Origin of the sequence: Cryobacterium zhongshanensis (genome assembly GCF_022760445.1) — a bacterium.
In the GTDB taxonomy this organism is placed as follows: Bacteria; Actinomycetota; Actinomycetes; order Actinomycetales; family Microbacteriaceae; genus Cryobacterium; species Cryobacterium algoricola.
Window position 1 is genome coordinate 339,229 of the sequence record NZ_JALGAR010000002.1, and the last position, 57,671, is coordinate 396,899.

The window sequence follows — 57,671 nt, forward strand, 5'->3', positions numbered from 1 at the left end:
ACGATGCCGACCAGGTCGAACGGCACGGTGCCGTCCGTCCCGGTCTCGACCGCGATCCGGTGCGGCTCCGGCGCCCGGTGCACCTCCACCTCAAAGCGCCAGTCCGGGTCGTACGGCGCGACCGTGAGCCCCGTGAACGCGGACCGGTCGTCGGGCAGCAGCGGCGACGACGGATGCCCCGCGAACAGGTCATCACGCCCACTCCGCCAGAGCTCGTGCCCCGCCGCGGGGTTCTGCACGCTCAGTTGCCGCACGCCGGCATACAGACCGGTCACGCGACGGCGCCAGTCGGCGAGCTGAAGGGCCCCGAGGGTCGAGCTCATTCGGTGACCTCCGTCGGCGCAGAATCGACGTCGGCTTCGTCAGGGCCAGCGGATGCGTCCCCGCCTGTCGTCTCCGCAAACCCGGCCGCGTCGATGCCCACATCGAAACGCCAGGTCGGGGCCAGTCGCTTGAGTTGCAGCATCCGCCACTGCCACATCATCCAGAACACCGGCCAGCTCGGCAGGGTGAGCGCGCCGGTGCCGAAGATGAGCTGGTCGCGGTAGAGCGTCTTGCCGGTGCCGGCCGGGTCTGCGGAGACCGCCATCCGGTGGTCCCAGAGCGTGACGGCCTCGAGGGCGCCGGACACGCCTCGGCCGGTGTCGCGCACGATGCGCACGCCGTCGCGTCGCTCGGTAGACATCTGCAGCCGGATCATCTGCTTGCCCATCGGCACGAGGCCGAGCGCGGTGAGTTCGACCGGGTGCTCGCCGGGTTCCCAGATGGAGGGGAAGCCGTCGGCCTCGAGCGATTCCACGCTGATGAGGGGCGAACTCACCTCGCGGAAGACGGCGGGGCTCTGCAGGGCGCGCCACGCGGCATCCGGCGGGCAATCGAGGATTTCTTTCAGGAGAACACGCATGCCCCCAGTCTGTGGTGCCGGGGCATGCAGTACAACTGAGGAGTGGCAATTCGGTACTGGCTCGGGGTCGCGCAGCGCGACAACGTGCGGCGGGGCGTCGCCATGGGGTTCGCGCAGGCCGGCTACCGGCTGCGCACCACGCTCGAGGGTATGCGGGAGAGCGACGGGGTCGTGTACTACTCACCGAAGACCGCCGTCGAGGGCGAACTGCTGCGCGAGTTCACCGCGATCGGGTTCGTCGCCGAGGGGAACGCGTACGAATTCCGCGACCCCGCCACGCCCTCCGGCACCTATGTGCCGTGGCGGCGCCGCATCGACTACGACACGGATGCCGTCAGCGCGTCGATCCGCCCGCTCCTGAACGTGCTCGAGTTCACCCGGTCCGATCCGGACTGGGGCTACCAGCTCCGCCGCGGGCTGCTCGAGATCTCGCGACACGATTACGACCTGATCCGGCGGCAGATGCGCCGGATGTAGGCGCCAGCGCGGCGTCTCTCGCGTGCGCCCCACGCCCGCCCCAGCGACGTTGATTAGACTCGCGGCTATGACAGGCGATCTCTGGTGGGTGCCCTCGGCGATACTGCTCGCGTTCGTGGTCCTCGGGGTGACGCTCATCGTCGGGTCGGCCCGCCGGCGCCGCCGCGACCGCGAGCAGGCGGAGGCCGCGATCACCTCCGAACGCGCTCGCGCCGCCGCAATCGCGCTCGTGCGCGCCGACGACCAGGTCGGCTCCGCGACCGACGAGCTCGGGTTCGCGGTCGCCCAATTCGGCGAGCCCGCAACCCGGGAGTTCGCGACCGCCCTCGACCTCTCCCGGCGTCAGTTGCGCGACGCCTTCGCACTGCAGCAGAAGCTCGACGACAGCATTCCGGAGACCGAGTCGCAGCGGCGCCGTCTGACCGAACAGATCATCTCGCTCGCCGCGGAGGCCACGACCCGCCTCGCCGAGCAGGACCGCGCGTTCACGGCCCGTCGCGGCGTCGAACGCGATGCCCCGCTGCGGCTCGAGCAGCTCATCCGCCGGGTCGACCGGCTCACCGATCGCCTCGCGGCGGGGTCCGCGAGCATCGACCGGCTCGGGCTCAGCTATTCCGCGGGCGCGCTCGCCGCGATCAGCGGCAACGTCGGAAAGGCCCGCGTCGCGCTCGGGCAGGCGAAGCAGGCCACGGATGCCGGGGCCGCCCACCTCGCGGCCGTCCCCGGATACCCGATCGGCGACGAACTCGCGGCCGCCGAACTCGGCCTCTTCCAGGCGGGCAAGCTCCTCGACGCGATCGAGACCGGCGAGGACCAGCTCCACATCGGCTACGCGACCCTCACCAAGGCCCTCGACTCCGCGGACGCCGAGATCGCCGAGGCTCGCACCCTCCGTGACGGACAGGACCAGTCCGTTTCGGCCACCGAACTGAACCGGGTGATCGCCGCGGCCGATGCGATCGTGGCCGAGCTGCGGCATCCGTCGCGGGTGAGCGACCCCGCCGCGGACCTCGCCCGGCTGCGCCAGGTGCTCGACGGGCTCGACGTCACCCGGTCGGAGGCGCGCAACCAGCAGCTGCGCCTCGACAACGCCAGGGCTGCGCTCGCCGGCGCGCTGCTGGCCGCGCGCAGTCAGGGCAGCGTGACTCGCGACTTCATCGCCTCGCACAGCGGCAGGGTCGGGGCGGAGGCCCGCACCCGACTTGCCGAGTCCGAGCGGCTCATCGCACTCGCCGAGGCGGAAGCCGACCCCGTGACCGCCCTCGACGCCGCTCGCCGGGCGATGACCCTCGCAACGGATGCCGACGCCCTCGCCCGCTACGACGCGCGCTTCGCCTGACCGACCGGTAGCCTTTTCCGGTGAGTGAATCCCTGCCCCAGCAGAAGTACCAGGTCCGCTTCGACGTCGGCCTCGCCGGGTTCCGGGCCCTCGCCGGGGATGCGGACGTGATCATCCTCGCGGACGCGCTGCCCGCCATCGGCGACCCGGCACCCGCGACGCCCCTCGACGGGCACCGGGTGATCGTGGCCGACCTCGGCAACCCGGCGCACGTCGCCCAGTGGGTGCTCGCGCGGCAGACCGAGAAGGCCGACCGGTTCTCCGTGGCCGTGATCGCCGTCGGCGAGCGGCGCCGGGACGGATCCCCGCGCCCGGCCGTCGAGGACTTCCTCCTGGCCGGGGAGGTGATCGACGAGCTCTCCCGCCTCGGAATCGATCACTGTTCCCCGGAGGCCGCCGCGCCCTCCGCCGGATTCCTCGGGCTCCGTCGCGCCCTGCGACACCTCGTGAGCGCGTCCGAGACCGCCGTCGCGCTCGGTGCGGCCGGTCGCGGCGACGACGTCCGGGCCGCCACCGACCTCGCCCGGCCGCGAGTGGCCACGGATGCCGCCCCGCACCCGGCCGCAATTGTCCCCGTCCGGGAATTCCGGTTTCCGGCCTGACGTTGGGCTGAGGTAAGGCCAGCACCACCCCGACTCACCGACCGAACAGGAGCACCCCATGAAGGCAGTATTCAACGGCACGACGATCGCCGAAGCCCCACAGTCCGAACTCGTCAAGATCGAGGGCAACTGGTACTTCCCGCCGGCAAGCGTCAAGCCCGGGTTCCTCGTGGAAAGCGCGACCCCGTACACCTGCCCGTGGAAGGGCGAATGCCAGTACTACAGCCTCAAGGACGGCGACACCCTCCTTCAGGACCGCGCCTGGAGCTACCCGACTCCGTACCCCGCGTCGTTCGACCGGGTCGGCCAGGACTACAGCGGCTACGTCGCCTTCTGGAAGGAAATCTCCGTCACCGAGTAGGTCACACGCGCGCCCGCACGAGGTACCCGACCGAGCGCACTGCGATGCTGCCGACCACGAGGGTCACGGTGGCGAGGATGCCGGTTCCGGCAACCGCGGACACCCAGGCCCCCGACGCCCACAGGCTCACGAACGCACCGGTCCCGGCACCCGGCGCTGCGGCACCGCCGATCCAGTGCAGGGCGTAGGTCCCGCTCGCCGCGGCCGTGAACGTGAACGCCCAGAAGCCGAGGTCGAACCCGAGCCGCCAGTAGGCGGCGAGCATCATCACCTGCACGAGGATCAGCAGCACGAACGTCCCGAGAAGGACGGTCTCGAGCGTGTCGAGCCGGCCGCCGTTGGAGGCGAACCAGGCGTTCCCCGCGACCGCGGGCGGGGCGGAGAAGATTGCGAACGTCGGCAACAGGCGGGCAGGAAGGGCGGGACCGAATGCCATCCTGCCGAGGATGAGCGCACCCAGCAGCATCCAGAACAGCAGCCCGACGCCGATGCACGCGACGCTCAGCGTCGTCCAGCCGAACGTTCCCGCCGACTGGCCCGCGATGAAGGCTGCGGCGACGGTCGGAAGAAAATACCCGGCATGGAGCGTGTCGATGTCGCGCATCCGGAGAGCCAGTTGTGCGACCGACCACGCCCCGAACACGAGCGCCGCGACCATGAATACGACGACGACACCCTGCACCAGCCAGACCTGGAGCCCGGCGGGCGATCCCGGCAGCGCCCCGGCAAACGGATGCCCGGCACCGGAACCCGCGGACAGGGACACGGCGACATGGGTGCCCAGCAGCATCCCGGTCGTGGGCGCGAGCGCGGCGAACGGTGCCTGGACCGGGTCGGCGAGGTCACCCCGGATCGTCCCCCCGGCGTTCCGGCTGCGCACGAGGTAATTGGCGAAGACCAGAACCCAGGCGACGAGCGCGAACAGCCACAGCGCCTCAACGATCCCAGCGGGCGTGCCGAGCACTCCCGCTGCCATCGTCCAGGTGCCGGCAAGGCCGGACAATCCGAAGGGGATACCGAAGCTCGTGAGCGGGGCCCGACCGGTCCGCAGGACTCTGCGGAACGCACGAGGGGATGCCGGCATGCGCGTTCCCCTCGGGCCGCTCTTGAACGGACAGGTGTCCTCTCAATAGGGTACCGGAGGCGGGACGACCCGCATATTCCCGCTGAGTACGGACACGCCCTTGTTCGGGGGGACAATTGGGTGACAGGATTTGCGATCGCGCGTAGCAAAAGTAACGGAACCGACACACATGGTGAAGCTCAGCGGCGGCGGCATGTACAGGAGGCGCACGGCAGAATCCGTGATCGACAAGCTCCTCCGCCAGCACGCCGGAACGCCGGCGCGCTCCCCGTGGCATCGGTTCCGCGGACGCTCCCCGCTCGGCAAGCGCTGCGAGGGCTGGTACCTGGCCGCGCTCGGCGAGATCGCGGTCGGGAAGGCCCTCGAGGCGCTCAGCTCCGACTGGACGGTCTTCCACGCGCTCCCGATCGGGCTCGAGGGCTGGGACATCGACCACCTGATCGTCGGCCCCGGCGGCGTCATCACGATCAACGCGAAACAGCACCGCGCGGCCCGCATCCTCGTCGACAAGGCCCTCCTGACCGTCAACGGGCGCACCGTGCCCTACCTCCGCCACGCCGAGTTCGAGGCGAACCACGTCACCGATCTGATGAGCGACCGCCACGCCCAGACCGCACCGGTGCGGCCGACCGTGGTCTTCGTCGGCGCCCGCGAGGTCAATGTCAGGGCCCGCCCGCCGTTCGTTACGGTGCTCGGCGTCGACGAGCTCGTCGGCTGGCTCCAGGCGCTCCCCGTCGTCCTCACCCAGAACGAGTGCGGTCGGTTCACCGACCTGTTCGACAACCCGGCGATGTGGGCGAACGTGCCCGTCGAGACCGGAGATGACCTGATCGAACGCTTCCAGACCCTCGACGCCGAGGTCCGTTCGGCGACGCGCCAGCGCCACGTCTACCTCCCGATCGCGATCTTCCTCGGCGGCGGCGCCGGCTTCTTCGGCATCATCGGTCTCGTGTCCGAGGCCATGGGCCTCTCCGGCTGACTTTCCGGCGGAGGTCCCGACTGAGATCCCGGCGTGCGCGCCGGTCGGCGGATGCCGCGGGCCGCGCCGCCCTGCCGCCCTCGGCTACCCGATGCTGTCGGTGTCTGCCGGGATCGCCGGCAGGCCGAGCAGCACCCGCAGCTGGGCGTCGGTGAGCGCAGCCCAGGGCGAGGCGTCCGGATTCTCGGCGGCGGCATCCGGGCTGTCGCCCTGCGTCCACCATTTCGCCTCGAAGGCGCCGGTCTCGAAGAGCACCCGCTGGCCCTTGGTGTAGATCGTGGTGCCGGACCATTCGGGGTAGCTGCCCGCGGGGAGGGTCAGCGTCGGCACCGGTGTCTCGCCGGCGAGCACCGGCCCGATCAGCCGCCACGGCGTCTCGGACGCCTGCAGCACCGGGTTGTCCGGCAGGTCGCCCTGGGTCCAGTACTTCGCCGAGTACACGTTGTGGTGCCACACGACCCGGGTGCCCTTCGGGTATGCGATCGTGACCGACCAGATCCGGTACGGGCTCGTCGCGGGATCGTCCGTGGCCGCCGCGGTGTCCGTCGCCACGGCGGTGGGCTGCGCGGTCGAGCTGTCGCCGGCGCTTGCGGCCGGGCTTCCGGTGAACGACGCACCGAGCACATCCGCGAACAACACGGAACCCTGCTCGACGCCGCTGCACGAGTCGGAGACCTGCTTCACGTCCGGGTAGTTCGCCCCGCAGCTCGCGTCACGGTTCAGTGACCACATCGACATGCGGCCGACACCGTTCGCGATCGCGAAGTCGTTGAGCGCAACACCGTCGGCGAGGGTGAAGATCTCGCCGGGCACGTCGTTCTGCCCGATCATCGCGGTCGCACCGAGCTTGTTCCAGAGCGCCTTTGACCCGAGCGGCTGGCCCACCCGGCGGTAGAGCGTGGACAGTTGGCCGTGGGCGGACTGCAGGGCATTCGTCGCGGCATCCGCCATCGACTGCCCGGCGGCGCGCGACGCGCCGAAGTCCATGGTCATCAGGTTCACCCCGCTGAGGTTGACGCCCTCCGTCAGCAGCTGGGTGACCGCGTTCGTGCCGTCCTCGGTGAGGCCGGTCGGGGTCGTCGGCAGGGTGAGCCAAATCGCGAGCGGGGCGGCGGATGCCGCGGCGGCCTTCTGCAGGGCGGCGAGCGCCACGCCGCGGCGCGCCCCGGCGTCCACGTCCGTGAGGTTCGCGCCCTCGAGGTCCAGGTCGATGGTGCTCGGCTTGTAGCGCTCGATCACCGAGGCATAGGCGGCCTGGAGTTTCTCAGGGTCGGTGCAGGCGACGGCGAGCTCCTGGTTGATCGCGCCGCCGAACGACACGATCACCTCGCCGCCCTGCTGGGTGCGGCGCGCCACGCGCCGGTCGAGGTCGAGGTCGCTCTCCGCTGCCGCCATCGTGTAGAACGTGCCCCAGGTCGGCGTGCAGGCGTCGGTCGGGTCGGCCACGATGAAGGACAGCACGACGTTGTCGCCGGCGATGGAGACGGGGTTCTCGAAGGCCAGGCTCGGGGTGGCGGTCACGTCGACGTACCCCGCCATCCACGGCTTCGCGCTCACGGATGCGGCGTCGGCGATCTGGTTCCAGCCCTGGAAGCCGGCGAAAACCAGGCAGGCGGCGACTGCGAAGACACCGATCAGCCGGATGATCGACAGACGTCGACCGGGAAAACGTGTGGACATGCGGCTCCTCGCCCTCACGTGGATTATTGCAGTGATCGTGTACACAATCCGCCCCTAGACTGTGGGGACCGTGACTCCGAGGTCGATGAACCGGGTGCGCGCGCGGGGACGAACCGGATCTTTTTGCGGTTCCTGCTCGTCTCAGGATAGGAAACAGGCACGTGGCGACACCGAAATCAACAGCGCAGCGGGATACCCGAGCGTCGGAAACGTCGGCGCCGTCGGTCGCGGCTGCATCCGCTGGGGAAGCGACGGAGACCCAGCGGGCGCGTCGCAGGCAGTGGGGAGCGGAGCGACGCAGCGAACCGCTGTCGATCGTGCACCCGCGGCCGACCACCCGCGCGATCCTCTGGGCACGCGTCGCCATCATCGCGACGATCGTCTTCTGGGCCTATTACCTGCTCACGACGATCGTGCGCCTCTTCGTCGACACCCCGCGCCCCGACTTCACGTTCACCATGGAGGCGATCGGCTACGCGATCGTGGTCACCTTCCTGACCTTCTCCGCCCTGATGTATCTCGTCGCCCGCCTCGGTTCGATGTACCGCTACCAGAGCCACGTCCGGGTGCCCCGAGGCGAGCTCGACCGGCACTTCGGCAACTACCGACACGGGATCACCGTGCTGGTGCCCTCGTACGCCGAGGAGACGCACGTCGTGCGCGCGACGCTGTGGTCGGCGGCGCTCCAGGAGTTCCCCGAGCTGCGGATCGTCCTGCTCCTCGACGACGCGCCGTTCCCGACCGACCCGGAGACGCTCCGCGTGCTCGAAGCGACCCGGGCGCTCGCCGGGGAGATCGGCGAACTGCTCGCGGTACCCGCCGGACGGTTCCAGCGGAGCGTGGAACGCCGGCTCGACCGGTTCGTGGGCGACCCCGTTGTCACGGCGGCGGATGTCCGCGACCTCGCCTCCGACTACGCCGCCGCCGCGGACTGGCTCGAAAAGATGGCCGAGCAGGAGGAGGTCCACGACCACGTGGACGAGTTCTTCGTGGACCAGGTCATCATGGGCCTGGCCAGGGAACTGCGGCTGAGCCTGCTCGCGCTCGAGGCTGCGGCCGAGGGCGCCGACTTCCCCGACGCGGACCAGATCGTGACGCTGTCGTTGCGCCTGGCCCGGATCTTCACCGTGCGGCTCGACTACTTCGAACGCAAGAAGTACGCCTCCCTCTCGCACGAGGCGAACAAGGCCATGAACCTCAACTCCTACATCGGCCTGATGGGCACGTCGTGGGTGACCGGCCACACCGCGGAAGGCACCGTGCTGCGCGCCGCCGTCGGTGACGCTGTCGGCGACTTCACCGTGCCGGACACCGAGTACCTGCTCACCCTCGACGCGGACTCGCTGCTGCTGCGGGATTACTGCGTACGGCTCGTCTACCTGCTCGAGGAGCCTGAGAACGCGCGGGTGGCCGTCACGCAGACGCCGTACTCCTCGTTCCACGGCGCTCCGACCCGCATCGAACGGGTGGCCGGCGCGTCGACCGACCTGCAGCACATGCTGCACCAGGGCATGACGTACTACAACGCGACTTTCTGGGTCGGCGCGAACGCCGTCATCCGCAAGAAGGCCATCGAGGACATCGTCGAGGTCGAGGAGGTCGGCGGGTTCGAGATCCGCACCTACATCCAGGACCGCACCGTGATCGAGGACACAGAGTCGAGCATCGACCTCGGCAGCCACGGCTGGACCCTCGTCAACTACCCCGAACGCCTGAGCTACAGCGCTACCCCGCCCGACTTCGGCTCGCTCATCGTGCAGCGCCGGCGGTGGGCCAACGGCGGCCTGCTCATCCTGCCGAAATTCTGGGACCAGCTCCGGGAGCGCCGCTTCCGCCGCGAGCGGGTGCGCTGGAGCGAGGTCTTCCTCCGCACCAACTACATGGCCTCGATCGCCTGGTCGAGTTTCGGGCTCGTGTTCCTGCTCGCCTTTCCCTACGACAGCCGGCTGCTCAGCCCCTTCGTCTTCCTCGCCGCCCTGCCGTACTTCCTGGCGATGGGCAGCGACTTGCGCGAGGCCGGTCACCGCTTCAGCGACGTGTTCCGGATCTACGGCTTCAACCTCGTGCTGCTCCCGGTCAACCTCGCCGGGGTGCTCAAGTCCTTCCAGCAGATGCTGTCCGGTGAGAAGATCCCGTTCGTGCGCACCCCGAAGGTGCTCAACCGTACGGCGGCGCCGGCGCTCTACGTGATCGTCCCCTACCTGATCGTGGCGTTCTCCCTGCTGACGCTGTACCGGGACATCAATCACCAGAACGTCGGCAACGCCATCTTCGCCGCGTTCAACGCCGTGGCGACCGGCGCGGCGATCCTGATGTACATCGGCCTGTGGAACTCCGTCGTCGACGTGTGGCTGGGCCTGCTCAACTTCCTCTACGTCGACGTGAAGAAGCCGAAACGGCCGGCAGCGTCCCTGATCGACCCGAGCGCTCCGGTCGACTGGCAGGGCATCCTCTATCACGGCGACCGGCGGCTCAACCGGGACAGCCGCACCTCCCGGGACCGACGCCACCGGATCGGCGTGCGCTAGGCATCCGTCGCCCGTCGCTCTGGTGCGGGGACGCTAGTCGCCGGCGGATGCCGCGGCGCGGCGTCGTGCGGCTGCCGTGATCTCCCGGCTCGTCCAGTCGATGAGATGATCGCGGTTGAATCCCCGGCCGCACAGGCCGCAGGCGAGGGCGCGCGTCGGTTTCCGGTAGCGGTAGTGGATGTGCCCGGACGGGCAGGTGCCCACCCACGGGGCGAGCTCGTTGGCGATCTCGCCGTCGTGCGTGCGCTTGCCGTCGTAGCCGAGGTCGCGGGCGATCGCCTTCCACTTCGGGCCGTGGCCGGCGCGCGGGCCGGCGAGCGCGTGCCCGACCTCGTGCAGCAGGATCTGGTGCACCTCGTCGTCCTCGTAGCGGGAGGCGAGGTAGCGCGAGACCGTGATGCGTTTGGCCGTGAAGTTGCAGAGCCCGGCGCGCTTCTTGGCATTGTCGAACGCGAAGGTCCAGCCGGCGTCGAGGTGCAGGTCGATGAGCGCCTCGGCCCAGCGTCGCACGCGAGTGAGGTCGGCCATCAGCGCGTCACCGCGACCTCGGCCGGCAGAGTCGCGCCCGGCGTCAGCTGAATGCCCGGCGCCAGCTGAATGCCCAGGGCCAGGGGCCTGGTCTGCTCCACGCGAACCGAGTAGAGCTTGTCGTCGCCTGCGGCTCGGGTACCGCGGCCATCCGTGTTGTTCGTCACAAACCACAGTGTCCCATCCGGGCCCGACACCACGTCGCGCAGCCGGCCGAAGGTGTTGACAAACCACGCGGTCGCCATGCCTGTTGAGGAGTCGACCCGCCAGAGTCGCTCGCCGCGCAGGGCCGCGAGGAAGACGGTGTCCCCGATGATCGCGAGGCCGCTCGGACTGGCCTCCGACGTGGGCCACTGCACGACGGGGTCGGTGTACCGCGAGTCGTGCTCGACGCCCTCGGCGTCCGGCCAGCCGTAGTCCGCGCCCGGCGTGATCAGGTTGAGCTCGTCCCAGGTCGACTGCCCGAACTCGCTCGCCCACAGCCGGCCGCGGGAATCCCAGGCGATGCCCTGCGGATTCCGGTGCCCATAGGAATAGACGAGTGTCCCGAACGGATTGTCCGGCGGCACAGTACCCGTCGGCGTCATCCGCAGGATCTTCCCGCCGAGCGACCCGAGATCCTGCGCGCTCGCGGTGTTCCCGGCGTCGCCGGTCGTCGCGTAGAGCATGCCGTCAGGCCCGAAGCGGATGCGGCCGCCATCGTGATTGCCCGCCTGCGGGATTCCCGAGAGCACCGGTTCGGGGCTCCCGAGCGTGAGGCTTCCCACGGTGCCGGTGAGGTTCATCCGCACGATCTGGTTCGAGCTGGCGCCGGTGAAATACGCGTACACCCAGCCCCCGGGGCCGGGGCCCGTCTCGCGTGCGGTCCCGGCGCTCGCCGCGGCGGGGTCGGCGAGGTAGGCGAGGCCGAGCAGACCGGCCTCGCCCCGAGCGACGACCCCGGGAACCGTTCCGGCGTCGCGGAGCCCGCCGGAGACCAGCTCGCGCACGCGCGCGGTGCCCCTCTCACTGATCAGGGTGCCGCCGCCGGGCAGCCGAAGGATCGACCACGGCGCCTCGAGGCCGGAGGCGAGGACGACGGGTTCCCCGACCGGCTGGACGGGTCCGGTGACCACGCCGGGGCCCGGTCCAGTCTCCGGGTCGCCCGGTTGGGTCCCCGGGTCAGGACTCGGCACACCGATCGCGCCCGGGGACGAGGGCGTGCCGGTTGCCGGATCGGTCAAGGTGGGCGCCGTCGATGCTCTCGTGCCGCCGGGAGCACCCGGCAGCCCGGACGTGCATGCCGCGAGCGCAAGGGTGACTGCCGAGAGCAGCATCAGCCGTCCGAATCCCCGGCTAGCGCGGCGCGCCGCACTGCGCCGATGTACCCGCGCCGGCCTGCACTCGTCCACTTCGTCCTCCCGACTCCTCCTGCACCCGCCCCTGGACACTGGGACCTGGGTCCTGCCGTTCCGGGCACCCGGGCACCCGGTGAGGTCTGCGGGGCCAGCCGCGCCCGTTCCTCCAGAATGCCCCCGCCCACCGACATTGACCACCGGGTTGCCGCAGCGCCCTCCGTGTGTTCCGCGCCCGCCGTCGCGCCCGTTTGCGCAGCCCGCGCCCGCAACGGCGGGCGCGGCCTGCGGAAACCGGCGCGGGCGTGGGTGCAGGCGGGCGCGGCCTGCGGAAACCGGCGCGGGCGTGGGTGCAGGCGGGCGCGGCCTGCGGAAACCGGCGCGGGCGTGGGTGCAGGCGGGCGCGGTCTGGCAGCTAGCGGGCCTGGCCCCGCTCGGCGATGAAGGATTCGACGACCGCGACGGCGAGCAGCGACCCTTCGAGGTGCTCGACGGATGCCCCGGCCTTCTCCCGCAGGAACACGGCGGCGGTGAGGTCCGCGAGAGCGCCCTCGAGGTCACCCTGCTCGAACAGGACCTTGCCGCGGTTCTCCCGTGCGAACGCGGCAACCGCGCTCCACTCGTGCGTCTCCGCCTCGAGAACGCAGTGGGTGAGTTCGCTCGCGGCCTCGTCGAGCTTGCCCTGGAACTGCATGACCTGGGCACGGCGGATGCGGCTGGCCGCGAGCTCCTCCCGGGAGCCGGTGAACCGGGCCTGGCGCAGGGCGGCGTTGGCCATGTCGAAGGCCTCGTCGAGACGTCCGATCAGGCGCAGCAGGGCGATCTTCTCGTTGAGCGCGGACAGGCTGCGCAACTCGCCGAGTTCGTCGAGGCGCTGCCCGGCGGCGAGCAGGTCGACTTTTTCACGGAGAGTGACGGCGTCGTAACCAATGATGATGGGCAGGGTGTAGTCCTGAGGCAAGGGCGGCCGGGTGTGCCGCGGACGATCGGGTTCCCTAACAGGATAACCCGCGAACCGCCCTCGTTCAGGGGTGCCGCGCGCCGAGTCTCAGTTCGAGAGCGGATGCCCGCTCCGCCCGCGAACGCGACGGGTCCCGTTCTCGCCCGGAGTCGCCGGTGCACCGGCGGTTCTCAGCACAAACGGGGCGCCTCAGCGTGCTTCGGGATCCCGGCCTCAGCCGGGCCGCGGACTGGTTCCGTCGTGCGCGGTTCAGCGGTCGAGCTGGAACACCGTGCGGCCGGGCAGCGGGGACGGCGTCGCCGTCGCATCCGTCGTCACGAGCGCGGTCGCCATGAACTGGCGAAGCTCCGCGCCCTCGACGACCTTCGCCGGGTGCGGGCCGCCGGCGAGCAGCCGCGGCACCCAGGTCAGGTCGACCGGGGTGAGTGTGGCCACGAGCACGATGTTGCCGAACCGGCGCCCCTTGAGCACCTGGGTCTCGGCAAGGCCGATCACGTGCGGGAACACCGCGGACAGCGTCGCGGCCTGGGCGCGGGCGAATGCGAGCCCCGGCCCGTCGGCGACGTTCACGACGAGCACCCCGCGCGGGCTCAGCAGCGGCCGGGCGAGCTCGTAGAACTCGCGGCTCGTCACGTGCTTCGGGGTGCGCGCGCCGGAGAAGATGTCGACGACGACGAGGTCGGTCGTGCCGTGCAGCCCCGCGGGCAGCTTGGCGAGCACCTCGCGCGCGTCGCCGTGCCGCACGCGCAGGTTGGCGCGCTTGTCCCAGGGCAGTTCGGCCCGCACGAAGTCGATCAGGTCGCTCTCGATCTCGACGACCTGCTGCCGCGAGCCGGGCCGCGTCGCCTCGACGTAGCGGGGGAGCGTGAGCGCGCCCGCGCCGAGGTGCACGGCCGTGATCGGTTCGCCCACCTCACCGAGCAGGTCGATGACGTGCCCGATCCGCTGGATGTACTCGAAGAACAGTTCGTCGGGGTGGTCGATGTTCACGTGCGACTGCGGGGTGCCGTCGACGACGAGCTCGAAGCTCCCCGGCACGAACCGGTCCGGCTGGATCTCCGCCACCATCCCGCTCAGCTTCAACGTGACCGACGGATGCTGCACTTCAGACCTGCTCATCTCCCCAGTCTCCCCCAAGCACCCCCACCACCACTCCGCGAGAGTACGAATTAGGCCCTTTCAGCGGCGTTGAAAGGGCCATTTCTCCGCTCTCGCGGGAGGTGGGCGGCGGGGTGGGGCCGGCGGATGCGGCGGGTTATACCTGAGAAAATGGTGAAGGTCAAGAATGCGCTAGACAATAGGGCAAACAGAGCCTATAGTTGATCTTTGCGCTCCCAGACAAATCTATGCCTTCATATTGCGGTCGGCTTTGCGTGCTCAAGCCACCTTGAGGCATACCTCGTATCAGTTCAGAGGGTCTGGGGAGCGTACTCGGAATTCATTACTAACAGTGACTAGACCTGACGGGGTCTACGGAGGTTATTTCCTTGGCTGCTGCGCGCAACGCAACCACCAACTCACCCAAGAACGGCCGCGCTGCAGGGCGTCTGTCGTTCGCAAAGATCACAGACAATCTGACGGTCCCGGACCTGCTCGCCTTGCAGACGGAGTCCTTCGATTGGCTTGTCGGAAACGACAAGTGGAAGAAGCGTGTCGAAGAAGGCCAGGCGCAAGGTCGCCAGGACCTCCCGACCCGCACCGGGCTCGACGAGATCTTCGAAGAGATCTCCCCGATCGAGGACCTCGGCGAAACGATGCAGCTGTCGTTCACGAACCCCGAGCTCGAGCCTGAGAAATACACCATTGACGAGTGCAAGGAAAAGGGCAAGACCTATTCCGCACCGCTCTATGTGAACGCTGAGTTCATGAACCACCTCACCGGTGAGATCAAGACCCAGACCGTGTTCATGGGTGACTTCCCGCTGATGACCCCCAAGGGCACCTTCGTGATCAACGGCACCGAGCGTGTCGTCGTTTCACAGCTCGTGCGCTCGCCCGGTGTGTACTTCAACCGTGAGCAGGAGAAGACTTCCGACAAGGACATCTACTCCGCCCGCGTCATCCCGAGCCGTGGAGCCTGGCTCGAATTCGAGATCGACAAGCGCGACCAGGTCGGCGTTCGCATCGACCGCAAGCGCAAGCAGTCCGTGACCGTGTTCCTCAAGGCACTCGGTCTCACGAGCGAGCAGATCCTCGAAGAGTTCAAGGGCTTCGCGTCCATCGAGCTCACCCTTGAGAAGGACAACATCCTCACCAAGGAAGAAGCCCTCAAGGACATCTACCGCAAGCTGCGCCCGGGAGAGCAGGTCGCCGCTGAGGCAGCCCGCGCGCTCCTCGACAACTTCTTCTTCAACTCCAAGCGTTACGACCTGGCCAAGGTTGGTCGTTACAAGATCAACCGCAAGCTCGGCATCGAAGCGCCGCTCAGCTCCTCCGTGCTCACGCTCGAGGACATCCTCGCCACGATCAAGTACCTGGTTGCCCTGCACGACAACCAGACCACGATCGCCGGAATCCGTGAGGGCGTCCCCACCGACATCCGCATCGACATCGACGACATCGACCACTTCGGTAACCGTCGTATCCGCGCCGTCGGCGAGCTCATCCAGAACCAGGTCCGCACCGGCCTGTCCCGCATGGAGCGCGTCGTCCGCGAGCGCATGACCACGCAGGACATCGAAGCGATCACCCCGCAGACCCTGATCAACGTGCGCCCCGTCGTCGCCGCGATCAAGGAGTTCTTCGGTACCTCGCAGCTGTCGCAGTTCATGGACCAGAACAACCCGCTCGCCGGCCTCACGCACAAGCGCCGCTTGTCCGCGCTCGGCCCGGGTGGACTCTCCCGTGACCGCGCCGGCGTCGAGGTGCGAGACGTTCACCCCTCGCACTACGGCCGCATGTGCCCGATTGAAACCCCGGAAGGCCCGAACATCGGCCTGATCGGTTCGCTCGCCTCGTTCGCGCGGATCAACGCCTTCGGATTCATCGAAACCCCGTACCGTCGTGTCGTCGACGGCGTCATCACGACGACCATCGACTACCTGACCGCGAGCGAAGAAGACGAGTTCATCGTCGCCCAGGCCAACGCGCCGCTGACCAAGGACGCCCGGTTCGCCGAGCCCCGGGTCCTCGCACGTAAGAAGGGTGGCGAGGTCGACCTCTTCCCCGCCGAAGACATCGGCTACATGGATGTCTCCCCGCGCCAGATGGTGTCCGTCGCGACCTCCCTCATCCCGTTCCTCGAGCACGACGATGCGAACCGCGCCCTCATGGGTGCGAACATGCAGCGCCAGGCCGTTCCTCTCCTCATGAGTGACAGCCCGCTCGTCGGTACCGGCATGGAGGTCTTCGCGGCCATCGACGCCGGCGACGTCATCACCGCCGAGAAGTCGGGTGTGGTGATGGAGGTTTCGGCCGACGTCGTCACCATCCAGCTCGACGAGGGTGGCACGCAGGACTACTACATGCGCAAGTTCGCGCGCTCCAACCAGGGCACGAGCTACAACAACCGCGTCATGGTCACCGCCGGTGAGCGGATCGAAGCCGGCGAGGTCATCGCCGACGGTCCCGCCACCGACAACGGAGAGCTCGCCCTCGGAAAGAACCTCCTCGTGGCATTCATGCCGTGGGAAGGCTACAACTACGAGGACGCGATCATCCTGAGCCAGAACCTGGTCAAGGACGACACCCTCTCCTCGATTCACATCGAGGAATACGAGGTCGACGCCCGCGACACCAAGCTCGGCAAGGAAGAGATCACCCGCGACCTGCCGAACGTCTCCCCGGACCTGCTTGCAGACCTGGACGAGCGTGGCATCATCCGCATCGGCGCCGAGGTCCGCCCCGGCGACATCCTGGTCGGAAAGGTCACGCCGAAGGGCGAGACCGAGCTTTCCGCCGAGGAACGCCTGCTGCGCGCCATCTTCAACGAGAAGAGCCGCGAAGTTCGCGACACCTCGCTCAAGGTGCCCCACGGTGAGCGCGGAACGATCATCGGCGTCAAGGTGTTCGACTCGCAGGATGGCGACGACGAGCTCGGCTCGGGCGTCAACCAGCGCGTTGCCGTCTTCATCGCCCAGAAGCGCAAGATCACCGAGGGTGACAAGCTCGCCGGCCGTCACGGCAACAAGGGTGTCATTTCCCGCATCCTGCCGATCGAGGACATGCCGTTCCTCGCCGACGGAACTCCGGTCGACATCATCCTCAACCCGCTCGGTATCCCGGGTCGCATGAACTTCGGCCAGGTGCTCGAAACGCACCTCGGCTGGATCGCGAAGCAGGGCTGGGACGTGGAAGGCAAGCCCAAGTGGGCCGCCAACCTCCCCGAGCAGGCTCACCACGCCGCACCGAACACCAAGGTCTCCACCCCGGTGTTCGACGGCGCGTTCGAGATCGAGATCGAGGGTCTCCTCGACTCGACGACGAAGACCCGCGACGGCGTGCGACTGATCGACTCCACCGGAAAGACGCAGCTGTTCGACGGCCGCTCCGGCGAGCCGTTCCCGAACCCGATCTCGGTCGGCTACATGTACATCCTGAAGCTGCACCACCTCGTCGACGACAAGATCCACGCTCGTTCGACCGGTCCGTACTCCATGATCACGCAGCAGCCGCTGGGTGGTAAGGCGCAGTTCGGTGGACAGCGATTCGGTGAGATGGAAGTGTGGGCGCTCGAGGCATACGGTGCCGCGTACGCCCTGCAGGAGCTCCTGACCATCAAGAGCGATGACATCCTCGGCCGCGTCAAGGTCTACGAGGCCATCGTCAAGGGTGAGAACATCCAGGAGCCCGGTATCCCCGAGAGCTTCAAGGTCCTCATCAAGGAAATGCAGTCGCTGTGCCTGAACGTCGAGGTGCTGTCCTCGGACGGAACCGCCGTCAGCCTGCGCGACACGGATGACGAGGTGTTCCGCGCTGCGGAAGAGCTCGGCATCAACATTTCCACCCGCTTCGAATCATCCTCGATCGACGACATCTAGGGCCGGGCAGAATGACGAATACTCCGAACACTCTTCAAGGAGAGAAATTGCTCGACGTAACCACGTTTGACGAGCTTCGAATTGGCCTGGCGACCGCAGACGACATCCGTCGCTGGTCGCACGGTGAGGTCAAGAAGCCCGAAACCATCAACTACCGCACGCTCAAGCCGGAAAAAGACGGCCTGTTCGGCGAGCAGATCTTCGGCCCGTCCCGGGACTGGGAATGCTCATGCGGTAAGTACAAGCGAGTTCGCTTCAAAGGCATCGTCTGCGAGCGTTGTGGCGTAGAGGTCACCAAGTCGTCGGTGCGTCGTGAGCGGATGGGCCACATCGAGCTCGCCGCCCCCGTCACCCACATCTGGTACTTCAAGGGAGTCCCCTCCCGTCTCGGCTACCTGCTGGACATGGCACCGAAGGACCTCGAAAAGGTCATCTACTTCGCTGCGTACATGGTCATCACGGTCGACGAAGACGGCCGTCACCAGGACATGCCGGGCCTTGAGAACGAGCTCCGCCTCGAGATCAAGACCCTCGAAGGCCAGCGTGATTCCCGGATCGCCGACCGTCTCGTGCGCCTCGAAACCGACCTCGCAGCACTCGAGGCCGAGGGCGCCAAGAGCGACCAGAAGAAGCGCACCAAGGACGCCGCCGAGAAGGAAATGGGGCAGGTCCGCAAGTCCCTCGACGAGCAGATCGCGCACCTCGAGCGCGTGTGGGAAGACTTCCGCACCCTCAAGGTCGGCGACCTCAAGCCCGAGGACAGCGTCTTCCACGAGCTCCAGGACCGTTTCGGCATGTACTTCGAGGCCTACATGGGCGCCGAAGCCATCAAGAAGCGCCTGCTGGCCTTCGACCTGGTCACCGAGAGCGAAAACCTGCACCTGCAGATCGCCGAGGGCAAGGGTCAGAAGAAGATCCGCGCCATCAAGCGTCTCCGCGTGGTCAACGCCTTCATCATGACCGGCAACTCGCCGGCCGCGATGGTGCTCGACGTCGTCCCGGTCATCCCGCCCGAACTGCGCCCGATGGTGCAGCTCGACGGTGGCCGTTTCGCAACGAGCGACCTCAACGACCTCTACCGTCGTGTGATCAACCGCAACAACCGCCTGCGTCGTCTGCTTGACCTCGGTGCCCCCGAGATCATCGTGAACAACGAAAAGCGGATGCTGCAGGAAGCTGTCGACGCACTGTTCGACAACGGTCGTCGTGGCCGTCCCGTCACCGGTACCGGCAACCGCGCCCTCAAGTCCCTGAGCGACATGCTCAAGGGCAAGCAGGGTCGTTTCCGCCAGAACCTCCTCGGCAAGCGCGTCGACTACTCCGGCCGTTCGGTCATCGTCGTCGGCCCGCAGCTCAAGCTGCACCAGTGTGGTCTGCCCAAGCAGATGGCACTCGAGCTGTTCAAGCCGTTCGTGATCAAGCGCCTGATCGACCTGAGCCACGCTCAGAACATCAAGGCCGCCAAGCGCATGGTCGAACGTTCACGCCCGCAGGTCTGGGACGTGCTCGAGGAGATCATCCGCGAACGCCCCGTGCTGCTGAACCGTGCGCCCACCCTGCACCGCCTGGGCATCCAGGCCTTCGAGCCTCAGCTCGTCGAGGGTAAGGCCATCCAGCTGCACCCGCTCGTGTGTGCCGCGTTCAACGCCGACTTCGACGGTGACCAGATGGCTGTGCACCTGCCGCTGTCCATGGAGGCCCAGGCCGAAGCGCGCATCCTGATGCTCGCCTCGAACAACATCCTGAAGCCGTCCGACGGCCGCCCGGTGACCCTGCCCACCCAGGACATGATCATCGGTCTGCACCACCTCACGACGCTCAAGGAAGGCGTGATCGGCGAAGGCCGCTCGTTCTCCTCGATCGCCGAGGCGATCCTGGCCTTCGACCAGAAAAAGGGCGAAAACCAGGGCCTTGACCTCAACGCGAAGGTACGCATCCGTCTGACGGACAAGTACTTCGAAGAGGGCACCCAGCCGGAAGGCGTGGAACTCGTCAACGGCCAGGCAGTCGGAACCGTGCTGGTGAGCACCACGCTCGGCCGCGCGATCTTCAACGAGGCCATGCCGGTCGACTACCCGTACTTCGAAAAGGTGGCCGACAAGGGCAGCCTCTCGGCGATCGTCAACGACCTCGCCGAGCGGTACCCGAAGGTGGAAGTTGCCGCGACGCTTGACCGCGTCAAGGACGCCGGTTTCTACTGGGCCACCCGGTCCGGTGTGACCGTCGCGCTCAGCGACATCCTTACCCCGCCGGACAAGCCCGAGATCGTGGCTCGCTACGAGAAGCTCGCCGCCAAGGTGCAGTCGCAGTTCGAGAAGGGTCTCACGACCGACCTCGAGCGCCGCCAGGAGCTCATTCAGATCTGGACGAAGGCGACGGAAGACGTCGCCGAGGCTATGCAGAAGAACTTCCCGAAGGACAACACCATCAACCGCATGGTCACGTCCGGAGCTCGTGGTAACTGGCTGCAGGTGCGTAACATCGCCGGCATGCGAGGCCTCGTGAACAACCCGAAGGGTGAGATCATCCCTCGCCCGATCATCTCGAGCTACCGCGAAGGCCTGTCCGTCGCCGAGTACTTCATTGCTACTCACGGTGCTCGCAAGGGTCTGGCCGACACCGCTCTCCGTACCGCTGACTCGGGATACCTCACCCGTCGTCTCGTGGACGTCTCGCAGGATGTCATCATCCGCGAAGACAACTGTGGAACGACCAAGGGCCTCGAGTTGCCGATCGCGATCGTCGACCCGCTCGGCAACCTGGTTCGCCACCCCAACGTGGAGAACGCGGTCTACGCCCGCAGCCTGGCCGCAGCAGCGGTCAACGCAGCAGGCGAAGTTGTCGCCGAAGCCGGCGCCGACGTCGGAGACGTGCTGATCGAGAAGCTGGTCGAGGCCGGCATCGAGACCATCAAGGTGCGTTCCGTGCTGACGTGTGAGTCTGCCGTCGGTGTGTGTGCGGTCTGCTACGGCCGTTCGCTCGCGACCGGCCTGCTCGTGGACATCGGAGAGGCCGTCGGCATCATCGCCGCACAGTCGATCGGTGAGCCCGGCACGCAGCTGACCATGCGTACCTTCCACACCGGTGGTTCGGCATCCGCTGACGACATCACCCAGGGTCTGCCGCGCGTCCAGGAACTCTTCGAAGCACGTACCCCCAAGGGTGCGTCGCCCATCGTCGACACTGCCGGACGCATCACGATCGAGGACACCGACCGCAGCCGGAAGGTCATCCTGACCCCCGACAACGGCGACGAGCCGATCGCGTACCCGGTGCTCAAGCGCTCCACCCTCCTTGTGGAGGATGGCCAGCATGTCGAGCTCGGCACGCAGATCATCATCGGCGCCGTCGACCCGAAGGAAGTTCTTCGCGTCAAGGGTGTCCGCGCCGTGCAGAAGCACATCGTCGGTGGCGTCCAGGACGTCTACCGTTCGCAGGGTGTGCCGATCCACGACAAGCACATCGAGGTCATCGTTCGCCAGATGCTCCGCAAGGTCACCGTCGTCGAACACGGCGACACCGGCCTGCTCCCCGGCGAGCTCGTCGACCGGTTGAAGTACAACGAACTCAACCGTGCGGCACTCACCGAGGGCAAGAAGACGGCATCCGCTCGTCAGGAAGTCATGGGTATCACCAAGGCGTCCCTGGCGACAGAGTCCTGGCTGTCGGCCGCTTCCTTCCAGGAAACCACCCGGGTTCTCACCCAGGCGGCCATGGAAGGCAAGAGCGACCCGTTGATGGGCCTCAAGGAGAACGTCATCATCGGAAAGCTGATCCCGGCCGGAACCGGACTGCCCCGTTACCGCGACGTCACCGTCGAGGCAACGGAGGAGGCCAAGGCCGAGCGTTACCCGAACCGCATCTTCACCGATGATGCAGCGTTCAACGAGGGTGACCTGAGCTTCGTCGACTTCGACAGCTTCTCGTCCGACGACTTCACGCCCGGTACCTACAAGTAGCGTGTAGTTCTCACAAACGGATGCCCCCCTCACTTCGGTGAGGGGGGCATCCGTCGTTAAAGCGGTCCCGTTCCTGCCGCTGAGGTGTCGCCCCCGCTGCGCGGTTTTCCTGAGTTAGCCTCCGCAGGGCCGACTCAGGAGGCGGGCAGGGCCGGGACTGCGCCGGGCCAGGTGCCCAGGTAGGCGGGGTTGTCGAGATACACGCTGTCCAGGAGCGGGAAGGCCCGCTCGTCGACTCCGCTGATCAGGTTCGCCTGCGCCTGGAGGTCCAGCCGGGTGCCCTGGTTCCAGACAGTGAGGCTCAGGCTTGACGGCTTCTGCCCGACCGCCGTCGCCCAGCCGACCCGCAGGACGTAGTCGAGAACTCCCGGGGCCGTGATCGCGGCATCGTCCTCGACGGAAACCTCCATCCTGGTCTCGATGGTCAGGCCGGAGATCACCGAGCCGATGTCGGCGCCACTGAGGCCGGGGACGGCGTTCAGGAGCGAGGCCGCGGCCCCGCGGCTGATGCCTGCTCCGGAGGTCGTCGGGGTGGGTGCTGGAGCGGCCTTGCCTGCGTGCGGAGAGCAGGCGGTGAGCAGGGCTGCCATCGTCACGGCCGCGGCAAGGGTGACGATCGAGCGGGTTCTGAGTTTCATGTCCGGATCCTCATCGAGTTGCTGGGTAATCTCGGGCGGCCGCGCGTGACGTTCCTCGCGAGGAGCAGATCGTCGGTCACCCGCACGAATCGCGATGCGCGAGATTCTGTCGCCGGTGCACTCGGTGTCATGCATTCCCCCGAGGCCCCGTCAAAGCCTAACGAGATTGGCGGCGGCGGATCAGCGTTTTTCGGTGGACGACTTCACGCTCGGTACCTGCATGTTGCGTGTAGCCCTCTCAGACCGGATGCCCCTCTCTCCTCCGCGAGGGGCATCCGTCGTCACGAGACCCGGTCCACGGCGATGTTCGTCAGATTGTTCCTGCGATCGGGAAAATTGCTGACACACTTGGCGATGTGACCACGGCACTATGCTCCAACCGCCGGCTTCGGCGGATTCTTCGCGTCACGTTGTTCATGGCCCTGTTCGGTGCAACCCTGGTGACGATGACCGCCTGCGGGCCGTCCTCCCCAGGTGGACAGTCCGAGGCTGCGGCGTCGACGCAACTCGCGGCCGTGCCGGGGGTTGATGCGGCCCGGGTGGGAACGGAGAGCGTCTACAGCGGACTGGTCGCGGAGACATCCGCTGTCGGGCACCTGACTCTCGAGTCGACTGCCACCATTCCGGACCTGCCCAAGCTGCTCGAGTACGCCATCGCGGTCACGTGGTCGGCGAATCAGCGGGAACCTGGCAAGCGGTTGCTCGTCAGTATCGAGACGCCGGGCGGTACCGATGCCGACCTGCTGGCGGCGGCAACGTCCCTGGGGTGGGACACGGCGCTGGCGTCTCGTGCCGGCTTCGTGAGCGTGCGGGTGGACGAGGTCCGGTCGAAGCTCGGGGCCTGGCCCGGTACCGTGCCGAGTGCGCCCGACGGCGTCACGACCGGTGCCGACAAGTAGCGCGTAGTTCTCTCACAACGGATGCCCCCTCACTTCGGTGAGCGGCGCATCCGTCGCGCCCGCGCCGGTTTCCGCGGGCCGCGCCCGCCGATTCGGGTGCGGGCCGCCGAAACGGTAGCGGCGGTGTGCGCGGATGGCTACCGAACTCCCCGCTGCACCTACCGCCCCGACACGTCGAGTGCCGTGCGGTGCCAGAAACGGATGCGGTCGGACAACCGAGCCGACGGCATCCGTTTGCTCGTGCGAATTCTCCCGCTGAGGTGTCGCGGATCGACGTTGGTGGGGCGTGGGAACGTCGATCTGCGACACCTCAGCGAGGTCGGGCCCACACTCATCGTTTGGTTGCAGAAACTCTATGTCACCTGCGATTCTCCGTGACCCACTAACATCATGGGCACACGTGTTGCGCGGGGGTGGTCCGCGACATGCAGGGGGCCGTCGTCATCGTCGGGTTCTGGGAGCCGCTTTCCGCCGCGCTCATGCCGACCGACGACCCGAGAAGGGCACCACCGTGAGCGACTCCCGCACCCTCCTGTTCGTCGAGGCCGCGAACCCCGCGACCTCGCCGGCCCGCCTCGCCGAGCTCGCCGCGAAGCATTTCGACCTGCATCGCGCGATCGCTGCGAACCCCGCGTGTTATCCGGGTCTTCTCGAGTGGATGCGCGGCTGCGGAACGCTCGAACCGCTCACCCCGGCGGCGGCGCAGGCTCCACTCGTGGCTCAAGCTCCGACCGTGGTGGATGCTCAGGCACCAAGCGCGGCTCAGGCTCAGGCTCCACGTGCGGCGCAGGCGCAGGCACAGTCACCGGCCGTGACGGATGCGGAGGCGCCGACCCGAAGGGCGGCGCACGCTGCTCCATCCGTGCCGGCCTATGCCGTGTCCCGGTCCGATTCCCTGCCCGTGTCCGGCCCCGTGTCCGGCCCCCTGTCCGGCTCGGCAGGGGCCGGGTCGGGCGCACCCGGCGGCTGGCAGCAGCCGATCGTTCGGGCCAGCGCCGCGGCATCCGCCGGCCGTCGCCGCCGTCGGCCCTGCCTGCTCTGGGGATCGATCGGCGTTGTCGTGCTGGTGCTCGCCGGTGGCGGCGTCTGGGCGTACGCATCCGTCTTCTCCAAGAGCGGCGGGTCGTCGACTCCGCAGGCCGCAGTCGAAAAGCTCCTGACCGGAGCGGTGTCGCTGGACGTGCTCAACGTGTACGGTTCACTGTCTCCCGCGGAGATCAGCTCCCTGCGGGCCCCGGTCGAGACGCTCGGCCGGATCAAACTCGATTCCGCGACCAGCCCGACCGACTACACGGCCGTGTTCGAGAAGCTGCGACCGAATCTGAACGTCACCCTCACCGGGTTGGAGTTCTCGGTCACCGACATCGGCGACGGGATTGCCGCGGTCGCCGTGAACGGCGGCCAGCTGCACGTCGACGGCGACCCGACTGCTCTCGCCAGCCTGTGGATGGACGCCGTGAAATCCCAGCTCACCGCGCAGCTGAAGGCGACAGGCTCCACCGACGAGCAGGTCGCGGCCTCTCTCGAGAAGACCCGCGCAGCCGCCGTGGCCGGCATCGACGCCGCGCTGCCCTACGACCGCAGTGCGAGCGACCTGAAGCAGGACCTGGGCAGGGACGTCACCGCGGTTGCCGTGCACGAGGGCGGCTCGTGGTACGTCAGCCCCCTGTTGACCGGCTTCGAACAGGTCTTCCAGGACCGCCTGCGCGCGGACCCGACGCTCACCCGCGGGCCCCTCGTCGCACCGGCCATCTTTGCCACGCCGGAGGACGCAGTCCGGGGGCTCGCCGACGGGGTCTCCGACTACCTGACCCGCGGAGATTCGGGCGCACTCGCCGCCGCGCTTCCGCTCGCCGAGCGCCGCGTCGTGAGCCTCTACGGTGCGCACGCCGCTTCAGTCGACGGACGCAGCCTGAACGTCACCAATGTCGGCGTGTCCAGCACGGTGTCCGGCGATACTGCCCGGATCACGCTGGATGATCTGTCCTTCGCGGGGGAGTCGGACTCTGTGCCGTATGCGTTTTCGATCTCGGGCGTGTGCGCCACGGTCGGGAGTGCCTCGGGCGCCAGGGTCTGCCTCTGCGGCTCATTGCCATGCACGACGGCGATGGCTGGTTCGTCAGCCCGTTGGGCACCCTGGCCGACGCCAGCTCGATCGTGATCAACCGGGTGGCGCAGCTGAGCCAGAGCGGCGAGCTCGCCGACCTCTTCACCACGACAGCGGATACCCCGCTCACCTCCGACGAAACGGCTCCCGCCGACGAGGGTGCCTACTAAGGCGACCCCGGTTGCCCGTGGGCATGATAGCGCAGGACGAAAGATTGTGCTTAAAGGCATGGGTAATAGGGCCCATGGACCACATCGGACACATGCCGGAGTATTGCACTCACTAAGGTTTGGCGAAAGGGGGGTCCGGGGATGCTGACAGCGATGCTCCGCAGGCGACGATCCGTGATGGGCGTTGGGCTCGTCACGTCGATCACGCTTGCACTCAGCGTGGTCGCTTTCCTGTACCAGGGCTTCACGACCGCGAACGTCGATCTCAACGACGGAGGCGTCTGGGTGACGAAGCCGTCCGGGTTGCTTGTGGGTCACCTCAATCAGCAGGCCCAGGTCCTCGACTCGGGGCTCCGCACCACGACCAACGACTTCGATATCCTCCAGTCCGGCAACACCGTCCTGACGCACGACCGCGCCAATGCGACGCTCACCGTCGTCGATCCCGCCAAGGTCGTGCTCGGCACTCCGGTCACCCTTCCCGCGACGGCGTCTGTCGCGCTCGGCGGCGACACGATCGCCATCCTCGACCAGGCCACGGGCGACCTCTTCGTCACGACCGTTGAGGCGGTTGCCTCCTTCAGCATCGCCGGCGCCGATCCCGCAGTGACTCTCGGCGCTGGCGCGGCTGTCGCCGTCGGCGCAGACGGTACCGTCCGGGCCGTTTCTGCAAGCGACAAGGCGTTGGTCACCCTGGTCGCCGACGGTCAGGGCGGCTTCGGCGAACCCGCGAGAACCGGTCTCACGGGGCTGCCCGACAAGTCCACCCTGTCCATCGCCGCGGTCGGCACGGACTCGGTCGTCTACGACTCCATCGGTTCGACGCTGTACCTCCCCGGCGGAAAGACCGCCACGGTCGACAACGCCTCGGGCGCCCTGCTGCAGCAGAGCGGCCCGCAGGCGAACTCGGTGCTCGTCGCGACCGCGTCGAAGCTGGTCATTCAGCCCCTCGATGGTGGTTCGGCCACTGCGGTCGACGCCGGTGCCGACGGCGTTCCGGCAGCGCCGGTGTCCCTCGGCGGATGCTCATATGCGGCCTGGTCGGGATCCGCGCGTTACCTGCGTGACTGCCCCGGATCGTCGGACGATGTGGCCCGCACCATCGATCACCTGAAGGCGGACAGCGCACTCACCTTCCGGGTGAACCGCAAGGTCGTCGTGCTCAACGACCTGAACTCCGGCCTGGTCTGGCTGGTCGACCAGGACATGGTCACCGTCGACAACTGGTCCGACGTCACCCCTCCGCCCGCGGAAAGCGACAGCGAGCCGAACAACACTGTGACCCAGATCGTCGAGAACGTGTTACCCAAGCGCACCGACACGAATACGCCGCCGGTCGCCGTCGACGATGCCCTCGGCGTGCGTCCGGGCCGCAGCGTGATCCTGCCGGTGCTCGACAACGACAGTGACGCCGACGGGGACCTGCTGACGGCGACCGTGGCCGGGGACGGGCCGAAGATCGGTGCTGTCCAACCCATCTTCGGCGGCACCGCCCTGCAGATCGCCGTCGCGGGCGATGCCGCGGGCTCGGCGAGCTTTCGTTACACCGTGAGCGACGGCCGCGGCGGCACCGCAGAGGGCACGGTCACCCTCACGGTGAGCGCCGCGGGCACCAATAAGCCGCCGGTGCAGAAACGCGCGTCCGGTTTCGTGGTCGAGCAGGGCGCATCCGTCACCCAGAACATGCTGACCGACTGGAGCGACCCCGACGGCGACGACCTGTTCCTGCAGGCCGCCGCCTCAGCGGACGACGACGTGGTGTCCTCGAAGGCCGACGGCATGCTCACCTACGGCGCCGTCGGCCAGAACCTCGGCCGGAAGGACGTCACCCTCGTCGTCTCGGACGGCACGGACACCGCAACGGGGACCGCCCGCGCCGACGTGCGTGCGGCCGGAAGCACCAAGCCGAGCACCAACCCCGATCACGTCACCACCGTGGCCGGACAGCCGGTGACGGTTTCGCCCCTGGTCAACGACCTGAGTCCGAGCGGTGCGGTCCTGCGCCTCGCGAAACTCGATGAGGTGCCCGGCGCCACCCTCGTGCCCGACTTCACCGCGGGCACATTCACCTTCACGGCGACGGTAGCGAAGACCTACTACGTGCAGTACCTCGCCACGGACGGACCCAACACGGCGCTCGGTCTTGTGCGCGTCGACGTGACGGATGCCTCCGCCACCGACCTGCCGCCCGTCGCGGTCCGTGACGTGGCGCTGCTGCCCACCGGGCGCGATGTGCTCGTCGACGTGCTGCAGAACGACACCGACCCCGCCGGCGGGATCCTCGTGGTGCAGTCCGTCACGATCCCGGCGAACCTCGGCATCACGGTCGCCGTGCTCGAGCACCGGGTGCTGCACATCACCGACCAGTCCGGCCTCAACGGGCCGATCACCATCGGCTACACGGTGTCGAACGGCACCCAGACCGCCCAGGGCGACGTGCTCGTCATCCCGGTGCCCTCTCCGGCGAAGCTGCGGCCGCCGGTCGCCGTCGACGATGCGGCCACAGTGCGCGCCGGGGACATCGTCACCATCCCTGTCCTCGCGAACGACTCCCACCCGGACGGCGACACCCTGACCCTGTCGCCGACCCTCGTCGCCCCGCTCGTCGACCCCGCCGACGGCACCCTCTTCGTCGACGGCAACACGCTCCGGTTCAAGGCCGGAACCACCGCCAAGACCGTCTACGCCACCTATGACGTCGTCGACAGCCAGGGCCAGAAGGATGCCGGCTACGTCACCATCCAGATCCTCGCCGCTGCCCCCGAATCGAACTCGCCGCCGCACCCGCAGGCCCTGACCGCCCGAGTGCTCGCCGGCAGCACCGTGCGCATCCCGGTGCCACTGGACCAGATCGATCCAGACGGCGACTCCGTCGAGCTGGTCGGCCAGGGCATCGCGCCAGGAAAAGGACGGATCACCGAAGTCGGGGCCGGCTGGCTCACCTACGAGGCCTACGAACGGTCCACCGGAACCGACACGTTCAGCTACGTCGTGCGCGACCGCGTCGGCGCCGCAGCGACGGCGAGCATCCGGGTCGGCATCGCGCAGCCGGGTGCCGTGAACCAGAAGCCGTTCGCGATCAAGGACGCCGTCAGCGCCCGGCCCGACCGGCAGGTCGCCGTCGCCGTGCTGGTGAACGACACCGACCCCGACGGCGACACCCTGACCCTGCTGAAAGACGGGCTGACGGTGCCCGCCGGTATCGAAGCGAAGATCGCGGGCGATCGCGTGCTCGTGCAGACACCGAGTGCCCAGGGCGAATCCAGCATCAGCTACACGGCCACAGACCCCTGGGGCGCCACCGCGATCGGCACCCTCCAGGTGAGCGTGAGCAAGGACGCACCGCTCAAGGCGCCGATCGCCCGCGACGACCGGGTCGCGAGCGCCGACATCGTCGGCAAAACCGCGGTCGACGTTCCGGTGCTGCGCAACGACGAGGACCCCGACGGATCCGCCGCGAACCTCACCGTCACCGTTGCCGACCCTGCTGCCACGGTCGCCACGGGCGGGGTCGTGCGTGTGACGCTTGCCGCCGCCGCTCAGATCATCCTGTACACGACGACGGATGCCGACGGCCTCACTGCCTCCGCGTTCATCCTTGTGCCCGGACTCGAGCAGCAGCGCCCGACGCTGACAACCCCGGTGAAAACCGTCGAGGTGAAGAGTGGCGCCCCGGTGACGCTCAACCTCGCCGACTACGTCACGGTCGCCGCCGGCAAGACCCCGCGCATCACGGTCGCCACCTCGGTGACGGCGGCGCACGCGAGCGGTGCCGCGCTGATTAAGGACGAATCCACCCTCCAGTACACCTCGGCCGCCGACTACGCCGGCCCCGACGCGATCAGCTTCGAAGTGACAGACGGCACCGGCCCCGATGACCCGAAGGGCCTCACCGCGGTGCTGTCGATCCCGATCACGGTGCTCGCCCCCGACAACCGGGCGCCGAGCTTCGTCGGCGGAACCGTCGAACTCGCACCCGGTGACGCTGCGGTCACCGTGAGCCTCAAGGCCATGTCGAAAGACCCCGACCCGGGCGACCTCGAGAAGCTCAGCTACACCCTCGGCACGGTCCCTGCTGGTTTCTCCCTCTCCGTCAGCGGCCAGTCGCTCACCGCGAGTGTCGACAAGAGCGTGCCCAAGGGCACCACGGGCTCGGTGCAGCTCACGATTTCCGATGGCGTGAGCGCACCGGCCACCGGCACGCTCAACCTCTCGGTGATCGCATCCACCAAGCCCCTCGCGACCACGACGGACGACGTCGTTCCCGAGGCCCACCAGGGCCAGGCCAGCACGGTGTCCGTGCTCGGCAACGACACGAGCCCCTTCCCCGACCAGCCGCTCACCCTGGTCTCGGTCGCGGTCGAGACCGGTGACGGCACGGCGACCGTGAGCGGCAGCGACGTCGTCGTGACGCCGGGCGGCTCCTTCGTGGGCACCATGGTGGTGCGATACCGCGTCGCCGACGCCACCAAGGACACCGAGCGCGAGGTCGACGGGCGTATCCGCTTGACCGTGCAGGGAAAACCGGATGCCCCGGGAACCCCGGTCGCATCCGGCGAGCAGGACAGCACCCTGGTCCTGTCGTGGACCCCGCCCTCGAACAACGGCGCCGAGATCACGTCATACACGGTGCGCTCGCCGCAGGGATTCTCCCAGTCCTGCGCCTCGACCACCTGCACCCTGACCGGACTCACGAACGGCACCGCGTACAGCTTCAACGTGACCGCGACCAACGCGGTGGGAGAGTCCGCCGCCTCCGCCACCTCGAACGCCCTGACCCCGGATGTGCGCCCCGAGACCCCGTCGATCACCTCGGCCGTGCGCGGCGACCAGGCCATGACCGTGACCTGGTCGGCGCCCGTGAACAACGGCTCACCGGTCACCCACTACACGCTGCGGATCACCGGTCCCGATGGCTTGCACGACCTCGACGTCGTCGGGACGACGACCAAGGTCCTGACCGGCCTTACCAACGGCGGCTCGTACCAGGCGAGCGTGCAGGCCCTGAGCTCCCGCGAACTGGCCTCGGACTTCAGTGCCGAATCGGCCCCGGTGATTCCCGCCGGTGTGCCGGTGGCGCCGACCCAGCCGACGACGGCGCGGCTCGCTGCGGTCGGGTCGCAAGCGCAGCTGGACGTGTCGTGGGGCGCGGAGCCCTACAACAATGGCGCCGACATCACCGGTTACAAGATCACCGTGCAGCCCGGCGGCGCGATCGTCACCGCGCCGAACGGATCGACGCACGCCGCAGTCGTCATCAACACCTCGACTACCGACTACACGTTCACCGTGGTGGCGACCAACGGCGTGGGCGACTCGCTGCCGAGCGCGGCGTCGACGCCGAGGCGAGCAGTTCTGGCACCGGGGGCGCCCTCCAACGTCGTCGCGAGCGAGGGCGACAACTCAGTGGGAGTCACCTTCGGAGCCGCAGCCGGTAACGGGGCGACCACCGGCGAGCTGGCCTACCAGTACAGCGTGAGCGGCGGCGCCTGGCGGAGTGACTGGGCTAGCGGCGGGTCCGGAACATCGGGCACGATCGCCAACGGCCAGGTGAATAACAACGGCAGTTACACGATCGCAATTCGAGCGGTGAGCAACTTCGATGGCGTGTCCTACGAGGGCGCGGGAAGTGCCGCGTCCAACGCGGTCGCACCCTTTGGACAGCCCAACCAGCCCGGCGCAGGCGCGAGCGGCGGCGGCGCCCAGGTCAGCCTGCAATGGGGTCCTCCGGGACCGAACGGCCGGGCAATCACGGCGCTGGAGATCAGTATCGACGGCGGCGGCTGGGAAAGCGTCGGGGTCGGCAGCGGCAACCGAAACGTGGGCAGCTACAGCGAGAGCCACTCGATCAGCGTTCGAGCCACCGACGCCGCCGGCCAGCAGAGCACCAACTCGGCCTCCGCGAGCTCTGGTGCGGCACCGGTGGCAAAGACCTGGGTGACTCGAAGCGGGCAGGTTCTGACGTATCACTGGCAAAACCTTCCGGCTGGTTCGTGGACTGCGGTCTCGAAGTTCCGCTGCTATAACGTTGCGCCGAATACCCAACAAGGCACGGCGAATGTCGTCCTAACCCTGCCTGGGTCATTCTCCGCTGGCAACGGCTCTATCGATATGGATTGCGGCACTGGAGCAAACGACAGCTACTCCATCGAGCCCTGGCAGTACGGCCCCTGGCTCCAAGTCGGTGGCAGTTGGGGTGGATAAGAACGTGAACTCATTCAAGGAAATCGGGGAACACCAATGACAATGACACCGGAACAGGCGACCTGGTTCGCCGGAACCTTCGGCAAGCTGGTCGACAACGTGGGGCTCGCCGTGCTCGGCAAGGCCGACGTGATCCGCCTCGTGCTGACCGCGATGCTCGCCGAGGGCCACGTGCTTCTGGAGGACGCCCCCGGCACCGGCAAGACCTCGCTCGCCAAGGCGATCGCGGCCACCGTGCAGGGCACCAACCAGCGCATCCAGTTCACCCCCGACCTGCTGCCCTCCGACGTGACCGGCGTCACGATCTACGACCAGCAAAGCCACCGCTTCGAGTTCCACAAGGGCCCCATCTTCGCCTCGATCGTGCTCGCCGACGAAATCAACCGGGCCAGCCCGAAGACCCAGTCGGCACTGCTCGAGGTCATGGAGGAATCCCGCATCACCGTCGACGGTGTCGGCCACGAGGTCGGGCGCCCGTTCATGGTGATCGCCACCCAGAACCCGATCGAGCAGGCCGGCACCTACCGGCTGCCCGAGGCGCAGCTCGACCGCTTCCTGGTGAAGACCTCGATCGGCTACCCCGACCTCGCCTCGGCGGAGCAGATCCTCGCCGGGTCCGCGAACCGAAACCCCGCCGCCGGCCTCGCCGCAATGATCACCACGACCGCGGTCGCGGACATGGCCGACCTCGCCTCGACGGTGCACACCGACAGTTCCGTGCTCCGCTACGTGGCCGAGCTCACCCAGGAGACCCGCACGGCGGCCGAGACCACCGTCGGAGTGTCGGTGCGCGGGGCGCTCGCCATGATGCGCGCTGCCAAGGTCTGGGCGGCGGCCCAGGGCCGTAACTTCGTGCTGCCCGACGACATCAAAGACCTCGCGGCCCCGGTCTGGACGCACCGGATCGTGCTCGATCCCGAGGCCGAATTCTCCGGCGTCACCGCCGAGAAGATCCTCACGCGCGTGCTGCACGACGTGGCAGCGCCGCAGTCCCGCCGACCGGCCGCATGAGCACCGCGGGGGCGCTCTGGTCGGCTCCCAGCAGAATCGCCGGCCGGGCAACACGTGGGGGGAAAGACGCGCTGCAGCGCGCCCGGGCGTCGCTTGCGCCTCTCGGCGAGCTGTGGGTCCGGGTGGTCTGGCCCGTCATCGCTCCGGCCTATCGTGCGGCGGGGCGGATGCTCGCCGTCGCCACCGGGTTCGGCTGGGGCCTGGTCGTGGCGACGGTCCTGAGCTGGATCCTCGGCCAGGTCTTCGGCTGGCACGAATTCACCGCGATCGCCGCGGTCGGCCTGGCCGTCCTGGTGCTCGCAGTGCCGTTCGTGCTCGGGCGCAGCGCCTACACGGTCGAACTCGGCCTCGCCAAGAGCCGCGTCGTCGTCGGCGAACTCGCCGTCGGCAGCGTCGAGGTGCGCAATGCCTCGACGCGTGCTCTGTTGCCCGCCCGCATCGAACTTCCGGTCGGCCGCGGACTCGCGTCCTTCCACCTGCCCCGCCTCGCCGTGGGAACATCCCACGAAGACCTGTTCACGATCCCCACCCAGCGCCGTACCGTGCTCTCGGTCGGACCCGTTCGCTCGGTACGCGGCGATGCACTCGGACTCTTCCGCCGCACCGTGGACTGGAACGACGCCGTCGACCTGTTCGTGCACCCGCGCACCGTGCGGCTCGACGGCTCCTCGTCCGGGTTCCTGCGCGACCTCGAGGGCATGCCGACGAAGGACCTCTCCAACGACGACGTGTCCTTCCACGCCCTGCGTGAATACGTGCCTGGGGACGACCGACGCAACGTGCACTGGCGTTCGACTGCGCGCACCGGCCGCATCATGGTGCGCCAGTTCGAGGAGACCCGGCGATCCCACCTCGCCATCGCCCTGTCCCGCAACCCGGGCGACTACGCCGACGCCGAGGAATTCGAACTCGCCGTCTCGGTCTGCGGTTCGCTCGGCCTGCAGGCGCTCAAGGAAGACAAGCAGATCACCGTGCTCGCGCAGGACCAGACCGTGCCCGCCGCAACCGGAAAACGGCTGCTCGACGGACTCGCGGGCATCGAGCAGCGCGACTCGCGTGCCGACATCGTGCAGCTCGCCCGTCACACCGGTAACGCGGTGCCCAACGCATCCGTCGTGATCCTGCTGTTCGGCAGCGTCGTCGAGGCGACGCGTATCCGCTCTGCGGCGAGCCACGTGCCGCGGGGCGTGCGAGTCATCGCCGTCAACTGCCACTCCGGTGCCGTGCTCTCCCGCCGGTCGATCGCGACAACGACGGTGCTCACCGTCGGCGACCTCACGGAACTGCCGATCGGCATGAGCCGGGTGTCCGAATGAGCGCCGCGGCGCACGCGCGCAGCCGGCGACCGCTGTCGGTCCAACTGCTCGACCTGCTGGTGCTCGTCGTGCTCCTCGGCCTCGGCGTGCTCGGCTTTGGCCCGGTGTTCGGCGGCGTCGGCTACCTGGTCGCCGGCCTCGGTGGCCTGGTCATCGGGCTGGGCATCGCCCTCCTCGGCGCCCGCCAGCGCTGGGGACTCCTCACCGTTGTGGCGGCCACCCTGGTGGGCTACTTCCTTTTCGGTGGTGCGCTCGCGCTGCCGTCCACGACCTTCTTCGGCGTTCTCCCCGGCCTCGACACCGTACGCGAACTCGCCACCGGCATCGTGTTCTCCTGGAAGCAGCTGCTCACCGTCGAGGCGCCCGTCGCAGGCTTCGACACCCTGTTGATCGTGCCGTTCCTCGCCGCACTGCTCGCCGCCGTGCTCGCGGGCAGCTTCGCGCTGCGGTTGTCCCGACCCGTCTTCGCCCTGCTGCCCGTGCTCGCCCTGTTCGTGGTCTCGATCGGGTTCGGCACCCACGAGGTGCTCCTGCCCGTCGTGCGCGGCATCGTCCTGACCGTCGTTGCCATCGCGTGGCTCGCCTGGCGGCTCGCAGCCGCGCGGGCGTCGAGCGCGATCGCCACGGCCGTCGGGTCGCCCAACGACGACTCGGCCAGTCGGGTACAGGCCCGCAACCGCCGCCTCGCTCTCGGAGCCGGCCTGCTCGTCCTGGCCCTCGGTGTCGGCGTCGTCACCGGCGATGCGGTGAGCCCGGCCAGTGCGCGGCAGGTGTTGCGCGACACCGTCGTGCCCCCGCTGGACCTGCGCGCCTATCCGAGCCCGCTCGTCGCATTCCGTAAGTACGTGCGCGACTACAAGGACAAGACCCTGTTCACGGTCACCGGCCTGCCCGACGGCGCCCGGGTGCGCCTGGCCACCCTCGACCGCTACGACGGGATCGTCTACAACGTGGCCGGCGACGGCAGCGCAGGCTCGGGCACCTTCTCCCGGGTCGGTTCCGCGATCGCCGAGACCCAGTCCGGCACGCTCGCGACCATCGGGGTCACCGTCGACGCCCTCACCGGCGTGTGGGTGCCCGACACCGGCTCTCTGACATCGCTGCAGTTCACCGGCGCCCGCGCCGCCCAGCTGGCCGAATCGCTGCACTACAACCGGTCGACCGGGGTCGCCGTCTCCACTCTCGGCCTGCAGCCCGGCGACTCGTACACGGCACAGGTGATCATTCCGACGGTGCCCACCGACGAGGCGATCGGCACCCGACAGGCCGCGAACCTCGCCATGCCGGCGTCGTCCTCGGTGCCCGATGCCGTGAACACCGCATCGGATGCCGCCATCGGCGAAGAGACGACCGCACTCGCGCAGGTGCGCGCGATCGAATCAACGCTGCACAGCACCGGTTTCGTGAGTCACGGCCTCGAGGGGGAGACTCCCTCCCGCGCCGGACACGGTTCGGAGCGGATCGCATCCCTGCTCACGGCCAAGCAGCTTGTCGGAGACGATGAGCAATATGCCGTCGCCATGGCGCTCGAGGTCTCCCACCTCGGCATGCCGGTACGGGTGGTCATGGGATTCTACCCGAAGGATGCGACGACCGGTTCCGTCACGATCACCGGAAGCGACGTGCACGCCTGGGTCGAAGTGGCCTTCGACGGCCTCGGCTGGGTGAGCTTCGACCCCACTCCGCCCGCCGACCAGATCCCTCAGGCCGAGGTGCCGAAGTCGAAGGCCCAGCCCCAGGCGCAGGTGCTCCAGCCCGCGCTCGCGCCGGTCAAGCCCGTCGACCTGCCGCCGGCGCTCCTCCCCGACGAACAGCCCGATTCCCAGAGCTCCGACCTCGGCGCGCTCCTCCTGCTGATCGCCGGCATCGTGGGCGGCGCTCTCGCCCTGTTCCTGGTTCTGTTCGGGCCTGCGATCGTGATCGGAATCCTCAAGGCGCGCAGACGTCGCCGGCGGATCAGGGCAGAACGGCCGATCGACCGGCTCAGCAACGGCTGGAGCGAGATCGTCGACACGGCCACCGACCTCGGCGTGCCGACCACGGTCGGAGCCACCCGTCGCGAGGGGTCCCGGGCTCTTGAGGAGCACTATCCGGATGCCGGCGTGACCGTGCTCGCCAACAGGGTCGACACCGGGGTCTTCGGACCGACCGACCCGACCGACCAGCAACTCGACGAGTTCTGGACCGAGGTCGACCGTATCGTCGCCACGATGACCGGTTCGGTCGGACGCTGGGCGCGGCTGCGCGCCCGCCTGTCGCTGCGCTCCTTCTGGAACGGCTGGATGCTGCGGGCCACGACTTTCACTCAGAAGCGGAGAAACACCCTATGACGCAACCCGGCTATCGTCCGCTGTCCAGCACCATCGATCCCGCGTCGACGGGGCTGGCATCGGCCCAGATCGGCTCGCGGGTCGGCGCCTACATTCTGGACACCCTCTGGTTGGGCGGGATCCCGCTGGTCCTGTTCTTCATCCTGTACGGCGCCGGCCTCGCGGCACTGCGGAACGGCGGGTATTCCTCGGCGAACGGCCTGCTCATCGCGGGCGGCATCGTCCCGCAGTTGCTGAGCCTTGTGCTCGGGATCTTCTACCTCGTCGGTATCGGCAAGGGCCAGAGCCCGGGGATGAAGGCGCTCAAGATCCGCCTCGTCTCCCTCAACACGCTCGGCGCACCGGGATTCTGGACGGCCGTGGGCCGCGGAATCATCTTCTCCCTGGCCGGCTCGATCGTCGTCGGCTACTTCTCTCCGCTGTTCGACAACACCGGAGCAGGCCGCGGTTGGCACGACAAGGCGTCTAACACCTGGATGATCGACGATCGGATGGCTCCGGCGCAGCCACGGTCGCAGCCACAGTCCCAGGCACAGCTGCAGGCCTCGGCGCCAGCGTCTGCATCTGCGCCGGTCGCGGTCACGCCGCTCGCCCCGCCGCCCCGCCCCGCCCCGCCGGTCGCCCCCGCGTCGAGTTATGACTTCAACGACGGCCCCGCGGTGGAAACGGTCATCGCGCCGCCACGACCTGCACACGATCCCGCCGCCGCACCCGCAAACATCGTCGTCAGCCCTTTCGCGCAACCCCCGCTCGCACCGCCGCAGGCGTTCGCGCCACGGTCCCAGACCGGACTCATCTCCGAGGTGCCCGGCGCGGCAGTGCGCCCTCCGGTCACCCCTCCAATTGCGGCCGCACCGGTCGCGCCCCCCGTCGCGCCCGCCCTCGTGCCGCGGGCAGCCCCGATTCCGGTCGCGCCGCTCGCCGTGACAGCCGACGATGACGACCTTGACCGCACCCGAGCGGTGGCGCCGAAGCCTGTTCTCGTCACGTGGGTCCTCCGCCTCGACACGGGAGAAGAATTCCCGGCCGACGGCCCCGGCTACGTGGGCCGCAACCCCGCAGCGCCCGCAACCGACCCGGACGCACGCTCTGCCCGGCTCGTCGTGTTCGCTGACGACACCCGGTCGATCTCGAAGACCCACCTCGGCTACGGACTCGAGGGGTCCCGCCTCTGGGTGACGGACCGCCGATCGACCAACGGCACCTCCGTCATCCGCGCAGGCCAGGACGACCAGGCCGTCGCCACCGATGGCCGAACCTACCTGGCGGCGGGCGATGTGCTCGCACTGGGCGACCGGCGCATCACCGTGGTCACCCCATGAGCGGGCCAGACACGGTGAATCGCGCGCCGATCCAGGTCGTCACCGGAACCGCGACCGACGTCGGTCTCCGCCGGGCCATCAACGAGGACTCCTATCTCGCTGAGGGCTCGGTGTTTCTCGTCGCCGACGGCATGGGCGGGCACGAGGCCGGGGAGATCGCCAGTGCCACGGTCGTCACGGCCTTCCGGCCGCTGACGACGAGCCGCAGCATCACCCTCGACCAGCTGCAGGCGGCCTTCGCCGACGCGGCCGGCCAGGTCGCGCGCCTCCCCGAGGGCGGCGGTGCCGGCGCGGGAACCACCCTCAGCGGCGTCGTCATCGCCGAGCTCGACGGCAACGCATACTGGCTGATGTTCAACCTCGGAGACTCACGCACCTACCGGCTCTCCGGGGGCGTACTCGCGCAGATCAGCGTCGATCACTCCCTGGTGCAGGAGCTCGTCGAGCGGGGTGAGCTGACTCCCGCACAGGCGGCGACGGATGCCCAGCGCAACATCGTCACGCGGGCGATCGGCGCGGGCAGCGAGAGCGAACCCGACTATTGGTACGTGCCCGCCGAGCCGGCCGACCGCATCCTGATCTGCTCCGACGGGCTCACCGGGGAGCTCGACGACGCCCGCATCCGGCTGATCCTCAGCGAGGAAGCCGCTCCCCAGGCGGCGGCCACCCGGCTGGTGCACGAAGCGCTCCTCAGCGGTGGTCGCGACAACGTGACCGCAGTGGTCGTCGATGCGCTCAGCGTCTACGGCGCCCACGCCGAGGAACACACCATGCCGGCCGACCGAGGCAACACGGGTGCGGTTGACGCGCCCGACTGGGACGACACCATCCCGCGCGACGAACTCGCGGCACTTCTCGCCCCGGACGACCTCGTGCCGCCGAGCATTCCGCCGGAAGCGGAAGCGAAAGCGGTAGCAACACCGGGGGAGGAGTCCTGATGCGCCACTATTCGCCGGGGAGCTGGCTTGGTTTCGTGACTGACAGCGGACTCGTCATGCTCCCCGGAGATATCTCCTCGGAATTGCTGGACCGGATCTGGGGCTCACTCAACGCGGGTCAGGGCCTCGGCGCGCTCCTCGAGGCACTGACCGGTTCATTCGGCACGAGCCTCGCGGCGCTCCCCGACTTCGTCATCGTGTCCCTGGTCGGATCCGAAGCGCGGATCGCCGTGCGAGGTCCACTGCAGGTGCGCATCACCGGCGACTCCGACCAGGGCGACTTCCGCGTCACAGGGGCACGGGTCACGACGTGGAGCGAGAGCGTCGCCGAAAGCCCGGCCTCGATCGAGGTCATCACGGATACCGCGGCGACCCCGGTCGTGCACCTCCCGATCGGCAGCGGGGTCGTGCTGTGCTCCGGGCTGAGTCTGATCGTGCGGGCACCCTCGGTGATCCCGCTCGAGGAGCTCGCGGCCTCTCTCGTCGACACCCTCGACCCCGGACCTGCATCGCTCCCAGCGCCGGCCGAGTCCCTCGCCGAGGCCCGGATCTTCCCCGAGACAGCGCGCGGACCGAAGCCTGTTCCGGTACCCGAACCCGAACCCGAACCGGCAACCGAACCGGCACCGGAACACGCGCTGGTCCCGGAACCGGTGCCGGAACCGCGACCCGAACCAGTGCCGATCGCGATGCCACCGGCCGCCCCGACCTCCGTTCCCGCAGCGGGCGACCCGATCTCTCTGGAGGACCACACGCTGGGCCTCGCCTACGACGGGCTCTGGGGCGCCCCGCCGCGTGCGCTGATTGAGGGCGTACCGACATTCGCTCCGGCTGCTCCTGTAGTCCAGGACCGCGCGGCGGCCGAGGCGACCATCGGTGCCACGGGTGTCACGATCGAGGCAGCCGGTGATCATGCGACCGACGACGACCACGACGGTGAGACGCTGTCGATCGAACAGATCCGCGCACTCGGACTGGCCGCGCCGGCATCCGTGCCCGCGGCGCCCGCGCTGCCTACGGAACCGCGCCTTCCCGGGCAGCTGCGTGTCGTGCACGACGGTATCCCGGTGCGTCTCGACGTTGCTCTTGACCGCGGTGCCGTCATCGGCCGCAAGCCCAGTGCCGGCCGGTTCAGCGCAGACCGCATGCCACACCTGATCACGGTGCCGAGCCCGGAACAGGACATTTCGCGCAGCCACCTGGAAATCCGGTGCGAGGGCATGCACGTGTTCGCGATCGACCTGCAGACCACCAACGGCACCCGGCTGCTGCGCGCGGGCTCCGATCCGGTGCGGCTCGACCCGCAGGAGCCCGCGATGCTCGTGCACGGCGACGTGCTCGACCTGGGCGACGCTGTGCTCGTCACCTTCGAGGCCCTCTCATGAGCCCGTCCCGCGCGCCGAGCGTTCCCCCCGAGCTGGCCGGTTTCCGCTTCGAACAGCTGCTCGGCTCAGGCGGCTTTGCCGACGTCTTCCTCTACGAGCAAGCAATGCCCCGCCGCCGGGTCGCGGTCAAGGTGCTGCTCCCTGATCAACTGCGGCCGGGCTCGATCGACGAGTTCACGGCCGAGGCCAACGTGATGGCGATGCTGTCCACGCACCCCTCGATCGTCACGATCTACCAGGCCGGCGTCTCCGACGACGGCCGCCCGTACCTGGTCATGGAGTACTGCCCGAAACCGAATCTTCAGGTGCGGTACCGGCGGGAGCGGTTCGGCGTCGGCGAGGCACTGCGTATCGGAATCCAGGTCGCCGGAGCGGTAGAGACCTCGCACCGTGCGGGCATCCTGCACCGGGATATCAAACCGGCCAACATCCTCGTCACGGAATACAACCGACCCGCGCTCACCGACTTCGGAATCTCCGCGGCGACCACCGGCGATGACGCCCCGGTCGGAATGTCCATTCCCTGGTCTCCGCCGGAGTCGTTCGCCTCTCCGGCGCGGAGCGGACCCCAATCCGACGTCTACGCGCTCGCCGCGACGCTCTACACACTGCTCGCGGGGCGTTCGCCATTCCAATTCCCGGGTGGCTCGAACACGAGCGCCGACGTGATCAGCCGTATCTCCGGCCATACCCTGCCCGCCCTCGACCGCCCCGACGTGCCGGCATCGCTCGAGGTTGCCCTCGCCCACGCCATGCAGAAACGCCCGGAAGAGCGGTACGCGACGGTGCTCGAGTTCGCCAGGGCCCTGCAGAAGGTGCAGATCGAACTTGCCATGTCGGTCACACCGGTCGACGTGCTCGACGATTCGGCCGATGCCCCCGACGAACGCGACGACGATGACGGCCTGACCCGGGTGCGTAGCGTCGTCAGCATCAATCCGGAACGACCCCCTGTGCACACGGTGACCGCGGTGATTCCACCTGGCTTCCCGGCCGCCGTCGATGATGAGGAGACCGTCCGGCCGCCGATCCGCTCCATTCCCGCCGACCTCGACCGCACCCAACTCCGCGGTGCAACGGCGCCGCTCACTCCCGACGCCGAAACCGCACGGGCCCCCGGGTTCGGCGGGCAGCGGCTGCCCGCCCGGGCGCCGCTCGACGAGACGTACCGGCGAACGGATCCCGCCCCCGCTTCGGAGGAGGCCGGTGCCGGGCTCGCTGGTGGGCCGCGACGGCGCCGCGCCCTCGTACCGATCATCGCTGGAATCGTGGTCGTGCTCGTCGGTGCCGCGGTGATCGCGGCGCTGACCCTGGGCGCCCCGTCCGGTCGAGGCTCGGCCGAACCTCCCGTCGAAACCGCGGCTCCGGTGGACGCCGTCAACGAAGCGGCCGTGCCCGATCCTGCCGGGCTCACCGGTGTCGTCGGAGCCTCCGGTGTCGTCTTCACCTGGACGAACCCGGCACCGGAGACCGGCGATTCCTACCTCTGGCGTGCGACGGCGGCAGGCCAGGACAACCCGCTGGCGAGCGTGACCGAGTCCACTGTGACCATACCGGCCAGCGCAGCCGGGCCGACCTGCATCGAGGTGTCGATTCGACGCAGCGACGGGCGGGCCGCCGCGCAGCCGACATCGGCGTGTGCGCCATGACCGGCATCGCCGTGGTGGAACCGGCACCCGAGAGCGCGCTGAGCGTCGAATACTGCGGTGAGTGGTACCGGCTGGAGCCCCAGCGGGTTTTCGCCATCGGTCGCGACGCCGACCTCGACGTCGACGACAATCCCTTCCTGCACCGACGGTTCCTCGAAATCAGCAGGCAGGACGGACTCTGGTGGCTGTCTAATGTCGGATCCAGGCTGGCCGCGACCGTCACCGACGGTGGGGGCCGAGTGCAGGCCTGGTTGGCGCCCGGCGCCCGGCTACCGATCGTGTTCGGTCGGCTCAACGTGATCTTCACCGCCGGTCCGACCACGTACGAGTTCACCGTGCACTCGAGCGAGCCGCCATTTGCGGAGAACAGCGCGGTGGATAGTGCCGAGGGGATCACCACGATCGGAACTGTGTCGTTCACGCCATCCCAGAAGCTCCTGATCCTCGCGCTCGCCGAGCCGATGCTGCTGCGTGAGGGCACCGGGATGAGTGATATCCCGACCTCTGTCAATGCGGCCAAACGGCTCGGCTGGGCCACGACACGTTTCAACCGCAAGCTGGACAACGTCTGCGACAAACTCGACCGGGTTGGTGTGCAGGGACTGCGCGGCGGCGTGCGATCCTACGCCACGAACCGGAGGGCACGGCTCGTCGAATACGCGCTCGCTGCCCGGATCGCCACCCGGTTCGACCTGCCGCTGCTCGACCAGCCCCAGGAACCCGAATGACCGGCACCCACTGGGTCGCCGGCCTCGCCACAGGCCCGAACCCGCTCCCGAAGGGCACCACATGCGCGTCAAACTCACGCTGAAGCGAGCAGGCCTCGACGACGTCGATGTCGCAGTCACCGCGGACGCCACGGCTCTCGTCGGCGACATCGCCCAGGCGCTGTATGCCGCTGATCCGGCGCGCGCGGGCGCATCCGTGCCGGAGCGGCTCACCCTGCAGCTGGGCGGGCAGACCGTCGACGGTGCACCCCTGCCGGTGCGGGTGCTCGACCGCGCCACCGACTTGAACGAATGCGGGCTCCGGTCCGGTGGGGTGATCGAGCTCGTTCAGGCGAGCGAGGACTTCGCACGGCCCGGAGAGAATCGCGGCCCGGCTGCGGCGCGGGTGACCGTGCTGGCGGGCCCGGACGCGGGACGTCAGTTCGACGTGCCGTTCGGCTCGAGTGTCATCGGCCGGGACTACGGGGTCGACGTGCGACTCGGCGACGGGCTTGTCTCAAAACGCCACGCGCGCATCAACGTGGCCGACGCCGTAGAGATCCTCGACCTGGGCTCGGCCAACGGAATCGTGATGGGTGGGGAGCTGGTCTCCCGGGCGATCCTGACCCCGGCGAGCGTCGTGACCCTCGGTGACACCGACCTCTCTGTCGCACCACTGCAGCAACTCACGGCCGGAGCAGCGAGCGTCCCCGTCATGGAGTTCGTGCGCTCGCCGCGGGTCGTCGCCCGGTACGCGGGCATCAAGATCGTCGCACCCACACCGCCGAAGGCCCCGCAGAAACAGCGCTTCCCCTACCTGTCCATCGTGGCCCCGATCATCATGGGTCTCACCCTCTACCTGGTCACACACCAGCTGATGAGCCTGATCTTCATCGCCCTGAGCCCCCTGCTTGTGATCGGCGCCTTCGTCGACGGCGCGGTCACCGCCAGGCGCACCCTCAAGGCGCAGATCAAGCAGTTCGAGGCGGCGATGGTGTCCAGCCGCGCCAGCCAGGACCGTGCCCACGCCGAGGAACGCCGGGTGCGTGCCGCCGAGGCGCCCTCCCTCGCAGACACCGTCGACGCACTCCGCCGACACGGCACCCTGATGTGGACCCACCGTCCCGAACACGACGCATTCCTGACGGCCCGCCTCGGGCTCGGCCAGGCCCCCTCCCGCAGCGAACTGACCCTCCCGAACAGCAACGAGTCGCTCCCCGAGTACTGGGAACGACTCGAGGAGGCCGCAGGGCGCTTCGCTCAGATCGACGATGTGCCGGTGACGGTCGACTGGCGCAGCGCAGGGGCCCTGGGACTCGTCGGCGCCCGGGACGAGCGAGACGGTGTCGCGCGCGGAGTCGTGCTGCAGGCTGCCGGCCTGCATTCGCCCGCGGAACTCGTGGTCTGCGCCCTCGTCTCAGCGTCGTCCCGCACCGCATGGGGCTGGCTGGAATGGCTCCCGCACACCAGCTCACCGCACAGCCCCCTCGTCGGCGAGCACCTCGCCGACAACCCCGGCAGCGGACAGGCCCTGCTCGCCCGGCTGGAAGCGCTCGTGGACGACCGCCTCGAGGCGGCATCCGCTCTGCGCGGTGCGCTCGCCACCCCGGAACGGGCGACCGAGACCTCCGAGGACAAAGAACCCGCCCAGGTGCCGGTTGTCCTCGTCGTGATCGAGAACGACGCACCCATTGATCGCGGTCGCGCGACACGCCTCGCCGAACGCGGCGCAGACGCGAACGTGCATGTCATCTGGTGCGCCCCGTCGGTCGATCGCCTGCCGGCGGTGTGCCGCACCTTCCTCGTCCTCGACGGGGCACCCGGAACGAGCGTGGGCCAGGTGCGCTTCGGGGAAAGCAGCCTCCCCGTGCGGACGGAAAGCCTCGACGACGGCACGGCCCACCGGCTGGCTCGCTCGCTCGCGCCTGTCGTCGACGTGGGCACGCCCGTCGACGACGACTCTGACCTGCCCAGGTCCGTGTCGTACGCGACCCTGAGCGGGCTCGACCTGGTGCGCAAGCCCGATGCCGTGGTCGAGCGGTGGCGGGAGAACAATTCACTGACCCTGCGCGACGGTTCCCCGCCGCAGCGTCGCAAGAAGGAGGGCAACCTGCGGGCCCTCGTCGGGCACGCCGGCACGGAACCGTTTTATCTCGATCTCCGGACTCAGGGCCCGCACGCTCTGGTCGGCGGAACGACCGGGGCAGGCAAGAGCGAGTTCCTGCAGGCCTGGGTGCTCGGCATGGCTGCTGCGCACAGCCCCGACCGGGTCACGTTCCTCTTCGTCGACTACAAGGGCGGCGCTGCCTTCGCCGACTGCGTGCAACTGCCGCACACCGTCGGCCTCGTGACCGATCTCTCCCCGCACCTCGTGCGGCGGGCACTCACCTCGTTGCGTGCCGAGCTACGCTACCGGGAGCATCTGCTCAACCGCAAGAAGGCCAAGGACCTGGTCTCGCTCGAGAAGACCGGCGATCCCGAGACACCGCCGAGCCTGCTCATCATCGTCGACGAGTTCGCCGCACTCGCCCAGGAGATGCCCGAGTTCGTGGACGGCGTCGTCGACGTCGCCCAGCGAGGTCGCTCCCTCGGGCTGCACCTCATCCTCGCCACCCAACGACCAGCCGGCGTGATCAAGGACAACCTGCGTGCGAACACCCCGCTGCGGATCGCGCTGCGGATGGCCGACGCCGAAGACTCAAGCGATATCCTCGGCACCCCGATGGCCGCGCACTTCGACCCGTCGATACCGGGCCGGGGTGCGGCGAAGACCGGGCCCGGCCGGATCGCGGCCTTCCAGACTGGATACGCCGGTGGGTGGACCACCGACACGCCCGCCCGACCGCGCATCGACGTGCACGCGCTCAACTTCGGCACCAGCACGCCCTGGGACCTCCCCGAGCCTGCGATCACCGAAGTGCGCGATCCTGGACCGAACGACATCGCCCGCATGGTGGTCACGATCACCGATGCCGCCGCGAAGGCGGCCGTTCCCGAACCACGCAAACCGTGGCTCGACGAGCTCCGGGCCGTCTATGACTTCATGGAACTCCCACATCCCCGCACCGACGAGCGCCTGCTGCTCGGGGTGATCGATGATCCGAAGACGCAGTCGCAGCCCACGATGTACTACGAGCCCGACCGTGACGGCAACATGGCCATCTATGGCGCCGGAGGCGCGGGCAAGAGCGCAGCGCTTCGGGCGCTCGCCGTGGCCGCGGCGGTCACCTCCCTCGGCGGCCCGATCCAGGTCTACGGTCTCGACTTCGGCGCCGGCGGCCTGCGGATGCTCGAGGACCTGCCGCACGTGGGAGCCATCATCTCCGGGGACGACGACGAACGCGTCATCCGCCTGCTGCGCACTTTGCGTGACCTCGTCGACGACCGTGGCGTGCGTTACGCGGCGGTGCGCGCCGGCAGCATCGGCGAGTACCGGTTGCTGGCGAACCTCCCGGACGAACCCCGCATCCTGCTGCTCGTGGACGGGATCGGCGCGTTCCGGGAGGCCTACGAGTTCGCCTCCAATTCCCAGTGGTTCACCGTCTTCGCTCAGATCGCGGCCGACGGTCGCCCGCTCGGCGTGCACGTGGTCATGACCGGGGACCGGGCCAACTCGGTGCCGAACTCGATCAGCTCGACCGTGCAGAAACGGCTCGTGTTGCGCCAGGCCACCGAGGAGGAGTACATGCTTCTCGGGGCGGCCAAGGACGTGCTCGACGTCACCTCGCCACCCGGGCGCGGCATTATCGATGGCAATGAGGTGCAGCTCGCGATCCTTGGGGCGAGTTCGAACCTCGCCGTGCAGTCTCGCGAGGTGCAGCGGCTGGCGGCGAGCATGCGTCGCCAGGGCGTCGCCGAGGCTCCTCCGGTCGGTCGGCTCCCCGAGAGCACGAAGCTCAGTGGCTTGCCTGTTCTCGATGCCAACGGCCTGGCGGTCGTCGGTATCGACGATGAGGGCCTGGCCCCTCTCGGCATTGTCACCCGGGGTGCGTTCCTCATTTCCGGTCCTCCCGGCAGCGGGCGTACGACCGCGCTCGCGACCTTCGCGGCTTCGCTGCGCCGCGTTCGCCGGCGACCCGCGATCGTGCTGTTCAGCGCCCGCCGGACCGCGCTCACCCAGACTCCGGGCTGGGAAGAAGTCGCCGACTCCATCGACGATGTGGTGGCCTCGGTCACGAGGCTCACCGAACGCATCGAGAAAGACGAGTTCGCCCCCGGTGAACTCGCCGTCCTGATCGAGGGCATCACCGATTTCACGGGCACGGATGCCGAGCATCCCCTCGACCGGTTGATCAAGCTCGCCGTGCGGGCCGATCTCTTCGTCGTCGGTGAGGCGGAGAGTTCGACGTGGTCGCAGGCGTGGACTCTGGCGGCCGCGTTCAAGGCCGGCCGTCGCGGCCTGCTGTTGATGCCCGGTGATATGGACGGCGACACCCTGCTCGGCACCTCCCTCGGCCGTCTCAAGCGCGGCGACTTCCCGCCCGGCCGGGGTTTCCTGGTCGGCGGCGGCAGGTCGGCACGCCTGCAGATCGCCCTGGAACAGCCATGAGGCCCGCACGGCATGGGGAATTGACCCCATCGACGCGCACCGGGCCGCGCACCTAGCTTTGCACTAGGCACACAGCCGAACTGCAGAAAACCGGCTCCGGATGTTCCGGATTCCGACAAAGAAAAGGGGAATGAAAAATGGCCGTATGGGGTCTTGATGTAGAACAGGTTCGCCAACTCAGTGGTCAGCTCTCGCAGAAGGCGGGCGACATTGAGTCGGTACTCTCCACCCTCACCAACACGCTCGGCAACACGCAGTGGACCGGCCCGGACTCGGAATCCTTCCGCAGCGACTGGTCCGGCCAGCACACGACGGCGCTCCGCCAGGTCATCGAAGCGCTCAAGACCGCGTCCCAGAAGGCCCAAGCCAATGCCCAGGCTCAGGAAGACGTCTCCCGCGGCTAGTCGGAACCCTTCAACGGAGTGCGGCCCGCGGCGGCCGCACTCCGAGTGAACCACCAGATCATGGCCGCGCACGCGACAGGGGATGAGCATGGCAGGAATGTACGGGGCGGACGTTGAGCAGCTGCGAGCGCTCGCCAAGGTCTTCAGCGATGCGAGCGATCGCCTCGAGCGTGACCGGATGACGGTCGGCAATCAGATCAAGATCAACGCCTGGGTCGGGCCCGTGGCCACCCAGTTCCGGATGCAGTGGGACAGCGAGCACAGCGTGCGTGTCGCATCCGCTGCGCACCTGCTCGCCGAGAGTGCGACAAAGCTGCGCAAGAACGCCCAGGAGCAGGAAGACGCGAGCCGCAGCGACGGGGGGACTCGGACGTCAGGTTCCGGTTCGGGAACCGGTGGCTCGACCAACCCTGGCGGCCTTACGTTTCCCGAGCTTCCGGCCGGTGCAGATGCCGAGTCGCGCGCGGCTTTCAACGCGCTTATCGAGCTCATGAAGAGAGGAATCACCGATACTTCTACCATGGTCGACTTCACCGACATCCTTAAGGTGCTCAAGGATGGCGGACAGCTAGGCAGCCTGAAGGGATTCCTTTCCGAAGTCAAGGGACTGGATGGAACTGCCTTTCTTTCGATCCTGGGCATGGGCGTTTCTGCCAACGACCTGGGCGAGGCGCTGGGGCATGGAGACACGGGAGCGTCGATAGAGTCCAGTCTTGATCTGGTCGCGGGGGCGGCGGGCATCTGGATTCCTGGAGCAGGTCTGGCCTGGGAGCTGGGAAAGGGAATAGGTACCGGCGCGTACGATACGGTTCAGCAATTCTGGGACACTCCGGACGCGATGTATTGGTCGGCCGCTCGTGACATGTTCGGCGACGACATAAACGCGAACGATCTGACTCAAGATCAGGCCGGTCAAATGGTGAAACGGTATGAGGGCTTCGGCGGATACCTGAATTCGATCAGCGACGGAATGCGGGGTGCCTGGCGTGACCTCGGCGACGGCATCAGCGGCAGACACCGGCACTAGCGGATGATCGACAGGAAAGCCACGTGCTGAATTCGAGTTTCTCTGGGGCGGACGTCGCGCAACTCCGCGAGCTGGCGCGGGCCTTTCAGGATGCCAGCGACCGGCTCGAACGGAACCGCATGACGATCGCCAACCAGATCAAGATCAGCGCCTGGGCCGGGCCGTTCGCCGCGAGCTTTCGCCTGAACTGGGAGTCGGAGCACACGGTCCACATCGCGGTGGTCGCGCGTGCACTCGCGGACAACGCGGCCCGCCTGCGCAAGAATGCCGACGAGCAGGACGGCGCCAGCCGCGCCGAAACGGGCCAAGCAGGAAGTTCAACTTCGCGCAGTTCCGGTGCTCAACCCAATGCTGAAACTATTCCCCCCTCAAACGTTGCCGGGATGATAGGCACACTCCATGGGATGAAATCCAACGACGGGATTCGGATCCAGGAAATCGTCGGTGACGATGGCGTGACGCGCTATGTCGTCTATATCAACGGAACGCAGTCTTCCGACAACAAGTTCCTGAACAGTGTGCCCGAGAACGCTGCCTCGATTCAGGGCATAGAGAGCATCACCGATGCATATCTGCACGCCTTGCTCGAAAAGACCATTCGCCCGAAGGATGCCGAAATAATGGTGGTCGGATACAGCCAAGGCGGTATGCACGGTGAGATCCTCGCCCAGTCCGGTCGCTATAACGTCACTGATGTGATCACTCTCGATTCGCCGGTCATCACCCAACACAACAACCTCAATGGGGCGAACGTCGTGAGGCTGTGGGATTCGAATCGCGAATCCATCGGTGAGTTGGGTGCAGCGAATGAGGGGGTCTTCAACCCACTGACAGGTGGGTTCCGCGACATATTGGGCGCCCTGACGGGCGAAAAGGAACAGGGCATTCAGAAGTACTACCTGGGCCAGTCCGACACCTCCGAGGACGCGGGGGACATGCGCGCCCACGATTCCAAACAGGCCCACCAACAAATCGCAACTCAGTTTGAACAGAGCCAGGACCCCGATGACCGGGCGGTCCGTGCAAGCCTCGCGCGGTATCAACGCGGATCGATCACACATGATTTTGACTGACCGGACCTGAGCCATGTACTGGAGTTCGTATGACACCCTGCTTCTCGTCACGGGGATACTGACCGCCGGGATCGGGCTGCTTCCGGTGACGGGAGTTCCGGCTCGCACTCGGGGCCTGGCCCTGGCGATCGGTGCCGGCGTGATCGTGATGTCGATCATCACCGGAAACATGCAGTCGTTCACGTATCCGAGCCAGGTGTCGTTCGGCCCGGTCCTCCCGATCATCGTCGCGGTGCGCGTGCTGTTCGTCGCGCACAAGGCACGCAAGTCCTCCGCGGAGGACTCCGAGGCCGCAGACGCGGCCGGCCCAAGGGACCCGAGTCAGCCGCTGACGCCCGCTGAACGGACTGCATCGCTCCCTGAACCGGCCGCCGAGTCACTGCTTCCTGCGATTCCCGTCGTTCTGCCACAGACCACTGAGCCGATTTCCGAGCCAATCCTGGAACGGACTCCGGCGGAGCTCGCCGCCGACCCGGCCACCCCAGCCGGTGACCTCGCCGATCTGGCCTACGCCCATCCCGAGCTGCGCACGGCGATCGCCGCAAACCCGGCGGCGTACCCGGAACTGCGGGAGTGGATCGCCGCCGCCGGGGACCAGGCTGCGCCCGGAACAGCCGAGGACAGCATTCGGGCCGGTGCCGCGCATCCGTCTGCCGGGCCCACATCCTCGAACAGCCGGACGGCCGCCGTCGTTGCGGCAGTGCTCGTTGCCGTCATCGTTCTCGGGACCGGAGTCTCCTTCGCTGCAAGTGGTGGCCTAACGGCCCTCGTAGCGAACATTGCCCAGGGAACGTTTGGGACGGGAGGGACGGACAGAGGTCCGAGCGCCGCCGAGGAAGCGGCCGCCGCTGCGGCGGCGGCCGCAGCCGACGGGTCGGGTGGGTCGGACGGCTCGAACGCCGGCAGCGGCGGGGTCGCCGCAAGTCCCGTCATCGCCACCCCGCACTATGTGCCGACCGTGCTGATCCTGGATGCCTCCGGCTCGATGATCCGGGACGCCCCCGGCGGCGGCACCCGCATGGAGGCCGCACGCGCGGCCGCAACGACCTTCGTTAACGGGTTGAGCGACGGCGCCCGGCTCGGCCTCACCGTCTTCGGCACGAAGACCGGCAACGCCGACTCCGACCAGCAGGCCGGCTGCACGGACGTCACGACCGTGCTCCCCGTCGGTGCGGTCGACAAGCCGGGGTTCACCGCCGCCATCGCGGGGATCGTGCAGTCCGGCTTCACCCCGATCGGCCTCGCCCTGCAGCGTGCCGCCGATCAGCTGCCCACCGGGGAGGCCGCCACGATCGTGCTCGTCTCCGACGGCGTCGACAGCTGCAGCCCGCCACCCTCGTGTGACGTCGCGGCGACGCTCAAGACATCGCACCCGGACCTGACCATTCACACCATCGGCTTCCTGGTCGACGCCGACGAAGAGGCCCTCGCCCAGCTCGCCTGCATCGCCCGCGTCGGCGGCGGCGAGTTCGTCGAGGCCAAGAACGCAGCCCAGCTCGCCGCCCGCCTCCGGGTTGCGTCTGACCCCGTGGGCACCTCCGGCAGCCTCACGAGCACGGGCATCTACAACCTTCGGCTGGGCATGACGCTCGACGAAGCCCGGGCCGCCGAGCCCACCCTGTCCGGCACGCGCACCGTGAACCGGTACGTCTACCTGGACTGCCCCTATGCCACCCTGCGTTTTGCGAACGGAGTGGTCGACGAGATCCGGCCGCAGGCATCCGTTGCGACGGCCGAAGGCCTGGCCCCGGGGGACACCCTCGGCGCGGCATCGTTGCTTTACGGCGACATGACGGACATGCAGAGCGACGACCTCGGGGCCTACGCGCAGTACGCGGCGAAACCGGGTGGCGCGACGGGGTACCGGGTGTTCTATACCCCCACCGCCGACAGCCAGCCGAGCTGGACCGTGGTGCGAATCATCCTGTGCACGTGCGGGCCCAAGACCGCGGCGGCGACATCGGCGGTTGCCGGCTGGGTCATCGACTTCAACGGGATCGGCCCGATCGCCATGGGCCGGACCATCAGGGATGCTGCGGCGATCCTCCCCGAAATCAAGGACGCGCTGCCGGAGTACTGCACGTTCGCCGCGGCCCTGGCGATTCCTTCACCGACCGGCAGCCTCACCGTCGCAAGCAACGAAAGTGATCCGACGCGGACCATCTCCCTGGTGACGATGAGCGACGACCTCGGCGGCACGCCCACGTCTCAATTGCCACGGACGCGCGGCGGCGTCGGGTTCGGTTCGACTCTTGCCGAGGTGCAGGCCGCTCATCCCGGTCTGTCGATCATCAATTTTCGCAACACTGGCACCGACTACGGGATTATCACAGGGGCCAACGGCAATTCGTTGATCTTCCAGACCGATCAGGCGGGACGGGTGACCACAATCTCGGTGAGCACCGGCACCGTTCCCCTGTGGGAGTTGTGCGGGTAGAAGACGAGGGGGCGAATCAACGACCGACTCGGATCCGGGGACGCACGAACCGTCCGCAGGCGATTCTCGACCGCTCTGTGAGGGCGGCGGCGCGCGTCAGCGTCGGTATACTGCACGAGGGGTTGCGTGGGCCCTGGGGACGCACTGAAACTAGGCTGGGTCGGGGGAATCGTGGCGAGGAGACTTCCTTCTGTGCCGCCGATCCTGTCCGGATACACCTACGTCCGCCCGCTCGGCTCCGGCGGATTCGCCGACGTGTTCCTCTTCGAGCAGAACATGCCGAGGCGTCCCGTCGCCATCAAGGTGCTGCTCCGCGACGTCGTCGACAACGACGTGCTGCGCATGTTCAACGCCGAAGCGGATGTGATGGCGCGGCTGAGCGCACACCCCGCGATCCTGACGGTCTTCACCGCGAGCATCTCGGCAGACGGCCGCCCCTACCTCGTCATGGAGTACTGCCCGGGGTCGCCCGGCCAGACCTACCGCCGGGAAGCAGGCGCCGTCGCCGACGTACTCGCCCTCGCCGTGAAGATCGCGTGTGCCCTCGAGACCGCGCACCGCTCCGGCGTGCTGCACCGCGACATCAAGCCGTCCAACATCCTCGTCACGACCCTCGGCGCGCCCGTGCTCGCGGACTTCGGCATCGCCGCCTCGCTGACGAGCCTCGACACCGAGCACCTGATCGCAATGTCCGTGCCCTGGAGTGCCCCAGAGGTCGTCGCCGAGCACACCACCGGTAGCGTCGCGACCGAGGTCTGGTCCTTCGGCGCGACCATCTACTCCCTGCTCGCCTCCCGCGCACCCTTCGAGGTGACGGATGCCCCGCGTCCGACGGCCGCGCAGCTCAAGTCCCGCATCGGCCGGGCGAAGTACACCCCGATCGGCGGTGTCGTTCCCGCGGCCCTCGAGGAGTTCCTCGCCCGCACGATGAGCCGCGACCCAGGGCGACGACAGCAGAGCCTGCTGCAGTGCGCGCGTGAACTGCAACTTCTGCAGCAGGGCCTCGGCCTCCCGCCGACCCCGCTCGAGGTCGCCGCCGACGAGTGGGCCGCCGCCGCGACGCCCGTCGACTTCAACAACACCGTCGTGCCCGGGCCGCCGATCTCGGTCGTTGCCGTGGAGAGCAAGCGCCGGAAGCGCGAGCCCGCCCCCGCGGTCTCCCAGACGAACGAGGGCACCCGGTTCAACGGAGCGGCAGCACCACGCCGGTCCGGCGGGTCCGGCCTGAAACTGGCCCTGCTCCTGGCCGGCGCGGTCGTCGTCGGCGTCGCGGCGACCCTGCTGGTGCTCTCGCTCGCCGGGCTGGTCGGCTGATGGCCGGACGACGGCTGACCGGGCGACGGAACCCGGCGCGCACGCCCTGGCCCGGTTGGGTCAGGATCGTCGCCGTCGCGGCATCCGCCACCCTGCTCGTCGGTGCCGCGGTCGTTGCGAACGGTTTCGACGTGAAGCAGACTCCGGTGAGTGACAGCTCGGTCTGGGCGCTGCAGAACGGCACCGGGAACCGTTATGCGCGGGTGAACACCGACCTCGGCGAGCTCGACACTGTGAAGACCGTGCGCAGCCCGAGCACCCTCGTGCAGACGGCCTCGAACGTGCTGCTCTTCGCCCAGAACAACGAGAAGGTGGTCGACGTCAGCCTGGCCGACCCGCTCGACCTCAGCGACACTTCGCCCGAATACCAGAACACCCCCTCGGGGACCGTGAGCGTCGTCTCGTCCGGCGACTGGGTCGGCTACCTCACGAGCAACGGCGACGTCTACACCGCGCACGGCGGCGCCGACGCCGCCTCCGCCCCGACCCGGTTCGATCCATACGCCGGGGACGCCGTCGTGGCGGGGGAGAGCCGCCCGGTCTACCGGTCAGACGCGATCGCAATCGGGAGCGACGGGGTCCTCTCCAGTTACTCGGGCGCGACGACGAGCGTCGTGCGTTTCTCGATCGGCACCGGGAAGGTCGACGGCACCGACCCCATCACCGACGGGCCCACCGAAGCCGGCTCGCAGCTGACCGTCGTCGGCAGCACCTGGGCGCTCCTGAACGCCGCGGGCGACCGGCTCTGGTTGCGGGGCCGCGACCAGCCCGTCACAACGGATGCCTCCGCGCGCGCCATGCTGCAGCGCCCCTCCCCGGCCGGCGACATCGTCTACCTCGCCGACGAGGCCGGCCTCGCCGGTTTCGCCCTCTCCGACGGGGCCCGCTCGAGCGCTGACCTCGGCGGCAGCGGCACCCTCGGTATCCCGGCCGCACCGACCGCATTCGATGGCTCCGTGTACGCCGCCTGGCTGCCGTCCACGGGCACGGCGGGCACGCTCTGGAGCAGCACGGCCGGCGCCCGGCCGCTCTCCTACGGTGCCGCGACCGCCAACGGCGACCCCGCCCCGGTGTTCCAGGCCACCGGCAGCCGGATGATCCTCAACGACACCCAGAGCGGCTGGGTCTGGACGATCCCCGACGGTTCGCTCGTGCCGAGTTCCCAGGACTGGGGCCTCGCATCGCAGAACGAGCCGAAGCAGAGCTCGGACGTGGAGAAGGCATCCGTCGTGGTGGACCCGAAGGCGCCCGTTGCCGAGCCGGACAGCTTCGGGGTGCGCGCGGGCTCACTCGTGCAGCTGCCGGTGCTGCTCAACGACCATGACGCCAACGAGGACGTGCTGACCATCGCCCCCGCCCTCGTCACGGGGCTGAACCCGGACTTCGGCACTCTCAGCATCACCGACCAGGGCCAGTCGCTCGCGGTTCAGGTCGCGCCGGGCGCCCAGGGCGCCGCGACCTTCAGTTACGGCGTGACCGACGGCACCCGCGTCGACGGGCTCGATTCCCCGCCGACCACGGTGACCCTCACCGTGCACGAGGCGAGTGTCAACGCCGCCCCCGTCTGGTGCGGCACGACCGGCTGCCTGCGCGACTGGCCGGCCCCCGAGGTGCAACCGGGCGGCATGGTCAGCGTCTCCGTGCTCCCTGGCTGGGTCGACCCGGACGGCGACCCCCTCTTCGTGAGCGAGGCGACCGACACCACCGGGATCGGGTCGGTCAGCGCGACGCCGGACGGCACCCTCGTCTTCAAGCACCCCAACCCTGCGGACTCGAGCCTGCAGCCGGTCTCGATCGACGTGCGGGTGTCCGACGTCTACGGTGCCACCGCGACCAAGGCCCTCCAGATCCAGGTCACGCCCGCCCCGAAACTGAGCGTGCGCCCCTTCGCGCTGCTGGCGGCCGTCGGCGAGCGCATCACCGTCGACCCGGCCGCGCACATCGACGGCTCGGCCGGCGCCGTCCAGATCACCTCCGTCACGACACCCCCGAGCACGGAAGGGGTCACCCAGGCCGTCAACACCGGCGGCGGCAGCTTCGATTTCTCGGCAGACAGGCCCGGCAGCTACCTGGTCAGCATGACCGTGGCGGATGCGCTCAGCACAGTGATCTCGCTCGTGCGGATCACCGTGGTCGCCCCGGACACCACCCCGCTGACCACCTCACCGGTCTCGGTCTTCGTGCGCCCCAAGATCGACACGAGCGTCGACGTCTTCACGGCCGTCTCGAACCCGGCCGGCCGGATCCTGCTGCTGAGCGATGCCCTGCCCGAGCGCGCGGCCGGTGCGACGCTCGACGTCGACGTCGTCGGCCAGACCATCCTGCGCGTGCGCGGAACCAGCGCCACCGAGCAGCCGGGCCAGATCGGTGTCGTGCGCTACACCGTCTCCGACGGCACCGGCAACCCGGCGGCGACCGTGCGCGGGCAGGCGACGGTCTACCTGCTGCCCCCCTCCATCCCACAGGCGCCGATCGCCGTCGCCGATCGGGTCGTCGTGCGTGCGGGCGCGCAGATCGACATCCCGGTGCTGAACAACGACGTCGCCCCCGACGGCAACGTCGTGATGCTCAACGCCGAGTCGATCGACAACCCCTCGGGGAAGGGTCTCGCCTTCGCCGCCGGCTCGGTCCTGCGCTACCTCGCCCCCGAGGAGGCCGGAAGCTACGAACTGCGGTACGGCATCTACATCGCCGGCTCGGCCGAGCTCGTCGACAGCGCCTCCGTGACCGTCGAGGTGCTCGCCGACGGCCGGAACCGTGCTCCCCTGCCCCGGGTGCTCACCGGTCGGGTGCTCTCCGGCGAGAGCGTCGAGATCCCCTTCGACAGCTTCGGCGTCGACCCGGACGGCGACTCCGTGCTGCTCGACCGGGTGATGACGCAGCCACCGAGCGGAACCGCAGCGGTGACCGCAGCGGGCAACGCGATCGTCTACAGGAGCGTGGCCGGCTTCAACGGGCCGGTGCAGTTCACGTACCGGGTGCGCGACGCCGCGGGGGAGACCGCAACCGCCCTCGTGCGCATCGGCGTGCTCGACCAGCGGGCCAACCCGCGGCCGATCACCTTCAGCGACTATGTCGAGGTCGAGGCCGGCGCCACCAACCAGGTCGTCGTCTCGCCGACCGGCAATGACATCGAACCGGCGGGGGCCGCGCTGACCCTCGGCGCGGTCACCCCGGACGCCCCGGCGGACACGGCCGAATTCGCGGCCTTGTCCGAACGGATCGGCGCCGTGACAGGCAACACGGTCGTCCTCACCGCCGGCCTGCAACAGGGCACGATGACCTTCGTCTATTCGGTGACGAACCCGAACGGCGACATCGGGCTCGGTCTGATCGTGATGAAGGTCGTGCGGGCATCCGTGCCGGACTACCCGGTCGTCACCGACACGCTGATCGCCACGGAGCAGCGCTCGAAGCTGCCGGCGGGCATCGACGTCGTAACGGGGAAGGTGTCCTGGGCCTCCGGCGACGTGGGCGGCCTGACCCTCGCGCTCTGGGGAGACGCCCACGGCCTCACCGTCTCCGGCTGGACGATCACGGGCACCGCGCCGGACTCCGGCTTCCTGGTGCCGTTCTCCCTCACCGGCACGAACTTCAACGGGGTGGTCGTCACGACGTACGGCTTCCTGCGCCTGCCGGCCAAAGACGCGGTCATTCTCGCGCTCAACCGCGGCGATGCGACGCAGAAGGTGAAGGAAGGGGCCTCCGTCAGCTTCGACCTCGCGAAGCTCGTGACCATCCCGGAGGGAACGACCCTCGAGATCGACGGCGGCAACGTCGCGGCCTCCGGGCAGCGCACCGCGGCGACCTGCCGCGTCGAGGGCGGCACCACCCTGACCTACACGGCAGGCGCCGGAGCACCCTGGACGGACACCTGCAGCATCCCCGCACGAATCAGCGGCCAGGCCGAATTCACCGAACTCGTCGTGCCGGTCAAGGTCGAACCGCTCGACCCGCAGCCGGTGCTGCGCAGCGCCTCGCTGACGCAGAGCCCCGGGTCTGCCGCGATCACGTTCGATCTCACCCAGATGGCGACCTGGACCGGGCACACCGACCTGTCCCCGCTCGCCTTCACCGTCGGCTCGGCCGGCAGCCTCTTCACGGTGGCGAAGACCGGCTCCACCCTCTCGATCACGACCGCGGACACCGCGCCTCCCGGAAGCGAGGTCGCCGTCGCCGTGAGCCTCAGCAGCAACCCCCAGACCCCGGCCGCCGTGCTCTCGCTCAAGGTCGGGCCGGCGCCGAGCGCCCTGCCGAAGGGCGGAACCACCTCGAGCGAGTGCTCCCAGTCGAAGGGGTCGAGCTGCTCGATCGACGTGATCGGCACGGCCGGCGAGGTCAACCTGTACGCGTCGACGGCGCTGACGCTCGTCTCGGTCGGGTCCGCCACGTGCGCCGGCGTCTCCTTCTCGGTCGCGGATGCCCGCCACGTCACGGCCGCGTGGGCGGCGGACGCCGCGGGCGGCAGCTGCCAGA

Annotated in this window: 36 protein-coding genes (2 of these 36 only partly in view); 27 read left to right on the top strand and 9 right to left on the bottom strand. The window is 68.5% G+C overall.

From position 1 onward, the window contains the following. A protein-coding gene (locus MQH31_RS10145; protein WP_134536625.1) for a DUF1684 domain-containing protein crosses the window boundary here: on the bottom strand, positions 1 to 323 show its 5' portion. 316 nt of this gene lie to the left of the window's left edge; only the first 323 of its 639 coding nucleotides appear in the window; its start codon is at positions 321 to 323; its stop codon lies off the left edge, out of view. Further along, entirely contained in the window at positions 320 to 904 is a 585-nt protein-coding gene (locus tag MQH31_RS10150; RefSeq protein WP_243011932.1) for a hypothetical protein, read from the bottom strand. Before MQH31_RS10150 ends, MQH31_RS10145 begins: the two co-directional genes overlap by 4 nt. A 42-nt stretch (positions 905 to 946) precedes the next feature. Here MQH31_RS10150 and MQH31_RS10155 point away from each other — a divergent pair, with 42 nt between their 5' ends. From MQH31_RS10155 to MQH31_RS10170, 4 genes are all read left to right on the top strand, one after another. Further along, the gene (locus MQH31_RS10155) at positions 947 to 1,381 is read left to right on the top strand and encodes an EVE domain-containing protein (protein WP_241976433.1); all 435 of its coding nucleotides are present in this window, start codon (positions 947 to 949) and stop codon (positions 1,379 to 1,381) included. A 67-nt stretch (positions 1,382 to 1,448) separates the two neighbouring features. Then, positions 1,449 to 2,720: a coiled-coil domain-containing protein gene (locus MQH31_RS10160; RefSeq protein WP_243011933.1), complete on the top strand. Its 1,272-nt coding sequence runs from the start codon at positions 1,449 to 1,451 to the stop codon at positions 2,718 to 2,720. Between the two features lie 20 nt (positions 2,721 to 2,740). Beyond that, positions 2,741 to 3,322, top strand: a complete 582-nt coding sequence (locus tag MQH31_RS10165; RefSeq protein WP_243011934.1) for a hypothetical protein — start codon at positions 2,741 to 2,743, stop codon at positions 3,320 to 3,322. 58 nt (positions 3,323 to 3,380) lie between these two features. Continuing rightward, complete coding sequence (locus MQH31_RS10170; protein ID WP_243011935.1) at positions 3,381 to 3,683, top strand: DUF427 domain-containing protein; 303 nt, start codon at positions 3,381 to 3,383, stop codon at positions 3,681 to 3,683. A gap of 1 nt (position 3,684) precedes the next feature. On the opposite strand, the gene MQH31_RS10175 is transcribed toward MQH31_RS10170, so the two are convergent. Beyond that, positions 3,685 to 4,767, bottom strand: a complete 1,083-nt coding sequence (locus MQH31_RS10175) for an SLAC1 family transporter (protein WP_243011936.1) — start codon at positions 4,765 to 4,767, stop codon at positions 3,685 to 3,687. A gap of 169 nt (positions 4,768 to 4,936) precedes the next feature. Between MQH31_RS10175 and MQH31_RS10180 the strand changes: the two genes are divergently transcribed. Beyond that, a complete protein-coding gene (locus tag MQH31_RS10180) occupies positions 4,937 to 5,746 on the top strand; it encodes a nuclease-related domain-containing protein (protein WP_243011937.1) in 810 nt (269 codons plus the stop codon). An 84-nt stretch (positions 5,747 to 5,830) separates the two neighbouring features. Here MQH31_RS10180 and MQH31_RS10185 read toward each other — a convergent pair whose 3' ends face one another. Next, the gene (locus MQH31_RS10185) at positions 5,831 to 7,426 is read right to left on the bottom strand and encodes a chitinase (protein WP_243011938.1); all 1,596 of its coding nucleotides are present in this window, start codon (positions 7,424 to 7,426) and stop codon (positions 5,831 to 5,833) included. A gap of 161 nt (positions 7,427 to 7,587) precedes the next feature. Here MQH31_RS10185 and MQH31_RS10190 point away from each other — a divergent pair, with 161 nt between their 5' ends. Then, on the top strand, positions 7,588 to 9,954 hold the full coding sequence (locus MQH31_RS10190) for a glycosyltransferase family 2 protein (protein ID WP_372488143.1): 2,367 nt from the start codon (positions 7,588 to 7,590) through the stop codon (positions 9,952 to 9,954). A gap of 33 nt (positions 9,955 to 9,987) precedes the next feature. Here MQH31_RS10190 and MQH31_RS10195 read toward each other — a convergent pair whose 3' ends face one another. The 4 genes from MQH31_RS10195 to MQH31_RS10210 form a co-directional block, all read right to left on the bottom strand. Next, positions 9,988 to 10,482 carry a SprT-like domain-containing protein gene (locus MQH31_RS10195; RefSeq protein ID WP_134536640.1) on the bottom strand — a complete coding sequence of 165 codons (495 nt, stop codon included), beginning with the start codon at positions 10,480 to 10,482 and terminating at the stop codon, positions 9,988 to 9,990. After that, complete coding sequence (locus tag MQH31_RS10200) at positions 10,482 to 11,798, bottom strand: PQQ-dependent sugar dehydrogenase (protein WP_243011939.1); 1,317 nt, start codon at positions 11,796 to 11,798, stop codon at positions 10,482 to 10,484. Before MQH31_RS10200 ends, MQH31_RS10195 begins: the two co-directional genes overlap by 1 nt. Positions 11,799 to 12,231: 433 nt before the next feature. Further along, entirely contained in the window at positions 12,232 to 12,777 is a 546-nt protein-coding gene (locus MQH31_RS10205; protein WP_241976434.1) for a hypothetical protein, read from the bottom strand. A 249-nt stretch (positions 12,778 to 13,026) separates the two neighbouring features. Continuing rightward, entirely contained in the window at positions 13,027 to 13,896 is an 870-nt protein-coding gene (locus MQH31_RS10210) for a spermidine synthase (protein ID WP_243011940.1), read from the bottom strand. Positions 13,897 to 14,264: 368 nt separating this feature from the next. On the opposite strand from MQH31_RS10210, the gene rpoB reads away from it, so the two are divergent. Both rpoB and MQH31_RS10220 read left to right on the top strand, forming a co-directional pair. Then, positions 14,265 to 17,756: a DNA-directed RNA polymerase subunit beta gene (rpoB, locus tag MQH31_RS10215; protein WP_134536646.1), complete on the top strand. Its 3,492-nt coding sequence runs from the start codon at positions 14,265 to 14,267 to the stop codon at positions 17,754 to 17,756. A 47-nt stretch (positions 17,757 to 17,803) separates the two neighbouring features. After that, positions 17,804 to 21,715 carry a DNA-directed RNA polymerase subunit beta' gene (locus MQH31_RS10220; protein WP_134536647.1) on the top strand — a complete coding sequence of 1,304 codons (3,912 nt, stop codon included), beginning with the start codon at positions 17,804 to 17,806 and terminating at the stop codon, positions 21,713 to 21,715. A 134-nt stretch (positions 21,716 to 21,849) separates the two neighbouring features. Here the strand turns inward: MQH31_RS10220 and MQH31_RS10225 are convergent, their stop codons facing one another. After that, the gene (locus tag MQH31_RS10225) at positions 21,850 to 22,353 is read right to left on the bottom strand and encodes a hypothetical protein (RefSeq protein ID WP_243011941.1); all 504 of its coding nucleotides are present in this window, start codon (positions 22,351 to 22,353) and stop codon (positions 21,850 to 21,852) included. Between the two features lie 356 nt (positions 22,354 to 22,709). Between MQH31_RS10225 and MQH31_RS10230 the strand changes: the two genes are divergently transcribed. The 19 genes from MQH31_RS10230 to MQH31_RS10320 all read left to right on the top strand — a co-directional run. Further along, the gene (locus MQH31_RS10230) at positions 22,710 to 23,252 is read left to right on the top strand and encodes a hypothetical protein (RefSeq protein ID WP_243011942.1); all 543 of its coding nucleotides are present in this window, start codon (positions 22,710 to 22,712) and stop codon (positions 23,250 to 23,252) included. Positions 23,253 to 23,763: 511 nt separating this feature from the next. After that, complete coding sequence (locus tag MQH31_RS10235) at positions 23,764 to 25,413, top strand: variant leucine-rich repeat-containing protein (RefSeq protein WP_243011943.1); 1,650 nt, start codon at positions 23,764 to 23,766, stop codon at positions 25,411 to 25,413. Beyond that, entirely contained in the window at positions 25,380 to 25,529 is a 150-nt protein-coding gene (locus MQH31_RS10240; protein ID WP_243011944.1) for a hypothetical protein, read from the top strand. Before MQH31_RS10235 ends, MQH31_RS10240 begins: the two co-directional genes overlap by 34 nt. A gap of 141 nt (positions 25,530 to 25,670) precedes the next feature. After that, positions 25,671 to 31,733, top strand: a complete 6,063-nt coding sequence (locus tag MQH31_RS10245; RefSeq protein ID WP_243011945.1) for an Ig-like domain-containing protein — start codon at positions 25,671 to 25,673, stop codon at positions 31,731 to 31,733. 36 nt (positions 31,734 to 31,769) lie between these two features. Beyond that, a complete protein-coding gene (locus MQH31_RS10250; RefSeq protein ID WP_243011946.1) occupies positions 31,770 to 32,744 on the top strand; it encodes an AAA family ATPase in 975 nt (324 codons plus the stop codon). Further along, positions 32,741 to 34,060 (top strand): DUF58 domain-containing protein, encoded by a 1,320-nt coding sequence (locus MQH31_RS10255; RefSeq protein WP_243011947.1) that lies wholly within the window; start codon positions 32,741 to 32,743, stop codon positions 34,058 to 34,060. The genes MQH31_RS10250 and MQH31_RS10255 overlap by 4 nt, the downstream gene beginning before the upstream one ends. Continuing rightward, positions 34,057 to 36,390 carry a transglutaminase-like domain-containing protein gene (locus tag MQH31_RS10260; protein ID WP_243011948.1) on the top strand — a complete coding sequence of 778 codons (2,334 nt, stop codon included), beginning with the start codon at positions 34,057 to 34,059 and terminating at the stop codon, positions 36,388 to 36,390. Before MQH31_RS10255 ends, MQH31_RS10260 begins: the two co-directional genes overlap by 4 nt. Continuing rightward, positions 36,387 to 37,712 (top strand): RDD family protein, encoded by a 1,326-nt coding sequence (locus tag MQH31_RS10265; RefSeq protein WP_243011949.1) that lies wholly within the window; start codon positions 36,387 to 36,389, stop codon positions 37,710 to 37,712. Before MQH31_RS10260 ends, MQH31_RS10265 begins: the two co-directional genes overlap by 4 nt. Further along, positions 37,709 to 38,650: a PP2C family protein-serine/threonine phosphatase gene (locus MQH31_RS10270; protein ID WP_243011950.1), complete on the top strand. Its 942-nt coding sequence runs from the start codon at positions 37,709 to 37,711 to the stop codon at positions 38,648 to 38,650. The genes MQH31_RS10265 and MQH31_RS10270 overlap by 4 nt, the downstream gene beginning before the upstream one ends. Then, positions 38,650 to 40,035, top strand: coding sequence for an FHA domain-containing protein (locus MQH31_RS10275; RefSeq protein ID WP_243011951.1), 1,386 nt, complete (start codon positions 38,650 to 38,652; stop codon positions 40,033 to 40,035). Before MQH31_RS10270 ends, MQH31_RS10275 begins: the two co-directional genes overlap by 1 nt. After that, on the top strand, positions 40,032 to 41,684 hold the full coding sequence (locus MQH31_RS10280) for a protein kinase domain-containing protein (RefSeq protein ID WP_243011952.1): 1,653 nt from the start codon (positions 40,032 to 40,034) through the stop codon (positions 41,682 to 41,684). The genes MQH31_RS10275 and MQH31_RS10280 overlap by 4 nt, the downstream gene beginning before the upstream one ends. After that, positions 41,681 to 42,412 carry an FHA domain-containing protein gene (locus MQH31_RS10285; RefSeq protein WP_243011953.1) on the top strand — a complete coding sequence of 244 codons (732 nt, stop codon included), beginning with the start codon at positions 41,681 to 41,683 and terminating at the stop codon, positions 42,410 to 42,412. The genes MQH31_RS10280 and MQH31_RS10285 overlap by 4 nt, the downstream gene beginning before the upstream one ends. Before the next feature lie 61 nt (positions 42,413 to 42,473). Then, complete coding sequence (locus tag MQH31_RS10290; protein WP_243011954.1) at positions 42,474 to 46,940, top strand: type VII secretion EssC family protein; 4,467 nt, start codon at positions 42,474 to 42,476, stop codon at positions 46,938 to 46,940. A gap of 137 nt (positions 46,941 to 47,077) precedes the next feature. Next, on the top strand, positions 47,078 to 47,344 hold the full coding sequence (locus tag MQH31_RS10295; RefSeq protein ID WP_243011955.1) for a WXG100 family type VII secretion target: 267 nt from the start codon (positions 47,078 to 47,080) through the stop codon (positions 47,342 to 47,344). Between the two features lie 88 nt (positions 47,345 to 47,432). Beyond that, complete coding sequence (locus MQH31_RS10300; RefSeq protein ID WP_243011956.1) at positions 47,433 to 48,371, top strand: hypothetical protein; 939 nt, start codon at positions 47,433 to 47,435, stop codon at positions 48,369 to 48,371. A 23-nt stretch (positions 48,372 to 48,394) separates the two neighbouring features. After that, positions 48,395 to 49,444 (top strand): alpha/beta hydrolase family protein, encoded by a 1,050-nt coding sequence (locus tag MQH31_RS10305; protein WP_243011957.1) that lies wholly within the window; start codon positions 48,395 to 48,397, stop codon positions 49,442 to 49,444. A gap of 13 nt (positions 49,445 to 49,457) precedes the next feature. After that, positions 49,458 to 51,881, top strand: coding sequence for a variant leucine-rich repeat-containing protein (locus MQH31_RS10310; protein WP_243011958.1), 2,424 nt, complete (start codon positions 49,458 to 49,460; stop codon positions 51,879 to 51,881). 192 nt (positions 51,882 to 52,073) lie between these two features. After that, positions 52,074 to 53,195, top strand: a complete 1,122-nt coding sequence (locus MQH31_RS10315) for a serine/threonine-protein kinase (RefSeq protein WP_243011959.1) — start codon at positions 52,074 to 52,076, stop codon at positions 53,193 to 53,195. Continuing rightward, on the top strand, positions 53,195 to 57,671 hold the 5' portion of the coding sequence (locus tag MQH31_RS10320; RefSeq protein ID WP_243011960.1) for an Ig-like domain-containing protein. The gene runs 1,550 nt beyond the window's last position; the window shows 4,477 of its 6,027 coding nt (coding positions 1–4,477); its start codon is at positions 53,195 to 53,197; its stop codon lies off the right edge, out of view. The genes MQH31_RS10315 and MQH31_RS10320 overlap by 1 nt, the downstream gene beginning before the upstream one ends.

What these genes read in the sequence shown, in the direction of transcription:
- MQH31_RS10150 (WP_243011932.1), bottom strand. Translation starts at nt 904, where the DNA reads ATGCGTGTTCTCCTGAAAGAAATCCTCGATTGCCCGCCGGATGCCGCG.
- MQH31_RS10160 (WP_243011933.1), top strand. Translation starts at nt 1,449, where the DNA reads ATGACAGGCGATCTCTGGTGGGTGCCCTCGGCGATACTGCTCGCGTTC.
- MQH31_RS10170 (WP_243011935.1), top strand. Translation starts at nt 3,381, where the DNA reads ATGAAGGCAGTATTCAACGGCACGACGATCGCCGAAGCCCCACAGTCC.
- MQH31_RS10175 (WP_243011936.1), bottom strand. Translation starts at nt 4,767, where the DNA reads ATGCCGGCATCCCCTCGTGCGTTCCGCAGAGTCCTGCGGACCGGTCGG.
- MQH31_RS10180 (WP_243011937.1), top strand. Translation starts at nt 4,937, where the DNA reads ATGGTGAAGCTCAGCGGCGGCGGCATGTACAGGAGGCGCACGGCAGAA.
- MQH31_RS10185 (WP_243011938.1), bottom strand. Translation starts at nt 7,426, where the DNA reads ATGTCCACACGTTTTCCCGGTCGACGTCTGTCGATCATCCGGCTGATC.
- MQH31_RS10195 (WP_134536640.1), bottom strand. Translation starts at nt 10,482, where the DNA reads ATGGCCGACCTCACTCGCGTGCGACGCTGGGCCGAGGCGCTCATCGAC.
- MQH31_RS10200 (WP_243011939.1), bottom strand. Translation starts at nt 11,798, where the DNA reads ATGCTGCTCTCGGCAGTCACCCTTGCGCTCGCGGCATGCACGTCCGGG.
- MQH31_RS10210 (WP_243011940.1), bottom strand. Translation starts at nt 13,896, where the DNA reads ATGAGCAGGTCTGAAGTGCAGCATCCGTCGGTCACGTTGAAGCTGAGC.
- MQH31_RS10225 (WP_243011941.1), bottom strand. Translation starts at nt 22,353, where the DNA reads ATGAAACTCAGAACCCGCTCGATCGTCACCCTTGCCGCGGCCGTGACG.
- MQH31_RS10245 (WP_243011945.1), top strand. Translation starts at nt 25,671, where the DNA reads ATGCTGACAGCGATGCTCCGCAGGCGACGATCCGTGATGGGCGTTGGG.
- MQH31_RS10250 (WP_243011946.1), top strand. Translation starts at nt 31,770, where the DNA reads ATGACAATGACACCGGAACAGGCGACCTGGTTCGCCGGAACCTTCGGC.
- MQH31_RS10255 (WP_243011947.1), top strand. Translation starts at nt 32,741, where the DNA reads ATGAGCACCGCGGGGGCGCTCTGGTCGGCTCCCAGCAGAATCGCCGGC.
- MQH31_RS10260 (WP_243011948.1), top strand. Translation starts at nt 34,057, where the DNA reads ATGAGCGCCGCGGCGCACGCGCGCAGCCGGCGACCGCTGTCGGTCCAA.
- MQH31_RS10265 (WP_243011949.1), top strand. Translation starts at nt 36,387, where the DNA reads ATGACGCAACCCGGCTATCGTCCGCTGTCCAGCACCATCGATCCCGCG.
- MQH31_RS10270 (WP_243011950.1), top strand. Translation starts at nt 37,709, where the DNA reads ATGAGCGGGCCAGACACGGTGAATCGCGCGCCGATCCAGGTCGTCACC.
- MQH31_RS10275 (WP_243011951.1), top strand. Translation starts at nt 38,650, where the DNA reads ATGCGCCACTATTCGCCGGGGAGCTGGCTTGGTTTCGTGACTGACAGC.
- MQH31_RS10280 (WP_243011952.1), top strand. Translation starts at nt 40,032, where the DNA reads ATGAGCCCGTCCCGCGCGCCGAGCGTTCCCCCCGAGCTGGCCGGTTTC.
- MQH31_RS10285 (WP_243011953.1), top strand. Translation starts at nt 41,681, where the DNA reads ATGACCGGCATCGCCGTGGTGGAACCGGCACCCGAGAGCGCGCTGAGC.
- MQH31_RS10290 (WP_243011954.1), top strand. Translation starts at nt 42,474, where the DNA reads ATGCGCGTCAAACTCACGCTGAAGCGAGCAGGCCTCGACGACGTCGAT.
- MQH31_RS10295 (WP_243011955.1), top strand. Translation starts at nt 47,078, where the DNA reads ATGGCCGTATGGGGTCTTGATGTAGAACAGGTTCGCCAACTCAGTGGT.
- MQH31_RS10300 (WP_243011956.1), top strand. Translation starts at nt 47,433, where the DNA reads ATGGCAGGAATGTACGGGGCGGACGTTGAGCAGCTGCGAGCGCTCGCC.
- MQH31_RS10310 (WP_243011958.1), top strand. Translation starts at nt 49,458, where the DNA reads ATGTACTGGAGTTCGTATGACACCCTGCTTCTCGTCACGGGGATACTG.